The 57,671-nt window shown below is 65.2% G+C and carries 42 protein-coding genes and 1 pseudogene (2 of these 43 only partly in view); 14 read left to right on the top strand and 29 right to left on the bottom strand.

The features are described 5' to 3' along the window. The 5 genes from ACFPMG_RS30160 to ACFPMG_RS30140 all read right to left on the bottom strand — a co-directional run. Nucleotides 1–253, bottom strand: the 5' portion of a protein-coding gene (locus tag ACFPMG_RS30160; protein WP_376999156.1) for a response regulator. It extends 146 nt beyond the left edge of the window; 253 of the gene's 399 nt are visible here — the first part of the coding sequence; the start codon lies at nucleotides 251–253; its stop codon lies beyond the left edge, outside the window. After that, nucleotides 250–2,139: a sensor histidine kinase gene (locus tag ACFPMG_RS30155; RefSeq protein WP_376999154.1), complete on the bottom strand. Its 1,890-nt coding sequence runs from the start codon at nucleotides 2,137–2,139 to the stop codon at nucleotides 250–252. The genes ACFPMG_RS30160 and ACFPMG_RS30155 overlap by 4 nt, the downstream gene beginning before the upstream one ends. Further along, complete coding sequence (locus ACFPMG_RS30150) at nucleotides 2,084–2,725, bottom strand: chemotaxis protein CheC (RefSeq protein WP_014242550.1); 642 nt, start codon at nucleotides 2,723–2,725, stop codon at nucleotides 2,084–2,086. The genes ACFPMG_RS30155 and ACFPMG_RS30150 overlap by 56 nt, the downstream gene beginning before the upstream one ends. Nucleotides 2,726–2,965: 240 nt before the next feature. Continuing rightward, a complete protein-coding gene (argE, locus tag ACFPMG_RS30145) occupies nucleotides 2,966–4,117 on the bottom strand; it encodes an acetylornithine deacetylase (protein ID WP_376999152.1) in 1,152 nt (383 codons plus the stop codon). 235 nt (nucleotides 4,118–4,352) lie between these two features. After that, on the bottom strand, nucleotides 4,353–4,700 hold the full coding sequence (locus ACFPMG_RS30140; RefSeq protein ID WP_145627850.1) for a hypothetical protein: 348 nt from the start codon (nucleotides 4,698–4,700) through the stop codon (nucleotides 4,353–4,355). Nucleotides 4,701–5,081: 381 nt separating this feature from the next. Between ACFPMG_RS30140 and ACFPMG_RS30135 the strand changes: the two genes are divergently transcribed. Next, the gene (locus tag ACFPMG_RS30135; RefSeq protein WP_376999150.1) at nucleotides 5,082–5,588 is read left to right on the top strand and encodes a DUF2934 domain-containing protein; all 507 of its coding nucleotides are present in this window, start codon (nucleotides 5,082–5,084) and stop codon (nucleotides 5,586–5,588) included. A gap of 22 nt (nucleotides 5,589–5,610) precedes the next feature. Here ACFPMG_RS30135 and ACFPMG_RS30130 read toward each other — a convergent pair whose 3' ends face one another. Further along, the gene (locus ACFPMG_RS30130; protein ID WP_376999148.1) at nucleotides 5,611–6,906 is read right to left on the bottom strand and encodes a family 4 glycosyl hydrolase; all 1,296 of its coding nucleotides are present in this window, start codon (nucleotides 6,904–6,906) and stop codon (nucleotides 5,611–5,613) included. Between the two features lie 198 nt (nucleotides 6,907–7,104). Here ACFPMG_RS30130 and ACFPMG_RS30125 point away from each other — a divergent pair, with 198 nt between their 5' ends. Further along, entirely contained in the window at nucleotides 7,105–8,439 is a 1,335-nt protein-coding gene (locus ACFPMG_RS30125; protein ID WP_376999146.1) for a GH1 family beta-glucosidase, read from the top strand. Nucleotides 8,440–8,598: 159 nt separating this feature from the next. On the opposite strand, the gene ACFPMG_RS30120 is transcribed toward ACFPMG_RS30125, so the two are convergent. Further along, on the bottom strand, nucleotides 8,599–9,318 hold the full coding sequence (locus ACFPMG_RS30120; protein WP_376999144.1) for a calcium-binding protein: 720 nt from the start codon (nucleotides 9,316–9,318) through the stop codon (nucleotides 8,599–8,601). 231 nt (nucleotides 9,319–9,549) lie between these two features. On the opposite strand from ACFPMG_RS30120, the gene ACFPMG_RS30115 reads away from it, so the two are divergent. From ACFPMG_RS30115 to ACFPMG_RS30100, 4 genes are all read left to right on the top strand, one after another. Continuing rightward, entirely contained in the window at nucleotides 9,550–10,287 is a 738-nt protein-coding gene (locus ACFPMG_RS30115) for a hypothetical protein (RefSeq protein ID WP_376999142.1), read from the top strand. A gap of 223 nt (nucleotides 10,288–10,510) precedes the next feature. Then, on the top strand, nucleotides 10,511–12,568 hold the full coding sequence (locus ACFPMG_RS30110; RefSeq protein WP_376999140.1) for a glycosyltransferase family 2 protein: 2,058 nt from the start codon (nucleotides 10,511–10,513) through the stop codon (nucleotides 12,566–12,568). A gap of 16 nt (nucleotides 12,569–12,584) precedes the next feature. After that, on the top strand, nucleotides 12,585–14,144 hold the full coding sequence (locus ACFPMG_RS30105; protein WP_376999138.1) for a DUF6212 domain-containing protein: 1,560 nt from the start codon (nucleotides 12,585–12,587) through the stop codon (nucleotides 14,142–14,144). A 119-nt stretch (nucleotides 14,145–14,263) separates the two neighbouring features. After that, nucleotides 14,264–16,048: an ABC transporter ATP-binding protein/permease gene (locus ACFPMG_RS30100; RefSeq protein WP_376999136.1), complete on the top strand. Its 1,785-nt coding sequence runs from the start codon at nucleotides 14,264–14,266 to the stop codon at nucleotides 16,046–16,048. A 67-nt stretch (nucleotides 16,049–16,115) separates the two neighbouring features. On the opposite strand, the gene ACFPMG_RS30095 is transcribed toward ACFPMG_RS30100, so the two are convergent. Continuing rightward, nucleotides 16,116–17,468 (bottom strand): GH1 family beta-glucosidase, encoded by a 1,353-nt coding sequence (locus ACFPMG_RS30095; RefSeq protein WP_376999264.1) that lies wholly within the window; start codon nucleotides 17,466–17,468, stop codon nucleotides 16,116–16,118. 128 nt (nucleotides 17,469–17,596) lie between these two features. Between ACFPMG_RS30095 and ACFPMG_RS30090 the strand changes: the two genes are divergently transcribed. Both ACFPMG_RS30090 and ACFPMG_RS30085 read left to right on the top strand, forming a co-directional pair. Beyond that, on the top strand, nucleotides 17,597–18,922 hold the full coding sequence (locus tag ACFPMG_RS30090) for a GH1 family beta-glucosidase (protein WP_376999134.1): 1,326 nt from the start codon (nucleotides 17,597–17,599) through the stop codon (nucleotides 18,920–18,922). 178 nt (nucleotides 18,923–19,100) lie between these two features. Continuing rightward, nucleotides 19,101–19,568, top strand: coding sequence for a Ros/MucR family transcriptional regulator (locus ACFPMG_RS30085; RefSeq protein WP_051658475.1), 468 nt, complete (start codon nucleotides 19,101–19,103; stop codon nucleotides 19,566–19,568). 80 nt (nucleotides 19,569–19,648) lie between these two features. Here the strand turns inward: ACFPMG_RS30085 and ACFPMG_RS30080 are convergent, their stop codons facing one another. Continuing rightward, a complete protein-coding gene (locus ACFPMG_RS30080) occupies nucleotides 19,649–20,827 on the bottom strand; it encodes a polysaccharide deacetylase family protein (RefSeq protein ID WP_376999132.1) in 1,179 nt (392 codons plus the stop codon). A 309-nt stretch (nucleotides 20,828–21,136) separates the two neighbouring features. Further along, nucleotides 21,137–21,793 (bottom strand): O-methyltransferase, encoded by a 657-nt coding sequence (locus ACFPMG_RS30075; RefSeq protein WP_376999262.1) that lies wholly within the window; start codon nucleotides 21,791–21,793, stop codon nucleotides 21,137–21,139. 628 nt (nucleotides 21,794–22,421) lie between these two features. Here ACFPMG_RS30075 and ACFPMG_RS30070 point away from each other — a divergent pair. Further along, nucleotides 22,422–24,338 carry a DUF3857 domain-containing transglutaminase family protein gene (locus ACFPMG_RS30070; protein WP_376999130.1) on the top strand — a complete coding sequence of 639 codons (1,917 nt, stop codon included), beginning with the start codon at nucleotides 22,422–22,424 and terminating at the stop codon, nucleotides 24,336–24,338. 1,643 nt (nucleotides 24,339–25,981) lie between these two features. Here the strand turns inward: ACFPMG_RS30070 and ACFPMG_RS30065 are convergent. From ACFPMG_RS30065 to ACFPMG_RS30050, 4 genes are all read right to left on the bottom strand, one after another. Continuing rightward, entirely contained in the window at nucleotides 25,982–26,473 is a 492-nt protein-coding gene (locus tag ACFPMG_RS30065) for a toxin-activating lysine-acyltransferase (protein WP_376999128.1), read from the bottom strand. After that, the gene (locus ACFPMG_RS30060; RefSeq protein ID WP_376999126.1) at nucleotides 26,470–28,107 is read right to left on the bottom strand and encodes a hypothetical protein; all 1,638 of its coding nucleotides are present in this window, start codon (nucleotides 28,105–28,107) and stop codon (nucleotides 26,470–26,472) included. The genes ACFPMG_RS30065 and ACFPMG_RS30060 overlap by 4 nt, the downstream gene beginning before the upstream one ends. Nucleotides 28,108–28,262: 155 nt before the next feature. Beyond that, nucleotides 28,263–30,428 carry a peptidase domain-containing ABC transporter gene (locus ACFPMG_RS30055; RefSeq protein ID WP_376999124.1) on the bottom strand — a complete coding sequence of 722 codons (2,166 nt, stop codon included), beginning with the start codon at nucleotides 30,426–30,428 and terminating at the stop codon, nucleotides 28,263–28,265. After that, nucleotides 30,429–31,715: an HlyD family secretion protein gene (locus ACFPMG_RS30050; RefSeq protein ID WP_376999122.1), complete on the bottom strand. Its 1,287-nt coding sequence runs from the start codon at nucleotides 31,713–31,715 to the stop codon at nucleotides 30,429–30,431. Between the two features lie 378 nt (nucleotides 31,716–32,093). On the opposite strand from ACFPMG_RS30050, the gene ACFPMG_RS30045 reads away from it, so the two are divergent. The 5 genes and pseudogenes from ACFPMG_RS30045 (at nucleotide 32,094) to ACFPMG_RS30025 (ending at nucleotide 39,180) form a co-directional block, all read left to right on the top strand. After that, nucleotides 32,094–36,095, top strand: coding sequence for an amino acid adenylation domain-containing protein (locus ACFPMG_RS30045; protein WP_376999120.1), 4,002 nt, complete (start codon nucleotides 32,094–32,096; stop codon nucleotides 36,093–36,095). Nucleotides 36,096–36,148: 53 nt separating this feature from the next. Beyond that, nucleotides 36,149–36,568 carry a phosphopantetheine-binding protein gene (locus ACFPMG_RS30040; protein ID WP_376999118.1) on the top strand — a complete coding sequence of 140 codons (420 nt, stop codon included), beginning with the start codon at nucleotides 36,149–36,151 and terminating at the stop codon, nucleotides 36,566–36,568. Between the two features lie 185 nt (nucleotides 36,569–36,753). Beyond that, nucleotides 36,754–37,196: pseudogene (locus ACFPMG_RS30035) on the top strand (ISKra4-like element ISAzba1 family transposase); the annotation flags it as partial. Nucleotides 37,197–37,452: 256 nt separating this feature from the next. Further along, on the top strand, nucleotides 37,453–37,848 hold the full coding sequence (locus ACFPMG_RS30030; RefSeq protein WP_376999116.1) for a PRC-barrel domain-containing protein: 396 nt from the start codon (nucleotides 37,453–37,455) through the stop codon (nucleotides 37,846–37,848). Nucleotides 37,849–37,953: 105 nt separating this feature from the next. Beyond that, complete coding sequence (locus ACFPMG_RS30025; RefSeq protein WP_376999114.1) at nucleotides 37,954–39,180, top strand: serine hydrolase; 1,227 nt, start codon at nucleotides 37,954–37,956, stop codon at nucleotides 39,178–39,180. 5 nt (nucleotides 39,181–39,185) lie between these two features. Here ACFPMG_RS30025 and ACFPMG_RS30020 read toward each other — a convergent pair whose 3' ends face one another. The 15 genes from ACFPMG_RS30020 to ACFPMG_RS29950 all read right to left on the bottom strand — a co-directional run. Then, complete coding sequence (locus ACFPMG_RS30020) at nucleotides 39,186–39,947, bottom strand: SDR family NAD(P)-dependent oxidoreductase (RefSeq protein ID WP_376999112.1); 762 nt, start codon at nucleotides 39,945–39,947, stop codon at nucleotides 39,186–39,188. A 157-nt stretch (nucleotides 39,948–40,104) separates the two neighbouring features. After that, on the bottom strand, nucleotides 40,105–41,766 hold the full coding sequence (locus ACFPMG_RS30015) for an electron transfer flavoprotein-ubiquinone oxidoreductase (protein WP_376999260.1): 1,662 nt from the start codon (nucleotides 41,764–41,766) through the stop codon (nucleotides 40,105–40,107). A gap of 49 nt (nucleotides 41,767–41,815) precedes the next feature. Next, a complete protein-coding gene (locus tag ACFPMG_RS30010) occupies nucleotides 41,816–42,643 on the bottom strand; it encodes a universal stress protein (protein ID WP_376999110.1) in 828 nt (275 codons plus the stop codon). Between the two features lie 31 nt (nucleotides 42,644–42,674). Beyond that, a complete protein-coding gene (locus tag ACFPMG_RS30005) occupies nucleotides 42,675–43,574 on the bottom strand; it encodes a hydroxymethylglutaryl-CoA lyase (protein ID WP_376999108.1) in 900 nt (299 codons plus the stop codon). Between the two features lie 2 nt (nucleotides 43,575–43,576). Continuing rightward, nucleotides 43,577–45,580 carry an acetyl-CoA carboxylase biotin carboxylase subunit gene (locus ACFPMG_RS30000; protein WP_376999106.1) on the bottom strand — a complete coding sequence of 668 codons (2,004 nt, stop codon included), beginning with the start codon at nucleotides 45,578–45,580 and terminating at the stop codon, nucleotides 43,577–43,579. A 20-nt stretch (nucleotides 45,581–45,600) separates the two neighbouring features. Continuing rightward, on the bottom strand, nucleotides 45,601–46,383 hold the full coding sequence (locus ACFPMG_RS29995; protein WP_376999104.1) for an enoyl-CoA hydratase/isomerase family protein: 783 nt from the start codon (nucleotides 46,381–46,383) through the stop codon (nucleotides 45,601–45,603). A gap of 17 nt (nucleotides 46,384–46,400) precedes the next feature. Beyond that, entirely contained in the window at nucleotides 46,401–48,008 is a 1,608-nt protein-coding gene (locus ACFPMG_RS29990) for a carboxyl transferase domain-containing protein (RefSeq protein ID WP_376999102.1), read from the bottom strand. Between the two features lie 28 nt (nucleotides 48,009–48,036). After that, nucleotides 48,037–49,170 carry an acyl-CoA dehydrogenase family protein gene (locus ACFPMG_RS29985; RefSeq protein ID WP_376999100.1) on the bottom strand — a complete coding sequence of 378 codons (1,134 nt, stop codon included), beginning with the start codon at nucleotides 49,168–49,170 and terminating at the stop codon, nucleotides 48,037–48,039. A gap of 144 nt (nucleotides 49,171–49,314) precedes the next feature. Further along, the gene (locus tag ACFPMG_RS29980) at nucleotides 49,315–50,496 is read right to left on the bottom strand and encodes an acetyl-CoA C-acyltransferase (RefSeq protein ID WP_376999098.1); all 1,182 of its coding nucleotides are present in this window, start codon (nucleotides 50,494–50,496) and stop codon (nucleotides 49,315–49,317) included. Nucleotides 50,497–50,521: 25 nt separating this feature from the next. Continuing rightward, nucleotides 50,522–51,694: an isovaleryl-CoA dehydrogenase gene (locus ACFPMG_RS29975; protein ID WP_149163742.1), complete on the bottom strand. Its 1,173-nt coding sequence runs from the start codon at nucleotides 51,692–51,694 to the stop codon at nucleotides 50,522–50,524. Nucleotides 51,695–51,926: 232 nt separating this feature from the next. After that, nucleotides 51,927–53,420 carry an aldehyde dehydrogenase family protein gene (locus ACFPMG_RS29970; RefSeq protein ID WP_376999096.1) on the bottom strand — a complete coding sequence of 498 codons (1,494 nt, stop codon included), beginning with the start codon at nucleotides 53,418–53,420 and terminating at the stop codon, nucleotides 51,927–51,929. Between the two features lie 60 nt (nucleotides 53,421–53,480). Continuing rightward, nucleotides 53,481–54,710: a phenylacetate--CoA ligase family protein gene (locus ACFPMG_RS29965; RefSeq protein WP_376999094.1), complete on the bottom strand. Its 1,230-nt coding sequence runs from the start codon at nucleotides 54,708–54,710 to the stop codon at nucleotides 53,481–53,483. A gap of 170 nt (nucleotides 54,711–54,880) precedes the next feature. Continuing rightward, nucleotides 54,881–55,741, bottom strand: a complete 861-nt coding sequence (locus tag ACFPMG_RS29960; RefSeq protein ID WP_109469031.1) for an ABC transporter ATP-binding protein — start codon at nucleotides 55,739–55,741, stop codon at nucleotides 54,881–54,883. Nucleotides 55,742–55,820: 79 nt separating this feature from the next. After that, nucleotides 55,821–57,104 (bottom strand): ABC transporter substrate-binding protein, encoded by a 1,284-nt coding sequence (locus ACFPMG_RS29955; RefSeq protein WP_376999092.1) that lies wholly within the window; start codon nucleotides 57,102–57,104, stop codon nucleotides 55,821–55,823. 55 nt (nucleotides 57,105–57,159) lie between these two features. Further along, on the bottom strand, nucleotides 57,160–57,671 hold the 3' end of the coding sequence (locus ACFPMG_RS29950; protein ID WP_137117655.1) for a branched-chain amino acid ABC transporter permease. 562 nt of this gene lie beyond the right edge of the window; the window shows 512 of its 1,074 coding nt (coding positions 563–1,074); its start codon lies off the right edge, out of view; its stop codon occupies nucleotides 57,160–57,162.

Genomic DNA, 57,671 nt, shown 5'->3' with positions numbered 1-57,671 from the left:
CCTCCTCGCGGTAGGAGGTGACGAACAGGCAGGGGATGCCCAGCGCGGTCATCCGGCGGGCGGCGTCGATGCCGCTGGAGCCCTGGGCGAGATGGATGTCCACCAGCGCCAGATCCGGCTTGACCTCCTGCGCCAGGACCAGCGCCTTTTCGCTGGTCGAGGCCGGCCCATGCACCTCGTGCCCGGCGGCTTCCAGGTAGAAGCTCTGCTCCATGGCGATGAGGACCTCGTCCTCGACGAGAAGGATCTTCATCCGTTCCACTCCGCCGCGCTGTCTTCCAGGATGGGGCCGCGTATTTCCGGCATGGTCAGCGCGATGCGGAAGGAGGTGCCCCGTTCCACCGGCATCAGCGTGACCGTCGCCCCGACCTGACCGGTCAGGCTGGTGATCAAGCGCATGCCGAGGCTGCGCGACCGGCGCATGTCGAACCCGGCGGGCAGGCCGGGCCCCTGGTCGGTCACGGTCAGCGCCAGCAGGTCATCGGTCCGGTTGAGCGACACCAGGACGTCGGCGGGCGAGGGACCGCGATGCTTGATGGCGTTGGTGATCAGCTCGTTGGCGATCAGCCCCAGGGGCGCCGCCTGATCGATGGGCAGGTCGATCCGCTCGGCCCGCACCTCGATGGAGCCCAACGTGTCGCCGCCTGACGCGCGGGACAGGTCGGCGCACAACTCGTTCAGGTAGCTGCCGAACTCGATGGTCTGGAACTGCTCGGTCTGGTACAGCCGGCTGTGCACCCGCGCGATGGCGTCGATGCGGCTGCGGGCGTCCTGGAAGTGAACACGCTCGGCGGCCCCCGGCAGGCTCATGGTCTGAAGCGTCAGCAGGCTCGACACGAGCTGAAGGCTGTTCTTCACCCGGTGGTTCACCTCGCGCAGCAGCGTGGATTTCTGTCCCACCAGCTTGCGCAGCGCCGCTTCCATCGACTTGATCTCAGTGACGTCGATGTGCATCAGCACCGCCCCGCCGAAAGGACCGGCGGCCATCGGCGCGGCGAGGCACCGGTACCAGCGCGGCCCGGCGTCGGACAGGCCCGGATACTCTATGGACACCGGCGCTCCGCCGCGCAGAAGACCACGCAGCCCCTCGATCAGCGCGTCGGCATGCTCCGCCCCGCTGCGGGTGGCGGCGCAGGCCTCCAGATAATCGTCGCCGATGGCCGACCCGTCGCCTAGGAAACCGGCCTGCGGCCCGTTTTGCGCCCAGGCCTTGTTGACCGAGATGATGTGCCCGCCATGGTCGAGGACGGCGATGTGCGCCGGCAGCGCGTCGAGCGTGGCCTTGGTCTGCTCGGCGAGCTGGCGCATGGCGAGCGCGTTGGCCTTCAGCTCCTCACGGGTGCGGCGGCGCTCGGTGATGTCGCGCAGGACGCCGGTGATGAAGCTCCGCCCCTCCGACTCCCAGCGGGCGAGCGAAACCTCCAGGTCGATGCGGGTGCCGTCGCGCTTGCGCCCGATCAGCTCGACCGGGGCGGGGCGCCCGGTCGGGTCGCGCTCCAGCAGCCCGGACCAGTCGGGGGAGCCTTCGGCGAGGAAGAGGCTGACATGCTGGCCGATCAGTTCGTTGGACTGAAAGCCGAACTGCAGGGCCGCGGCCCCGTTGGCCCATTGCACCACGCCGCGCGTGTCGGTGGTGACGATGGCGTCGGGGGCGGTGTCGACGATGGCGCGGTAGCGCGCGTCGCGCTGCTCGCGCAGAACCCGCTCCCGGTTGACCACGGCGGTGACGTCGGTCACCTGGATCAGGCAGTAGGAGGCGTTGGCGACGGTGAAGGGACGGATCAGCACGTTGTGGACCATCCGCCGCCCGTCGGGGCAGCGCAGCGGGAACAGCACCGGGTTCAGCGTGTGGGACAGGACGCTGGGCGCCCCGGTTTCCAGCACGTCGCGCACCGCGTTGTGCAGCCGCGTGTCGCGCAGGGAGGGCAGGGCTTCCACCAGTTCCCGCCCGTGGATGTCGGGTTCGGAGCTACCCGACGCCCTTTCCATCCAGCGGTTCCAGAATTGGACGCGGCCGTGGCGGTCCAGCACGACGATGCCGGCGTCCATCGCGTCGAGAAGGCCGTCCAGCCAGGGCATACGCTTAAACTCGGTCGGTTCCATCGGGCGTTCCGGAGGCGATGCGGTCGATGAAGCCATGGATCAGTCCCTTCAGCGACTCCAGAGACGACAGACCCATGAGCAACGCGATGTAGCCGCGGATGCTCCGGCTGCGGATCAGGAAGTCGATGTAGAGGAACATCACCAGCTCGTCGGGGTTGGGCCCGTTGCTTTGGAAAATGCGGTCGCTGTCGCCGCGCAACACGCTGGGCAGCGAGATGTCCAGATTGTCCTTCAACGTGTTGGCCATCACGACCAGACAGCCATTGAGGATGATGTTGCCGATCTCCGCAAGCGCGTCCTGCTCCAGATCGACGATCTCCTCCAGGCTCAGCTCGCTGCCAAGGACGGCGCGGGCCAACTCCAGGCTGTTGGTCTCGGGGAAGATCAACAGGGCGCGGCCGGAAAAGGACCCGTCGAAACGCTGCTCGACCGCGACGAGGCTCATTTTCTCGCGCGCCGCCAGAAGGCCGGCGGCGTCGTTGCGGCTGACGATCTCGATGGAAGGAACGGACAACAGGACCTGATCGGCGACCATACGGCTGAGGTTGGTCGCGGCACGGCCGACGCCCATGTTCACCAGCTCGGTCAGCGCGTCGCGCTCGAGGTCGCTCAGATCAACCATGCACCGGCGCTCCCGTTTCCATGGACGCGCCTTGGCACCGGCGCCCCCGGGCACAGTGCGACAGGAACGCCGTCAAAGTCTCCCCTGTCGACGGCATAGGCCAAATTGGGAGTGCTCTAGGCAATTCAGCAAAAAGGCGCCGCCGATCCAACAATTGGTTCCTTCCATTGATCGCAGCCCGAATAGAAAGGCCGCCTGTATTGTGATCCGGCGTGACGCTCCGCCGCATCCCGCTGCCGGTCAGGCCGCCAGCCGGCGGACGAGATCCCGGAGGAACCCCTCGCAGGCCGTGACCTGGGCGATGTCGATGTACTCGTTGGGTTGATGCGCCTGATCGATGGAGCCCGGTCCGCAGAGCACGGTGGACAGGCCGGCCTCCTGGAACTGTCCGGCCTCGGCCGCGAAGGAGACCATGCCGGTGTCGTTGCGCCCGGTGAGGGCGTGGCAGAGCTGGGCCGCCGGGCCGTCCGGCTCCGGCGCCAGCCCCGGCACGCCGGCGAGCTGCTCGGTGCGGATGTCGCAGTCCGGGCTGATCCGGCGCATGGCGGCGCGCAGCCGCGCGCATTCCGCCTCGAACCGGTCGCGGTAGCGCGTCCAGTCGTCGCCGGGCAGCGGGCGGATGTCCCAGACGAAGGAACAGTGGCGGGCGGTGATGTTGGCCGCCGTGCCGCCTTCGATGGTGCCGACCTGCAGCGTGGTGAAAGGCGGGTCGAAGCCGCAGGCGGGGTCCGCGGCGGCGGCGTTCTCCGCCGCCATGTCGCCGACGAGGGTGACGAGCCGCGCCGCAGTCATCACCGCGCTGACCCCGCGGTCGATCTGGGACGAATGGACCTCGTGCCCGGTGACGGAGGTGCGCAGCACGTAGCAGCCCTTGTGCGCCAGCACGACCCCCATCGACGTCGGCTCGCCGACGATGACGGCGCTGGGGCGCGGGAGTTCACCGGCGATTCGGGCGATCATGGCCGGGGCGCCGATGCAGCCGACCTCCTCGTCGTAGGACAGCGCGAGATGCAGCGGCCGCTTCAGCCCGGCCTCCAGGATGTCCGGCAGCAGGGCCAGCGCCACCGCGGGAAAGCTCTTCATGTCGGCGGTGCCGCGCCCGTAGAGGCGTCCGTCGCGCTCGACCAGGGTGAAGGGATCGGTGTCCCAGGGCTGCCCGTCCACCGGGACGACGTCGGTGTGGGCCGACAGCACCACGCCGCCTTCGGTCATCGGGCCGATGGTGGCGAACAGGTTCGCCTTGGCGCCGTCCGGGCTGGGCACCAGCCGGCTCTCCACGCCGTATCCGGCGAGATAATCCCGAACCCAGTCGATCAACGCCATGTTGGAGCGGCGCGAAACCGTGTCGAAACCGACCAGACGGGCGATCATCGCCTTGGAGACGTCTTGCACCCTTACAATCCATTCTGCGGGACGGCGGCGCCGACCCAGCGCTTGTGATAATCTTTAGCAGTCAGACACTGGGCCCTGCACCCTACGATGTCAAATGAGTCGTCCGGGTTACGCAGGCATAACGGCCAATGGCAAACACCGGTCGAACGGCTCTCCCGCAGGCGGAGCGCCGTTCAACCGGTCGTACAGCACAATCGCTCGGACCAAGCCGTCCGGGAGAAACGTCCAGGGACGGTCAGGCCGCCGACCAGACCTTCTCGGTCAGAATCGTACGCACCAGCGTCAGCGCGCTCTCGGCGCTCTCGCGCCCGTCGAGCTTCGCCGCCACCGCTTCGATCTGGGCCGGCGGCAGGGTGGCCCGCAAGCGACGTACCGTGTCGGTCAGGTGCTTCCTGGCGAAGCGCGCCTGGTTCCCGCGCTCCGACAATTCCTGAAAGGCCAGCCGCCGGGTGGTCGCGTCGCGTCCGGCGCTGGCCGCCGTCGCCCGTTCCGCCGCCGCGGCAAGCTCGTTCGAGGATTGGAGGTAATTGCTGATGGCTTCGGTCAGGATACGGTTGGCTTGAAGCAAGGGATCAAGGGACATGCGCTGAACTCTTTGCCTTCCGTGACGGCTCTGGGCCGCAAACGGCCCCCTGCCAAGACGTTTCACCCGAAGTTAATTGGGCCGGCCGCCCCGCTTCAACCCGGCGAAGGGTTCTATGCGGACCGCAAGCCGTACCGACGCTGGCGCCGTCGGGGCGGTACCAACCCATGGTCTATCACCGTCCGCTGTGTGTCGAGGCCGGACAAGCAATGGGCCTATGAATTTCCTATGAACTAAGGCACGCTTTCTTTGTGTACGTTTATCGTCACATAAACCGGGCACTAAAACGGGAACCCACGGGCGCAGGACGCCGTTTTCCTCGAGCGTCGATGTTTCTGCGGCCAAGCCCACTTGGACCAAAGCCCACTTGGAGACGGAAGAATGCAAGGCGATCGTGAGGACCGCATCCGCCACCGCGCCTATGAGATCTGGGAGCGCGCCGGGCGACCGGAGGGACGGGGGGAAGAGCATTGGGCGCAGGCCTGCGCCGAGATCGAAGCCGAGGACCGGACGGCCGCCACGGCGGAACCGGTCGCCATGGTCGCGGCCGTCAAGGACGCCGCCGCGGGCGTCGTGAAGAAGGCGGTCCGCCGGACCAAGACGGCGGCGACCGAACTGCTGGGCGTCGGCCTGAACGCCGTGGTCGATGTGGTCGAGGAGGCCGTCGCGCCCAAGAAGCCGCGCGCCCGCAAGACCAAGGCCGAGCCGGCCGCCGCAAACGAGTCCTCAGCCGAAACCCCGGTCGCGGCTCCGATGGCCCCGAAGGCGGCGAAGCCGCCCCGCGCCAAGGCCGTGAAGGCGGAAACAACGAAGGTTGAAGCGGTAAAGCCGGTCGCTCCGCGCGGCCGTCGCAAGCCGGCCGCGTCGGACACCGAACCGGCCCATTGACCCGCACCGGCCCTGCGCGTTCCTACACACAGGGACGGATGTAGGGCCGGTTCGCCTCCCACAACTCGTCCAGGATCTTCACGGCGGCGTCGGTGGAATTCACCACCGGGTCGATCAGCAGGGCCTGGAGCGCCAGTTCCTTCGAGGCGTGGACCGCCGCCTCGACGGCAAGCTGCTGCACGCTCGCCTGAACGTGCAGCAGCTTGGCGATCGGGTCGGGCAGGGGGCCGAGCGAGACCGGGTGAACGCCCGCCGCGTCGGCCAGCAGCGGCACCTCCACCGCCAGATCGGGCGGCAGGTTGGGGATGGCGCCCTGGTTGTAGACGATCCCCGACTCAATGAAGCGCTTCTGGTTGTGCAGCACCCCGGCGATGACCTGCACCGCCCGCTCGCCCCAGGACGGCTTCGTCCAGTCGTCGGGCACCGCGGTCGTCCCGGCGATGGCTCCGTCCATCAGCGCGTTGAGGATGCCGCGCCCGCGCTCGTCCTCCGCGAAATCGAAACCGTGTTCCCCGCCCTCCCAGCCGTAGGGCAGATATTCGCCCATATGGTCGTCGCTGCAGGTCGGCCACAGACCGAAGCTGTTGAACAGGCGACGGGTCAGCGGCGTGAAGGCCGGATCGTGGGTCTTCTCCTTCGCGCGCAGCAGCGGGTAAAGGTCGCGTCCGCTCGCCTTGTCCCGGATGTGCATCAGCCATTGGAAGTGGTTCAGCCCGGCCCCCCAGACCTCCACGTCCTTCTCGGCCATGCCAAGGATCTGGCAGATGAACCAGCGCGCCAGGAAGATGCCGTGGCAAAGCCCCAGCGTCTTGACCTTCGTGTATTTGCCAAGACCCAGAACGACGCGGCTTTCCGGATTCGACAGATTGATGAACTGGGCGTCCGGGCACAGCTCCTCGATGTCGCGGGCAAAGTCGAAGATCAGGGGCAGGGTGCGCAGCGTGAAGAACAGGCCGCCCGGGCCGCCGTTCTCGCCGAGCGTGTGGCGGATGCCGTGCTTCTTCGGCACCTCGAAATCGAGCTTCCACAGGCGGTTGCGGTCGATGGCGACGGAATTGACGACGAATTCGGCGCCGTTCAGGGCGGCGCGGCGGTCGGTGGTCTGCTCAATGATCAGGCCGGCGTCGCCCTTGGCGTTCAGCAGGCGGGCGAGCGCCGTCATGCGGTCGAGCGCCGCCGGATTCGTGTCCACAAGCGTCAGTGTGCTGCCCGCAAGCTCCGTCGTGGTGAAGAGGTCGCGGTACATGCTCAGCCCGAAGGCGGCGCTGCCGGCGCCCAGGAAGACGATCTTGGTGGTTTTGGGAATGGTAACAGCCATGGAATGCCTCCCGCCGGCGGGAATGCTGCTGTGCTGATTTTTCAGGCCAGCCGCTATGGCTGAAGCATACACTTGTTAAGACGAAGAGACTATACCTGATGGTCAGAATAAGTGTGGCCGCCTCTTCGCTCGCGCAACATGACCTTCGCGCTCGCAACAGTGCGTCTGCAACATAAACACTTCAAGGGAGTCCCCGTCATGGCACTCATCACTTTCCCCAAGGACTTCCTGTGGGGGGCGTCCACCGCGGCCTATCAGATCGAGGGGGCGATTCACGAGGACGGGCGCGGCCCCTGCGTGTGGGACACCTTCACCGACGCCGGGCGCATCCAGGATGGCAGCAGTGCCGCCGTCGCCTGTGACCATTACCGCCGCTGGGCGGAGGACATCGCCCTGCTGAAGGGCGCAGGATTCAACGCCTACCGCTTCTCCATCGCCTGGCCGCGCATCCTGCCGAGCGGGGCGGGGGCGGTGAACGCGGCGGGGCTCGACTTTTACGACCGGCTGGTGGACGGGTTGCTGGCCGCCGGCATCCGGCCGATGGCCTGCCTGTACCATTGGGACCTGCCGCAGCCGCTGGAAGACCGCGGGGGCTGGCAGGGCCGGGAGGTCGTCGGTCCCTTCGCCGACTACGCCCGCATCGTCGCCGCCCGGCTTGCCGACCGGGTGAAGGACTGGATGATGCTGAACGAGCCGAACGTGGTCGCCACCCACGGCTACGGCACGGGCGAGCACGCGCCCGGTCACAAGCTGGGCGAGACGGGCATCCTGCGCGCGCTGCACCACCAGAATCTGGCGCAAGGGGCGGCGCTCCGCGCCATATCGGCGGAGCATTCCGGCCTGACGCTCGGCACTGTCATCAACCTCCAGCCCTGCCGGGCCGAGAGCGACCGGCCGGAGGACGTCGCGGCGGCGGCCCGCTGGGACGCGGTGTGGAACCGGGTGGCCCTGGACGGCGTGATGCGCGGCAGGATTCCGGAGCTGATGGCCGAGCGGATGAAGGACTTCGTGCTGCCCGGAGACGAGGAGGCGATTCGCTTCCCCATCGACCTGCTGGGCATCAACTATTACTCGCGCATGACCATGAAGCACGAGACGGGGCATCCGTTCGACGTGTGGTGGGGCGACGCCCATTGCGACCGCTGGACCGCCATGGCCTGGCCGGTTCAGCCCGATGGGCTCTACGACCTGCTGATGGAGTTCAGGCGCGACTACGGCAACCCCGCCGTTTTCGTCGCGGAGAATGGTGCGGCCTATGACGACGTGGTGACGCCGGACGGGCAGGTTCACGACGCGGAGCGCGTGGCCTTCCTGCGCGACCATGTGGCGTCGGTCGGCCGCGCCCTGGCCGATGGCTGCAACGTGAAGGGCTATCTGTGCTGGAGTCTGCTGGACAATTTCGAATGGGCCTTCGGCCTGTCGAAGCGGTTCGGCATCGTTCGCGTCGACTATGACACGCTGGTCCGCACGCCCAAGGACAGCTACCGTTTCCTGAGCGAAGTGGCGAGGAGTGGCCGTCTGGACGACGTTTGAAAGATCAGAAGGGACAGGCCGGAAACTCCGTAATGGAATCCGGCCTGTTTGAAGAAAATCAGAGATATTCGCGGGAAGCAATCCACGATCATTCTTCAGAAATTTCGCGGTGGCACAATTTCTGATTCTGGTATTGCAGCGGAGGTCTTGACTTTACCATCAGAGTCCAAGGTAGCCCCAGAGGCTGTAGGTCGTCGATCCCACCGTTATGTATTCTACCTCACCAGCTCCATGGCCATACGTCGAACCATTGAAGAACCCTTGGATGTAGATCCCATTGGAGCCGCTGGTGTCCGCGGTGGTGAAGATACCAAGCCAGTCGTTCAGATTTCCAGAGGAGTCCGTGAACCGCGTGAATGTGAGATTGCTGAAGCTCGATACGTCGTTAATGACGAGGTGGTCGGACGTTCCGCTTCCATCGACAATCCAGGAAAGACCGCCGTCGTTGTAATAGTGGGTATAGGTGTCGTTCCCATTTCCACCGGCAAGAATATCACGGAAGCCTGAAGCGCCACCGTTTAACGTATCATTGCCGTCCTGCCCATAGAGCGTGTCGTCTCCTGTGCCGCCGAGCAAATTGTCGGAGCCGGACCCGCCATAGATCAAGTCAGAACCAGCATCGCCACTGATCATATCGTCGCCAGCGCCGCCATCCAGTGAGTCGTTGCCGTCTCCTCCGCTGATGTAGTCATTGAGACTGCCCCCAACAATCTGGTTGTTCAGATTGTTTCCGTATATGGACCAAGTCTCATAGGGGTTGGAGGGAGCCCAGTTGTACTGGCCAGACGTAAGTGCGTAAAATCCCATTTGGAGCTCCATTCGAGTATGATTGTATGCGTCAAAGATCGCATCATTATTGATATATTCATGAAAGATCACGGTCAACGAACCTGAATTGCTAAATATTGCCGCACTTCGTATTGAATAGTTATTTATCTAACCATTATATCGCTAATCATTAGCCCCTTAAGCTTTTTGAATTAACTTTTCTTTAGGTATTTTCAACAATCATCGATCGGGAGCGACGAGGTGGATTTGCATATTACTGTATGCAATCACCATGTCAGATGCGGGCTTTGACTTATTGCTTTATGAGCATCGGGGGAAGTCATGGGAATTTCCGACGTTTCGGCATCCTTGTTCCACGCCACCGCCGCGGCCTCCGTCCAGGCGAAGCCCGCCGCTGCAAAGGCCGGCGCCACGGACGGGACGGCACCGGCCGCCTCCTCCAAGACCGACAAGGTCGATCTCAGCAATCTGGCTTCGGCGCTCAAGGGTGATGCGCTCGACCTGTTCAAGAACCTGTCAGCGGATGATCGGACGTCGCTGGGCAAGCTCGTATCCAGCGGGGCGCTGTCGGCGGACGAACTCAACGACGCGCTGTCGTCCGCACTGAAATCGGAGCGCAAGAAGGCGTTCTGGCAGTCCGCAAAGGAAGACGCAGATGCAGGAGGCACTGCCGAAGGAGCGGCGCGTCAGCAGAGCATGAAGACCATCTCGGATCGCATGGAATCAACTCTGGAGAGCCGGTATGCAGCCATGGATCGGCCTGGAATGAGCCCCCAAGACCGCTTGGCTGCGCTGAGTAAGCTGAGCGCAGAGATGAAGGATATGCAGGATTCCTGGGACCAGTTGGCCGGTATCGGAATGCCGATGAAAGCCTACACGCTCAAGGGAGGCGATGAGCGCTTCTTCGCAACGTCCAAAGAGCAAGCGGCAGGACAGAAGTTTTCAGATCTGGGTTTCCAATCCGGGACCTTTAACAAGGTGGTGTCAACACTCGCCAAGGATTTTTCACAGAAGTATTTAACGGAGGAAGGGACATCTGAGATGAAATTGGGAAAATAATTTGCGCGCTCCGCATATAATGTGCTTTTTACAAACCGCTTATTGGCAGGAACAGGGTGGGCGCGGACCCGGCGGTTTCTGCCTCGGAATTGTCACATCTTAATCAAGCGGAAGCGGTGCTATCGACGGTGTCGTGTCATCACTGCGTCCGCCCATGCATTCCGTTGGAACTCACATCGCTTCAGGGTCCGGTGACGCCGAAGACGTCCGCGCAGCCATCGTCGTGCCGACCTACAAGCATTCGGGCCTGCTGGTCGAGGCGTTGTCCACCGCGCTCGCCCAGGACACGGACTTCGCCTACGCCGTGGTCGTGGTCAACGACGGCTGCCCCTTCCCGGAGACCGGTCGGGTGTGCCGGGAGTTCGCGGCGGCCCATTCGGGGCGGCTCCATTACCTGCACAAGCGCAACGCCGGGCTGAGCGCGGCGCGCAACAGCGGGATCGCCTTCGCGCTGGACGCCTTTCCGGCGCTGGAGGCGGTTTACTTCCTCGATTCCGACAACCGCATCCGGCCCCATCTGCTGCAACGTATGCTGGACGCGCTACGGGCGGCGGGCCCGGAGGTCGGCTGGGCCTATCCGGACGTCGACAAGTTCGGCTTCTTCGAGTTCTGCGACATGTCCGGTGCCTATTCGCCGCTGGAGCATCTGTTCCGCAACGTCAGCGAGGCGGGCAGCATGGCCTCGCGCCGCCTGCTCGACAGCGGCGCCCGATTCGACGAGGCGATGCGTCAGGGCAGCGAGGATTGGGAGTTCTGGCTGCAAGGGCTGGAGCGCGGCTTCCACGGCGTCCATGTGCCGGGCACCGGTTTCGGCTACCGCCGTCGCGGCGAGAGCATGCTGACCGAATCGGAGCGCGATTACCGCCCCATCCTGACCCACATCCAGAAGCGCCACCCCGCGCTGTTCGCGGTTCGGGCCGTGCTGCGGGCGGAGGCGGCGGTTGGTCGGCGCTACGCGGTGTATCTGCCCGACCGCGCCATTGTCCGCTGCGTCACCGACCCCGCGGCGGGCGAGGAGGATGTGCCGCTCGCCGACTTCGTGCGCCGCGCCTTGCGCGCGCCGGAGCGGCCGGGCTACGGGGAGTGCCCCGGCCTGCTGGCGGTGATGGACTCCGGCCTTTACGAGTTGCTGAAGCGCCACCGTCTGCTGCGAGGCACGCTGTGGGTCCTGGAGCGCGCGGCGGCACAGGCGACCCTGGTGCGCGCCGAGGTGGCGGCGCGGGCGGTGGAAAGCGGTGGCGCGCTGTCCTGGTCCGGCGCGCCGGTGGGGTTGCAGGCGGACGCGCCCTTCCCTCTGCCCGACGGCGGAGCGGCTATGGCGATGCTGCCCACCGCGGTCCTGCTCGACCTCGTGCGGCGCCAGCCGGCGGGCACTCCTATGCTGGAGCGGGAGCCTTGGAAGCCCTGCGCCGAAGTCCGGCTGACCCTGACCCTGGCGCTGCCCGGCGCGGTCCAGCCGCCGGCCAGCGCCGACCCCGCTCTGTCCGCGCTGCGCGAGGCGATGGCCGCGGCGTGGTCGCGGCCGTCCAACGGCGGCTGGGCGGCGGCGCCGATCGATCGCTACCGCACCGGGGTCGCCACGCCTGAGGATGTCTACCGGACGGTGCATCAACTGCCCTCGGTGCTGCCGCTGCTCCACCCCACGGGGAACCGGCGGCTGGCGGCGCTGGTGGCCGATCCCGCCGATGCGCAAGCGCTGGACACCGCCGCCCGCATGGCTCGCTGGCTGGCCGGGAAGGGCTATGACGCGCATTTGGTGGCGTTGGGCGGTGGGGGCCTGTCGCTCGCGGCGGACGTGGTGGAGGCTTTCGCGTCAGTCATCCCCCATCCGCTGTCGCTGGTGCTGCCCGAACGCCCGCTGACCCACCGCGACGCCTATCTGGGCACGCCGCTGCGTCCCTTGGATGCGGTGGAGGAGGATATGGCGGTCGGCACGCTGGCCGTTTTCGATCTGGTGGTGGCCGTGCGGCATGGCGCGGCCCATCCGCTGATGGGGCGGCTGCGCGCCCTCGGTGTCACGGGCTGGGCGCTGCTGGGTTCGTCCGATGCGCCGGATGCGCCGTCCCTGGCCGACACGGTCAATGGCTGCGCCGCTTTCGAGCACGCCTACCAGACCATCGTCCCGCTCGAAGCCCGGACCTTCCGCCTCTGCCGGGCTCTGGGCGTCCCACCGGACAAGCTGCGGCGCTGGGAGGATGCGACAGAGCCGGACGCCGATCTCGATTGGACCGCCTGCGCGCCTCTGTCCTCGTGCCTTCCCGAAACCTCCGCGGCCGCCTGAGAGGGGTGTCGTCATCATGAAGCTCTCCACCCCCGCGGCCCAGTTCGCCTCCCTCTACGACGGCACGCCGAAGCTCATCATGGTCGGCACCGATACCGGGCCGGAGCCAGGCACCATTCCCCTTCGCATCCTGCGGTTGGTTCGTCACGACGGCGGCTATCTGCTGCTGTCGGGGAACGACGGCGCGGACGACGGCGCGGACGAGGGCGCGGCGTTGCGCACGCTGGCCATCCCGCCCGCCGCCGTCCGGGCGGTATGGTGCGGCGACGAGGCGGCGCGGCGGGACGCTGAACACCTGCTCGGCTGGTGGGAAGGGGCTGGCGGGCCGGACAGCGCGCCGCCGCAGGTGACGGGCGACGCGTCCACGCTGCTGCGCGGCTTGCTGGCCCAGGCCTTCGGGGAGATCGACGGGCTGCATCGCCGCAATGCCGGGCTTCAACGGACCCTGTCCACTCTGCGGGAGGAATGGGGCCGTTCCGCTCGCCTGCCGCCGGAGGCGGTGGAGCTTCTGGACGCCCTGCGCCTCAGCCCGCCGCGGCTGGTCTTCGCCACGCCGCGTCCGGTTGGGGCGCTGCCGGTGCCGCTGCGCCATGGCCGGAATCCCGCTGGGGCGGCCGAGATCGTGCAGCGCCTGCCGACGGGCGCGCGGGGGCTGGCGGGACTTGATCTGCATCTGGACCAAGCGCCGAAGGGAAGCGGGGTGCTCGCCGTCGCCCTGACGGGCGTGGAGACCGGCGAGCCCCTCGCGGAATGGACGCTGTCCTTCGGCGAATTGCGGTCCGGCTGGCTGCCGTTGCGCCTGCCGGTCGCCTCGACCCGGATGGATCGCCTTCTCGATCTGCGGATCGGCGCCACCGGGGTGGTGACGGAGGCGCTGCGCCTGTCGTTGGCCCAGGCCGGTCTGCTCGACGAGTACGCCGTCGCGCCAGCGGCCCGCGCCGTCGGACAGCCGGCCATGCTGGCGCTGCGGCTGTGGAGCGGGCTGCCGGGGCTGGAGTACGGCGCGGCGGCGCATCTGGCGTCGCATCCGGCGCCGGACCATCTGGTCTGGCCGCTGACCCAGCCGGTGCTGGCGCAATTGCGCAAGGGCCGCGACTTCGAGGCGACCTTCCCCTGGTTCGGTCTGCTGCGCGGCGGGCGCATCCTGCTCCACCCGCTTCACGGCGTCGTAACGGCGGCCCACATCCCGCTGGACGAGGTGCCGGGCGCCATGGCGGTGCGGGCGCGGGCGGTGATCGACGATCCGCGCTGCCGCACCCCCATCGCCTGCAAGCTGGTGGTGGCACCTCCCTCCGTGACGGTGGACGAGGCGGAGCGGGAGGAGGGCGTCCTCGCCTCCAGCGGCTGGATGGTGCTGGAGGAGGCGCGCCGACCGCTCGACCTGTCGGCGGTTCTGGCGGCGCCGTGGTCCGGGCCGATGGCGCTTCACCTCTTCACCGACATCCCCGACCGCGGCCACGGCCTGTATGGACGCACCGTCTTTTCCGATTTCGAGTTGGAGATCGACTCCCGCACCGCCTGGGCCAACCCGCCCGTCCTGCCGGCGGCTGCGGACGGGATCGCCGCCACCCCGTGACGGGCTATGACCTTGCGGCAGTGCACCAATCCTTTGGTGCACTGCGGGGCAAGCTGTTGGTAATAAACTGTTCGTTAGGGTAAAGGAGGTCTTGCTTCAAGCCCAGGGGGTGAAGGGCCATGTCGATCGCGTCCAGGACGCCGGACCGATCCGGCTTCACCCGCCGGTTCCTTCATCTTGCCGGTGGCTTCTGGTCAAGCGGGCGGAACTGGACGGTGTGGCTTCTCGCCGGGGCGCTGGGGCTTCTGACGGTCGGGCAGGTGGTGGTTCCCATCCTGCTGAACCTGTGGAGCCAGCACCTGTTCGACGCGCTGGAGCAGCGCTCGATGGACCGGTTCCTGCTGATGATCGCGGCGGCGGGTGGGATCATCCTGTTCAACATCGCCAACACCATCCTGCATCTGCGGGTGAAGCGCCGCCTGCAGCTGGGCTGGCGAACGTGGCTGACGCAGAAGCTGCTGGGCGACTGGCTGACGCGCGGCCGGCAGCATCAGGTGACCTATCTGCCCGGCGACCACGACAACCCGGACGGGCGCATCGCCGAGGATATCCGCATCGCGACCGAGGCGGCGATCGACCTCGTCCTGTCGTTGTCCTACTGCGCGCTGCTGCTGATCAGCTTCACCAACATCCTGTGGCGGCTGTCCGGTGCGCCGGAGGTAACATTGGCCGGAAGCACCTTCCACGTGCCGGGCTATCTTCTCTACATCGCGCTGGTCTACGCAGCCGTCGGGACGAGCATCGCCCTGCTGATGGGAAAGCCGCTGGTGAAGGCGGTGAACCGGCGGCAGGGGCACGAGGCGTCCTTCCGCTTCGGCCTCGCCCGCGTGCGGGAGAACGCGCAGGACGTGGCGCTCCTGCACGGTGAGTCGGGGGAGCGCGACCGCCTGCGTCTGCTGTTCGGCGGGGTGCAGCGCGGTTGGAACGGCCAGACGCACGCCCTGTCCAACATGATGGTCTTCAGCGCCGCCTATTCGGTGCTGTCCGCCGTCTTTCCGATCCTGGTCGCCTCGCCCAGCTACATCGCCGGGGCCATCTCGCTCGGCGTGCTGATGCAGACGGCGCAGGCCTTCCAGCAGACCGTCGGCGCCCTGTCCTGGCCGATCGACAACCTCGCCCGCGCCGCGGAATGGAAGGCGTCGGTGGAGCGCGTGCTGGGCCTGCACGAGGCGCTCCAGCGACTGGACCGCGAGATCGGCGGGGAGGGGACGGAGCGCATCACCGTGGAGCGCAGCGACGGCGGGCATGGCCTGGGCTTCCGTGGGCTGTCCATCGCCGAGCCGGACGGGCGCCGGGTGGTGGAGCCCTTCGACCTGGAGATCCGCCCTGGCGAGCGTGTGCTGATCGTCGGCGATCCGGCGGCGGCGGTGCGGTTGTTCCGCGCGGTGGCGCGTGTCTGGCCCTGGGGTGGGGGAAGCGTCGTCCTGCCCTCCCTTTCCCGCGTGTTCTTCATGGCCGAACGCCCCTATCTGCCGCACGACACGCTGCGCGCCGCCCTCAGCTATCCCCTGGGGGTGGGGACGGTGAGCGATGCCGGCGCGGCGGAGGCGCTGGAGCGGGTCGGGCTCGGCCATCTGCTGCCGCGGCTGGACGAGCCCGACAGCTGGGACGAGATTCTGGCGGTGCCGGAGCAGCAATTGCTGGGCTTCGCCCGTCTGCTGATCCACCGTCCCGACTGGATCTTCCTGGAGGACTCCACCGACAGCCTGGACCCGCGGACCGAGGAGGCGATGCTGCGCCTGGTCGAAGACGAGTTCCCCGACGCCTCTCTGATCACCATCGGCAGCCACCCCGGCCTGGAGGCGCATCACCGCCGCAAGCTGGTGCTCGAACGGGTGGGCGATACCGTTCAGATGCGCGAGGTGCCTTGCGGGGACCGGAGGATCGCGGCGGTCGCGGAATAGGGGGCGTCAGACCGTCAAGCGGCCGGCGGTGTGCTGAAACGGGACGGCCGGGTCCGTCATGGCCGGGTCAGGAGCCTTGCCCCCGCGCGCCACCGATCAGCGCCGAATACCACTTGGCGGACTCCTTCAACGTGCGTCTCTGCGTCTCGAAATCCACATGGACAATGCCGAACCGCGTGCCGTAGCCGCCGCCCCATTCGAAGTTGTCGAGCAGCGACCACACGAAGTAGCCGCGCACGTCGGCTCCGTCCTTCAGCGCCCGCGCCATTTCGCCGATGCAGGCCTGCAGATAGTCAAGCCGCTCCCGGTCCATCACGATCCCCTGCGCGTCCGGGGCTTCCGGCGCTTTGGTGCCGTAGCCGTTCTCCGTCACGTAGATCGGGAGTCGGTAGCGCGCGGTGGCGTGGATCAACGCCTCGTGGAAGGCGCTGGGCTGGAGCGGCCAGCCGATGTCGGTGCGCGGCATGCCCTCGGGCGGGGCGCCGAAGCCGCAGCCCCAGACGGCGCCCGGCTCGGCCTGGGCGAAGAGGGGGGCGTAATGGTTCATCCCGAACCAGTCCAAGGGCCGGCAGATCCGCGCCATGTCGCCGGCCTGGACGTAAGGTTCGATGGCGCGGGCGATGCGCGGCGGGTAGTGGCCCAGAATCTGCGCGTCGGGGAAGCACAGGTTCCACAACTCGTCGAAGAGGGCCGCCGCCTCGATGTTTTCGGGCGCCGGATCGGCGGGCCGGCAGGGCTGAACGCTGTGCACCGCCCCGATGGAGGCGCCCGGCACCAGATCGCGCAGCACGTCCACGCCGGCCCCATGGGCGAGATTGGTGTGATGGATGACCTTCAGGTGTTCCCCGCGGTCCGACACGCTGGGGGCGCCCCAGCCGAGCGCGTAGCCGAACAGGGTGAAGACGGAAAACTCGTTGAAGGTCGCCCAGCGCGTCACCCGATCGCCGAAGCGGCGGGCGCAGAGGACGGCGTAGTCGGCATACCAGCCGGCGCTGTCCCGGTTCGCCCAGCCGCCGAGGTCCTGCAGGGCCTGCGGCAGGTCCCAATGGTAGAGGCAGGCCCAGGGCTCGATCCCAGCCGCCAGAAGCCGGTCGATCAGGCGGTCGTAGAAATCCAGCCCGGCCTCGTTCACCACCCCGCGCCCGCGGGGCTGGACGCGCGGCCACGAGATCGAGAATCGGTAGGCGTCGACCCCGATGTCCCGCATCAGCGCCACATCCTCGGCGTAGCGGTGGTAGTGGTCGCAGGCGACGTCGCCGGTGTCGCCGTTGTCCACCCGACCCTTCAGACGGCAGAAGCTGTCCCAAATGCTGGGCGCCCGCCCATCCTCGGTTGCGGCCCCCTCGACCTGGAACGCCGACGTCGAAGTTCCCCACAGGAATCCATCGGGAAAATCGGAGGTGGAAAGGGGCGTTGCCAGCGGTCGCGCAGATTTATGTTCCAAGGGAGGCCGCTCCGTCGAACCATTCGCTCATCATTATGCCTGTTTCTTGACCATTCCGCCAAAGGTAGTATGGGTATGGGCGAGTGGTGCGGACGGAGACGGTGATGGCGGACCTGCCGAAGGATTTTGTTTGGGGCGTCTCCACCTCCGCCTATCAGATCGAGGGGGCCGCGTTTGCGGACGGGCGCGGGCCCAGCATCTGGGACACGCGCTGCCGCACGGCGGGCGGTGTGGTGAACGGCCACACCGGCGACGTCGCGTGCGACCACTACCACCGCTACGCCGAGGACGTGGCTTTGATGCGCGGGCTGGGAGTGGACGCGTACCGCTTCTCCGTGGCGTGGCCCAGGGTGCTGCCGCGCGGGCGCGGCGCGGTCAACCAAGCTGGCCTGGACTTCTACGACCGCCTGATCGACTCGGTGCTGGAGGCGGGGATCGCCCCCTGGCTGTGCGTCTATCACTGGGACCTGCCGCAGGCCCTGCAGGACCTCGGCGGCTGGGCGAACCGGGACAGCGCCGGCTGGTACGCTGATTATGCGACGCTGCTGGCGCGGCGCTACGGCGACCGGGTGCAACGCTGGATCACCTTCAACGAGTTCTCCGTCTTCACCCTGTTCGGTTACGCCATCCCCTGGGCGGCTCCCGGCATCACCGACCGGGCCCAGCATCTGCGGGCCATCCACCATGTGAACCTTGCCCACGGGGCCGGCGTGGACGTGATCAGAACTCTGGTTCCCGGCGCCTCCATCGGGGCGGTGCACAACCGCCAGCGGGTGCTGCCGGAGGGAGGGCGGCCGGAGAACGCGGAGGCCGCCGCCCTTCTGGACGAGCATTGGAACCTGAGCTTTTGCGACCCGCAGCTTCTCGGCCACTACCCGCCGCGCGTCGCCCGCGCCATCGAGCCTTACGTGAAGGCCGGCGACATGGCGCGGATCTGCCGGCCCATGGACTGGTTCGGCCTGAACCATTACGGCCCGATCTTCGCCCGCGCGAATCCGGACACCACCTGGGGTTACGGTTGGGGCGACGCGCCGCCCGATTCGCCGACCTATGGTGTCGGATGGGCGGTTTTCCCCGACGCCTTCCGGGACGAGCTGCTCGAAATCACCCGCCGCTATCGCATGCCCATCGTCATTACGGAAAACGGCTGCGGCGGCAGCGATTCGCCGGACGAATCGGGCGCCATCGACGATCAACACCGAATCAACTATCTGCGACTCTATAACGCCTCAATGCATGAGGCGATTCGCGGCGGAGCGGACGTGCGCGGTTACTTCGTCTGGTCGCTTCTGGATAATTTCGAGTGGGGAAGCGGTTACGGCAACCGTTTCGGCATCGTCCATGTGGACTTCGAATCGCAGAAACGCACGCCGAAAGCCTCCGCCCGCTGGTACGCCGACCTGATAAAGCGTGCGCGTTCCGCCGCCTGACCGGGCGGCGATTTTATCACCGAAGCCTACTATTTCCGCTCGACTGAGGCACCCGTCCGCGTGTCCTGCATGAAACACATTACACATTTGCATGTTAAACCTGATGCACAGGCTTGCGCTTTGCGCATCACTTTGCCCATCCTCCGTTCTGGATCATTCGTTCTCGAAGGAAACTGACATGCAAAGCAGCGACACCGACGGTTCTGAGAATTCGGCCACCGATCTGGTTGCCATGACGGGTAAGATCGTTGCGTCTTATGTCCGCTCGAACCAGATCGCGGTGAATGATCTTCCGAACCTCATCCGGATTGTCCACCAAAGTCTGTCGGGCACAGGCCGTCCGGTGGAGCCGGAAGCGGTGGAACTGCGCCCCGCCGTGCCGGTGAAGAAGTCGGTGATGCCGGACTACATCGTTTGCCTTGAGGACGGCAAGAAGCTGAAGATGCTGAAGCGCTATCTGCGCACGGCTTATGGAATGACTCCGGACGAATACCGCCGCAAGTGGGGCCTGCCCGCGGACTATCCGATGACCGCCCCGAACTATGCGGAGCAGCGGTCCGCCTTCGCCAAGTCGATCGGTCTCGGCAAGAAGGCCGCCGCTCCGGCCAAGCCGGCCCGTCGCGGCCGCGCCAAGAACGTCGCCTGATCGCGCATCCGCTCCGAACCGCTCCTTTCCCGACATCCGGGAAGGGGGCGGCGGAGGGATGATCGCTGTTGTCGCCGGATTCAGCGCTGCGCGATGCGCGGAGTGGCGAGGCTGTTCAAGCTCGTGATCCATTCCGACAGGGTGACGAAGCGGCAACCGCGCGTGCGCAGCAGGCCAATGGCCCGGGGAAGCGCTTCCGCCGTCGCGTTGTAGGTCGTGTGCATCAGGACGACGCTGCCGATGGTGCCGGTGGCCTCAAGTTGCGCCATGATCTTGCCGGCGTCGCGGGTGAACCAGTCGCGTGTGTCGACGTTCCACAGCGCCGGGCTCATCTTTTCCTGCTCGACGGCCGTCAGCGTATCGCCGTTCCAGCGTCCGGCCGGAGGGCGGAACAGCACCGGGTCGGCGCCCGCTTGGGCCAGGATGCGATTCGTTTCCGCAATCTGCGCGCGCTGGGCCTCGGTGTTCAGAGTGCGCATGTTCGGGTGGGTCAGGCTGTGGTTGCCCACTTCATGTCCCTCCTGAACGATCCGCTGGATGATCCGCGGGTGGCGGACCGCGACGTTGCCGATCGGGAAGAAGGTCGCGCGCACTCCCTCGCTGCGCAGGATATCGAGGATGCGCGGAGTCACCGCCGGATGCGGCCCGTCGTCGAAGGTCAGGGAGCAGAGATTCCAACGGCTGGCCTTCAGCGCCCCAATGTCCACCCGCGCTTCATTTCCGGGCACGATAGCGGCGATCCGCGACAGGCGGGCGGCTTGACGCTCGATCTCCTGCATCTCCCGGCTCTGGTCCGGGCTGTAGGTGACCACTCCATTGTGGTCGTTGTCCTCCGAACCGGCGACGGGTGTCGTCGGCGGCTGCTCGGCGACGGCGTCCACCACGAGGCAACTGCCGCCACCGCCGACGATCCGGCGGCAGACGAAGTTGGGGTCGAGGTCGGGCAGGGGGGCCGCCCGCAGGACGAAACCGGAATCAGGAATCTCTGGCCTTTGCAGGGCGACTCGGGGAACGAGATCGGCGACCATGTCGGGCTGGCGCCGGACAACCGCCTTCCAGGCGACCCAGGCATCGGCCTCTGTCCGGTAGACGCCGAATTGGAGCATCTTGGCCGGGTGGCTGTCCGCCTCCTTGCGCAGCGTTGTGACGGTGGCGAGATGCGATTGGTCCGCGGCACGCGCCGGATCGGCGAGCGGGCCGTGAGTGACCGCCGCCAGCAGGCCTGCGGTCAGAAACCCGAGATGCCTTCGCCCCCGCATTGTCGTGGGTGCGAAACTGTGGAGGGTGGAGAGGCCTGAACCTGAAATCATGTGCGATCGACCATCAACATCGCCGCGGTGAGATCAGGTGTGGGCGATACCTCTTATGAGATAGAGCAAAATTTACCACGCCTCCATAAGGATCGTCGCCGAAGGAGAGTTGTCACGGAATTCCTTGGTATATTTTCCATAATTGCCCTTATGGGATTTATGTGCCGTTCGGGGAGGCAACCTATCGAAACACCTCGGTCACCCGCACCCTGTTCCTGCTTACCGTCCCAAGGGGCCGGGCCACGTGCCTACCCTCCTTCAGCGCCGCCGCAGGAGGGTCACGCCATCCCCTACGGGCAGCATGCACAGGGCCACCCTCTCGTCGTCCAGGCGGGCCGCGTTGAAGGCACGGATGGCCTCGGTCTTGCCCTTGCGATCGCTGGGATCGGCGACTCGCCCACGCCACAAGGTGTTGTCCACCACAATGAGGCCGCCGCGCCTCACAAGCTTCAGGCACCACTCGTAATAGGCGCCGTAATTCTCCTTGTCGGCGTCGATGAAGGCGAAGTCGAACGCTTCGCTTCCACTGTCGGCGAGGAGTTTGCCGAGGCTGTTGAGCGCTGGTCCGATGCGCAGGTCGATCCGGTCCGCCACGCCGGCCTCGGACCAGATTGCGCGGGCTTGGGAGGTCCACTGCTCGTTGATGTCGAAACTGATGACGCGCCCATCGTCCGGCAAGGCCTGTGCCACCGTCAGCGCGCTGTATCCGGTGAAAGTACCGATGTCCAAGGTCCGGCGCGCACCGATCATTTCGACGAGGAAAGCCAGGAGTTGGCCTTCTTCTGGTGCGATCTGATAGTGAGCCTCGGTCAATTTGGCCGTCTCGGCGCGCAGCTTCGCCTGGATGGCGGTCTCGCGCAGGGAAGCGTCGAGCATGTACCGGTAGATGGACTCGGGCATGAAGATCGACTGCACGGTCAAGGAATCCGCTCCCACTGTGGCCGCCCGCTCCTTGCGGGCGGCCATTCACATGTGGGGAGCTTTGGCGATTCCGAAAGGTTTCCCCGTGTCTCCGGGGGTCGCACCCGCAGCTTGTAATCATCCGCTCCCAAGACATCCGGTGTTTCGGCCACCGGAACGGGCTGGGATCGGACCGACCGCAGCAGGACATCGCCGCTGACCGGCTGGCAAGGCCACGGGCGAACAGCACCACGGCCAATCCGAAGCGTTCGGCGAAGGTGCGCCCGGAGCAGTCGGCTTCGTGGCAATAGAAGCGCTGCACCGTCAGCACGATGCGCACGTCGCGCCCGATTCATCGCCACTCATCGGAAGTTCGGACGGAAAGCAGCGGAATCGACTGTAGACGGACCGGCTCGGAACCCCAAGGTCGGGCGGCACCCCCGAATCCTGAAGTTCTTCGCTGCCTCACAACCCAGTGGCACTGTCAAGAACAACCATATTTGCAAATAAGAATCATTATCTTAATTGCTTCAATGAAAGCTTGTAGAAATCACCGACGCAGCAGCCTTTTTCCCCCTTCGCGCGATGTCGCGATCCCGCTTTAGATCATTCGCGAAACCAACAATACGGAGCACAACCGACGATGAATGCGACACCAGGGACGATCCTCGTCCGTTTCAGAAAGCACCTCGTCCATCTCGCTGCGGCTTCAACGGTCGTGCTCCTATCGTCCATTGCGGCGGCGCAGGCGGGTCCGGCACCGTTTGCACGAAAGCTCACCGCCAAAATGACCGTCGAGCCGAGCGGTCTTCTCAGCACCGTCGTGACTGAGGAAATCACGCTCCGGTCCGACGCCGTTCTGCAATCGATGACCCAGATCCCGCTGCCGGTGAACGAGCATTTCTCCCACCTGGATATCATCGAGGCGGCGACGGTCAAGCCTGATGGCCGGCACATCCCGGTGCCAGCCAGCAAGATTCTCAAGGCCGCTCTGCCCAACGCGCCTCAACTCGGCATCTTCCATGCCGATCTGAAGATCCACACCCTAGTCTTCCCTGACGTGGCCGTCGGCGACACGCTGCGCTACACGGTGCGCCTCCGGGACAGGGCACGCCCGGTTCCGGGCGGATTCAGCGCCGTCTACCCCGTTCTGCCCGCGGCGCGTTACGAGCAGATGGTCATCGCCATCGATGCACCGAAGGAGATGACGCTGCACGAGGAGGCCACCGGTTTTTCCCGAATCGCGGAAGAGCACGGCGACCGCCGCCTCGTCACCTGGACGCTCGTCCCGCAAGCCGATCTGGCGGACGAACCCAACGCGACGGCCCCCATCGACCGCATTTCCCGCCTCGTCATCGGGAGCTACCGCGACTGGGACGCCATCGGGCAGCGCTTCTACGAGGACGCCGCGTCGAAGAGCGAGCCTACGGCGGAGATCCGCGCGCTTGCCGACGAGATCACCCGCGGAATCACCGATCGCCAGGAGCAGGCGCGCGCAATCTACGACTGGGTGTCGAAGAACGTGCGCTATTTCGCCGTGCTGCTCGGTCAGGGTGGCTACGTGCCGCACGACGCCGGCACCGTGCTCGCCAACAAGTTCGGCGACTGCAAGGACCACACCGTGCTCACACGCGCCTTGCTGGCCGCCAAGGGCATCGAGGCCGATTTCGCGCTGATCTCGGTCTTCCCAAGCCACCGGGAGCCGACGGTGCCGGCACCGGAATGGTTCAACCACGTGATTCTCTGGCTTCCGGAATTCAACCGTTACATCGACCCGACAGCTGGACACGCCGCTTTCGGCATCGTGCACCGCGCCATCGCCGACAAGGCGGTCCTGCGGGCCGGGCGCAACGGTGTCGCGCTGACGCGCACGCCGGCAATGCCCGCGGACGACAACCGCCTGTCGCTTGCGGCCGATGTCGTATTCGCCGCAGACGGAACGATGCGGGGCACCACCCTCACGCAGGCGTCCGGAGCAGCCGCAATGGACCTGCGGGCCGTCATGGAGCAGGCTGCGGCCAAGGGTGGCGACGTGTATGCCAGGGACGTGATGATGCGGCAGAGGTGGCGCGGCACGGCGAGCATCGACCTGCGCGATCCTTTCGACCGGGAGGAGCCTTACGCCGTAAACAGCCAATTCTCCCTCACCGGCAACATTTTCACCGATCCGGAGAGCAACGGCGTCCTGCCTTTCGGCCTTCGTCTGGTGCAGCCGGCTTATGCTCGCATCTACGGGGCCATCCGGGACAAACGAACGCAGGACTTCATCTGCGAATCGGAGACCTTCGAGCAGACGATCAATTTCCATCTGCCCGAAGGCTTGAAACTGACCAACCTGCCGGAGCCGGTGGCTGCGAACCACCCGCTGACGAGCTACACGGCGCGTTACACGATGAACGGGCAAACCCTGCACGTCGAACGGCGGCTTGTCACCCGCCTGCCGGGCCAGGCGTGCCCGGCGTCGATGGCGTCGGAACTGGCGCCGGTCATAGGGGTGGCGATGAAAGACTTCAACTGGCGCCCGCAATTCTCGAACCCAGCACTTACCGCGCGTCCCTGACGCGGACGGGAAATTCATATGGAAGGCCTGACGTGGCGTGATGAAAGGATGGGTGCAGCACGTCGCGTCAGTCTGGTGTCAGGCGCGGGTGAATACGTCTCGAAGGTGGCGCCTGCCCGAATTCATTGGCAGCCGTCCTCCCGCCGAGACTGAAGCGCGCCGCCGTGCCCAAAATGAGGATGCCGCCATGACGGCCTGACTCAACCCAGACGACATCCGGGAAACCCGGCGCGGTTCAGTCGATTGTTGACAAAAGCCCGCAGCCCCCTCCGGGTTTTTCCGAAGGGAGCTGCGGTTCGACGATCAGCCACAAATGGTCGGAAAGAAAAGGGGGTGCCAAACTCCTTTTCAACAGCGTTCCATCATCAAACAACAGAAAGCGCCGGCAAAACCCATTTGGAACCGAGACATGTCGACGGTTCCGGGTCGCTAAACCAGTTCTAATCCGTGCTTTGAAGATGGGAAACGGGACCTTGAGGCGATCCACTGGGGACTTGAGCGGTCCCCTACAGCATTACCTGCCGCCAGGGCCACCGGGGTTTGAAAGTGCACCACCAAAGAACCCAAAGCCATATGAGGATACGGCCGCAGGCCCAAAGTAAGTACCGCTCACCGGACCGGAAAACGCCCCGACGACCGCTGCCCCACCAAAATCATACCAGCTGAAATTCGAACTGAAAGATGTTCCCGTAGCGTCGGAGTAACCGGAGACGCCAGCTATGTAAACTGTTCCTCCGGCCAATGCCCCCAATCCCGCGGTTACCAACGGGTTGCCGCCGGAAACCAAGTCGAGTTCGTCTTCAGTAATATCCCGCATGATCAAGTGCTCCTGTTTCTATGTTTTTTCAGACAATCATGACACTCACCGGATGGCGAAGGTGTAATGATCAAATTCAGTAATTTTTCGCGCTTCCCACAAAGGCCCCGTAAAGGAATACAATTCCAATAAAGGCGGAGAGTGCAGCGCTCAAATTCTGGTGTATTTGCACTTCTTTCGATATGTTTCCATCGATGAAAAAGGCCAAGAAGAGACATACCGCGGCCTCGGCCATAGGCTTCCACGTGCGTTTATTTACGGATATTTCCATATATCCAAAGAACAATACAGACATCACCGCGTAAACAAGCACGGCATCCGATCCTCCGTAATCATTTCCCAAATATATCAGGCGGAATGACTGTATAAAAAGCACAATTGATAGCGAAAATCGTAACCACCGGGGCGATCGATGGTGACCGACACTTTGTTTCCCAAATATACTACCCATCATAGAAACCCCCTCTTGCAACTTTCAGACTGTCGATGATGCTTTCGCGGTGCCTGAAGCAGATGGTTCAGCTCCTATCGCTGTACCAGATCAAATGATCCCCGGCGATGTCTGTCCAACAAAATGACTTCCGTTATTTGTTCTGCCGACAATACTCTCTCTTCACCTTTATGGCGAGTTGATTCTTAGTATTTTCTCGAAAAAAGCACTCAATTCATAGTGATTAAATTCATTGATACGAGATAATGGTCATTCCAGAACACCAATGGATGCGGCGACGGAGTTCGCAGAGGCTTGGCGCCGCAAGGCCGTAACGCAACCGCGCGGGGGTGCACTCGTATCGTTTGCCATCCTCCTCGATGAACGATTTCATGCTCATTGAGGCATAGGCAAAGGCTGACGGCCGAGTGTTCCCTGGGTTCGGTCGAGCCATAGCCGGTTCGAACCGCCGTCCTTCCGTCGTCCCTGCCGCAACCAGTTCACCGTTCCGCAATCGCTGAACATGGTTGTGCGGATATGACGGACGATTCGTCTGGCATTGCCTGGAAGACAGCAGAAATCCATGATCCAGAGATTGTTTCCTTCGCTCCATTCCGTGGCATGGAGAAGAAACCTCTTGTCCGTCATCATCCTTTCGGCCACGTCATCGGTCAACCAAGCCCAGGTGAGATAACCGATGGGCCCGCCAAACTTATCGAAGAACACTTTCATCTGCCTCTGGGCAATCGCATGCTCGGTCCATGCCCTCAAGGTGACAATGGAGAACAGGCTATAGTTCTTGTTGCCCAGCATGCAATGGACGGCATGTCCCATCATTTCAGATGATTGGCGGAACCATTCGTTCCGGCACGTCTCGCTGACGCTCATCGCTCATCTCCCAAAGACATGAACAATTCCCAGAACCGGGAACCATAAACCGAGTTCATTCCCTGAAGATCGTCTTCGCACTGCATCAGGTGCTCGGCCGGGCAGGATTTGACCATGCCGTCACTGCGACGCTCGAACAGACCCGTCGACAGGTTGTATCGAATCTCCACGTCCTGGCCGGCGCCCTGGTCTGCCCAGAACAGCACGTCGGGTTCCGGTCCGTTTTCGAGATGGACGCGCGCCAGACTGCGGGTCCGCGAGAAGTAGGACTGGATGTCTTCGGAAACCGCCTCCTCCTCCGCCCGCGTTTCGGCGAACCTCGCGATGGTTTCCATCATGACGGCTTTGCGCAGGAAAGACCGTGATCGGGAAGCCCGCGTGACGTTGATCAGCATAGCCCTTGCAAGACTGGACCGATTCGTCCGCCCGTCGGCGAAGACCGGATGCACGGCCTGGAAGGCGCGATCGAAAGCGGTGATCAGGTCGCGGCGCAGATGATGCCCGAACATAAAATCGTCCATGATGGACGATCGCCCGGCATCGTCACCGGCCAGAAGCCGCAAGACGATCTCACCGAACAGGCTGTCGTCGGCCCCTAGCAGCAGTCGGTTGCCGCCCGTCATGGCGATCCCCGTGGCATAGCGCTGGAAGATCGCGATGACGATCCTGCCCAAATCGAACATCTCGGGCCCTTGGCAGGCATCGACGACGAAAGCAGGGAAGCCGCATAGGAACAGGAATTCCCGGCAGAGCGACAATTCGAACGTCCGCAAGAAACGGACCATGATGAGATCGGGCGGCGGCATTTCCTGGAAGGCTTGCTTCTGCGCAGCCTTGCCGACGTGGAATGCGATTTCCAGAAGGCCTTCCAGCAGGAACATATGCTCCGACCACATCAGGTCGTATTTCGACGCGGATCCGTCACCCGCCCTCACATCCGAGGGATGCACCGATGTCAGAGACGTGAAGTCCAGAAGCCGACCATCCATGGACACGTTGGACGGCGAAGTGCCTGACTTGAGAAAACGCGACTGGCACACCGCCATCTGGATGGCCAGACGGCGCGCCAATTCCTCCAACCCCACCCGGCACGCCCCGGAAAAGGACAGATCCCGCCATGCGGCGTCCGTCACGCCCTCCGGTCTGGGCAGCCGTGTGGCCAGTTTCGAGATCGCCGTCCGCACGCGAATGGCATCGGTGCCGGTCATGTCCGCGAATGACCCGCATGGCCGGAACGTCAGCGCTCTCTGAAAATGGGCCGGGCGAATGCAGGGCTGGCGGATCAACAGACCGCGGCGGCGGCGTTCGCCGCTGATGTGGTCCACACAGTCCAGCCCCGTGCCCAGCACGCCGATGATCCCGACGCAGCCGAATGGCAGGACGGTTTCCATGATCTCCGACCACAGGGCTTCGTACAGCCCATCGCGCACGCTCATCGCGCCATCGGAATGAGCAGCCCCGACACCCTCGCCGACAAGCGGGTTCGGTCCGATTCCCTTGATCTGGACCGCTCCGTCATAGCCGCAACGGGCTCCCCCGCCATTCTCCGCGATGCCTTTCCCGCCATACCGTTCCGCGATGAACGTCCGGGAAACATCGGCGATGTCTCCTGCGGTCGTCTCATCCTTGATCATGTAGGCGTGGTTCCTCAGATCCATGCCAGGAACCGACAGCCTGGGATTTGTCCAAAGGGCGAAGCTCCGGCGAAGCTGGAAGGCGGAGAACTCCACTCCACCCACTCCGGAAAATATGGACTGAGCATTGTTCATGATAATTGGCCTTCATTAATTCAACCTTGAAAACTCATCATAAATTTCTCATTCCCTACAATTCTTTCCCTGAACGCGCTGGCTGTTTCGTCTATTATTATTTTTCCTTTTTCCAGCATCACAACTCTATCGACGCTGCTGATCGTCTCAATCCGATGGGCGATGATGATTTTTGTTACCTTGAGCATCCCGACGGAGGCGTTGACCTCCTGCTCGCAGCGCGGATCGAGGTGACTGGTCGCTTCGTCGAGGAACAGGATCCGGGGCCGGCCGTACAGCGCCCGGGCAAGCAGCACGCGCTGCTTCTGCCCTCCGGAGAGGATCGCCCCCATATCGCCGACCAGCGTATTGTATCCCATGGGCATCATGATGATGTCGTTGTGGATTGCCGCCATCATTGCGCAACGGGCGGCCCATTCACGATCGGGACTTTGGTCGAAGAAGCAGATGTTGTTCAGGATGGAACCGTCAAACAGGGTGTCGTTCTGAGTGACCACGCCGGATATTTGCCGAAGCCGTGCGACACCACCCACCTTGCCATCGATGCTCAGCCCACCTTCCGTAGGCTCCAGCGCTCCCAGAAGGACGTTCATCAAGGTCGTCTTGCCGCACCCGGACGGGCCGACGATGGCGACCGATTCGCCGGCTCCGATCCTCAGATTGATTCCGGTGAGGATGGGAGATTCGGTGGGCGAATAGCGGAACGAGACATTGGTCAGTTCCAGCCCCACCGGGGGGCCGGCCTTGTCCTTGGCGGGTACCGGAGATCCACTTTCCTTGTCGGGCTGGGAAAAGACGATGTCCGACAAGCGTTCGCCATGGAGGCGCAGCATACGCAGTTCGACCATCTTTTCGATGAGGCTGGTGATGCGACTGTCGAACTGGTTCTTGTAGGCGCTGAAGCTCATCAGCATCCCGACGGTGAACTGCCCATCCATGACCATGTGGGCGCCGACCCATATGACGACGATGTTCTGAAGTCCTGAGATGGTTCCGCTTACCGCCTGATAGACGATCTTCTGACGCTGGGTGCGGAGATCGGCGTTGACCTGTTCGACCAGGAAGGAGAGCCATCCATCGACCCGGGTGGCCTGCCGCTGAAACAGCTTTATCGTCTTGATGCCCCGTATCGTCTCAAGAAAATGGGTCTGCTGCTTGGCCGTGTGGATCACCAACTCCTCGTTGGCGTTCCGCATCGGGCCGAACCATGCCCAGCGTATCAGCCCATACAGCACGGATGCGCCGATCACGATGAAAGCCAGAAGCTGGCTATAGGCAAACATCACGATCAAGACGATAACACCCATGGTGCCATCAAGAAGAACCGTGAAGAATGATGACGCCAGAGTCTTTTGTATCACATCTGCCGACCCGAACCTGGACACGATATCGCCAACATGCCGACTTTCAAAATACCGAATCGGCAAATTTAACATATGACTGAATATATTTGATTTTATCTGGAATGATATGCTCGTGCTTAAATGCATAATTATATAGCTTCTTATATACTGTACGGAATTGCTTAATAATAAAACAAGAATAAATCCGATACCCATCGTCTCAAGAAGATCTCTGTCGCCCGAAACAATTGCGTTGTCAATGACGAGCTGCAGGATGAGCGGCATTATTACAGAAAAAAGCTCAAGAGAAAAAGAAAGCAGTATTATCTTGATGACGGGCGGCCAAATTCCAGCAAATCGCCCGAAAAGTTGGCGGACGGGAATGTCGGCAACATCCTTCTTTGCCTTGAAATCGCCTCCCGGCCACAGCTCAAGCGCGACACCGGTAAAACTTTTCGAGAGCATCTGGGTGGTTATGCGCCGTTCGCCGAAGGCCGGATCGATGATGACGGCGTGGGTCTTTCCCACCGCTTTCAGGACAACGAAATGATCGAGATCCCAGTGCAGGATGCATGGCAGTCTCAGGTTCGGAATATCCTCCAGTTCAAGCCGGACGGCCCGGGACGCCAAATTCAGGCCGGCGGCCAGGGCGTTCAACTGGGCAAGCGTCACGCCTTTCAACGAGGTGGGGAAACGCCCCCGCAAGGTCGCCATGTCGGTCCGATGCCCGTAATAGCCGGCGACCATTCCCAGGCAGGCCAGCCCGCATTCGGTCACCTCGACTTGAAGGATGACCGGAATCCGCCGCCGGAAGCCCAGATGGATTCTGTCGATTACGGACATTCAGAGGCTTCCCTTTAAAGTGTACAAAGGCTCCAAAAGCCACTCGTAAAGGCGGCGGGTTTCCTGCTCGATCGTGGCATCCACCAACATGCCGGGCCGAATCGGCTGCTTGGCGCCATAGGCGACGACCGCCTGGTCCTGCAAATGCACGGTGATGCGGTAAGACGGCTCGGCGGCGTTCGTGAGGCCGGACGACGCCAGCCCGGGGGAGTCGGTGAATTCCGATACGGGAAGGGCGGTTCGCGAAACGCTGGTGACGCGCCCTTGGTACTGCCCGAACTTCTGATACGGAAAGGCATGATAGCGCAGGCGCACCGCATCGCCGGGTTTGACGAAGCCGATCGTCCGACTCGTTGCGTAGAGATGGCCTTCCAGCTCGGCATCGCCGGGCACGATGCTGACCAGAGGACGGCTTCCATCGATCACTTGGCCTTCCATCGCGGTGACGGCCGTTGCGACCCCTGATTGGGGGGCACGAATGGCGATCTCGCGGCGCACCTCGCTTTCCGCGAGTTCCGCTTGGGCCGATGCGATGCTGCGCGCGATCTCAGCCAATTGATTGGAATACCGCACGGCTTGGTTGTCGAGGCTGTTTTGCCGGTCGACCAAGTCACGGCTAAGACGCAGATGCTCCCTCCTCAATGATTCCAGATGCGCTTCCTCGTCCAGCCTGCCTATGGATTTTTCCTCAAACCGCTCACGCGAAACATATCCGCTATTGTGAAGATCTTGATACCTTTCGAAATTTTTTCGCGCAATCAACAGTATCTTTTCTCTTATGGTAATTTGCTTATCAGATTTTTCTATTTCATCTTTCATGATGCGTATCTGTTTTTTCAGATATTCTTCTTCATCCCTAAAAGATATTTTAGTTCTTTCTTCTTCATTGTTGAGACTGATTAATCTTAATCTAATTTGGTTGCTGATTATTTCTTGAGTTGCGCCTTGAGTTGCGCTGTCTCTTTCGCCAGACAGCAAAAATATAATGTCGTTTTTCTTAACCTCCTCCCCCTCATTGACTCTTCTTTCGATGACCCGTCCTGACTGTGGCGCATAGATCTTCATGAGCCCAGCGACCGGCACAATCTGGCCGGAGACCGAGGTCCTTTTTGTATAGGTACCAAATACTATAAACAATGCAATGGACAGGGAGCACAAAACGAGGAACGCAGCTGCAAAAGTCAATGGGGTTTTCCCGATATCAATAACGGTGCCAATGCCTTTCGAATCTCTTGATTTTATGAAATCGTTTCTAAAAAGCGGCTTGTCTGACATGGATTCGTCCATTTTTCCGCTGCCGGTCAATCAATGCCTTGAATATGCCGAGCCCAAGGGAGTCGATACGGACTGATCAAGCCACCCGACCGACGAGGAGGGAGCGCGAACGGCTTCCCGCCAATCCAACCGTCGATCGGTTTTCCCAACATTCCGTCGCTGGCGACCATGGTCGAGCAGATTGATGACTGATCTCAAGCCATTGACGCATTGAAGAAATTCTTTTGTGCGGCGGTTTTGACGCCTCCAAGCCGCGCCCCTGGAAACCATAGGAACCGGTCACGATCCGCATCCAACACCCGGATCGCTCATGCCGAAGACACCACCAATACGTTTGCATGCTACCGCCAAAATCTTTTAACGGTTGATCATGCTACCCCTATAGGTTATATGAGAATGATAATCAACAACAGATACGCACCGGGGATGACGGTAATGCCTTCCGACTGTATAGGCGTGGCGCTTCCTCTCTCTAAAGGTCAGGAAGGGGTATGGTTTTCGGATAATCTGTATGATTCTGGAACGGCGTATACCACTTCCCAGTGCGTCGAACTCCGTGGCCCGCTGTGCTGTCGAACGCTCCATCGCAGCATACTGCGCGCTGTGAACGAGTGCGGACCTCTCCATGTCCGCTTCCTAGCCGATGACTGCCGCCCCTTGCAGCAAAGTATTGATCCCATCTCCGAGCCTGTATCCTTCATAGATCTGAGATCCGATTCGGCTCCCGACAAAACCGCCTGGGATTACATGCGGAGAATGAACAAGGAGATAAATCTAGTAAGCAACGATCTGTACCGTATCGCCGTTATTATTCTTGGCGACGACCATGCACTCTGGTTCATGTCCGTCCATCACATTGTTTTTGATGCTCACTGTTATGGTCTGTTCCAAAGTCGCGTTTCTCAGCACTACGCGTCGCTTCGCAACGGCACTCCACTGACGGCCTCCTGGTTCGGCACTGTTGTCGAAATGATCGAGGAGGAGCAGCGCTACACGCAGTCCGGTGAAGGCGAGACCGATCGGCGCTTCTGGAAGGCGTATCTTAGGGACTCAGGCTCTCCCACCACCCTGGCCGGACGCTGGGCCAGGGGAGGGGCGGCATCGCGACAGGCGAAGCTGTCTCTGCCGCCGAATCTGTACCGTGGCCTGGAGCGGATTGGCCGGCGAACCGGCTCTCTGGTGCCGGAGGTTCTGGTCGCGGCAATCGGATGCTACTTGGCGCGGATGACCGATAGCGAGACGGCCACCCTTGGATTTCCGATGATGGGCAGGCCTAGGGGGCAGGCCATACGGATACCGGTCACCAGAGTCAATGTCCTGCCGCTCCACCTGGCACCGGGGGCCGACGCTTCCTTCATGGATTGGCTCCAGGCAACCAGCCAGGGAATCCGGACAATTGCGCGCCATCAGCGCTACCGGTGCGAGGATCTTGTCCGTGAGTTGAAGACCATGCGGGACGGGCGCCCGCTGTTCGGGCCATTGGTGAACATCCTGCCTCCCTTTCCCTCCGGTCTCTTTCCAGGATGCGTCGCGACCGTCCATCACCTTGCTCAGGGGCCGGTGGACGACCTGCGGCTGACCATCGAAACGGGCACCGGCGGCGATTCCTGCCGTCTGACGCTGGACACCAATCCGGTGCTCTACACCCCGGCACAGACCCGGGCCCATGCCGACCGCCTTGGCGCCTGGCTGGACACCTTGATTGCCCGTCCGGATGAGCCGGTTGCCACTCTTCCTCTGGCGACCGCCGCGGAATGCGCCGTTGTGAACGGATGGAACGCCACTTCCCACCCAGTGGACCCTACGGACCTCGCGACCCTGTTCGAACGTCAGGTCGCGCTGACCCCCAGCCGGACGGCCGTCATAGCCGACGGTGTCCAGCTCGATTACCGGACACTCGATGCACGGGCGCGGCGCCTGGCCGTTCTGATCGGCGAGCGGATGCACGGCGACGAGGCCGTCGTCGCCGTGGCACTGCCGCGCTCGGTCGATTTGGAGGTCGCCCTGTTGGCCGTCCACAAGGCGTCGGCGGCCTACATGCCCATTGCCGATGAACATCCTCCGGCCCGCATCGAACGGATGCTCGGCCTCGCCGAGTCCCGTCTGGTCATCACCCAAGCATCCGATGCCCATCGGTTTCCCGAGGGCGTTGACCTGCTTTTCGTCGACCGCCTGCCGGAGTTCGCTCATCCCGGAGAAACGCCCAGGACTTTCCAGCCGCGGAGCCCGAACCGGGCCGCTTATGTCATCTTCACCTCCGGCTCCACCGGCGAACCCAAGGGGGTGGTGGTGGAACACGACGCCGTGGTCAATCGCCTGCTCTGGATGCAGGACCGATATCCCCTGACGGCCGCAGACCGGGTACTGCAAAAGACGCCGGCTCATTTCGATGTGTCCGTGTGGGAATTCTTCTGGCCGGTGATCGTCGGCGCCACGCTGGTGATGGCGCGGCCGGAAGGCCATCACGATCCCGATTATCTTTGCGACGTCATAGAGAGGGAGGCGATCACCACGATGCATTTCGTCCCCTCTATGCTGGCCGTCTTTCTCGACTCCGTCCGGACCCGGCCCCGCCGGGAATTCGGCAGCATCAGGCGCGTGTTCTCCAGCGGGGAAGCCCTGAGCCGGCAGCATCACGATCTCTTCTTCGAAACGCTGGACGCGGAGTTGCACAATCTCTACGGCCCGACCGAGGCTGCCATCGATGTCACCGCCTGGCGCTGCCGCAAAGGCGAAGGGCGGGCCGCCGTACCCATCGGCCATCCGATCTGGAACACCGCAATCCACATCCTGAACGCCCATGGGCAGACGGCGCCGATCGGCACGGTGGGCGAGTTGTTCATTTCCGGTCGCGGCCTCGCGCGCGGCTACGTCGGCAGGGCGGACCTGACCGGAGAGCGTTTTCCCATCATGGCCAATGATACCCGCATGTATCGCACCGGGGATCTGGCCAGTTGGAGCGACGACGGCGTGCTCCATTACCATGGCCGGACCGATTTCCAGGTCAAGCTGCGTGGCCTGCGCATCGAGCTGGACGAGATCGTGGAGACGATCCGGCAGTGCCCGGGGGTGCAGGCCGCCGCCGCCGCCGTCCATGACGAGCATCTGATCGGCTACGCCGTCATCCAGACCGAAGGCCACCCCTCTGACGACATCGTGGCAAGGATCAAGGCCCGGTGCCGCGAGTGGCTGCCAAGCTATATGGTTCCTGCGCAGATCGTGCTTCTTCCGGGATTGCCCCTGACCTCTACCGGAAAGCTGGATCGGAAGGCCCTGCCCAAACCCATTGCCACCTCCTCCTCGGACCAGGGTGAAACCAGGACACTGCACGAACAATGGCTCTGCGAACTGTTCGCCGAGGTTCTCGGCGTGGAAAGTGTCGGCCCCCAGGACAACTTCTTTGACCTGGGAGGCCATTCCCTGTCGGCCGTCCGGTTGGCGCGCCGCGTGAAGGACGTCATAGGCTGGGACACTTCCATCGCCACCGTCTTCGCCGCTCCGACGCCTGCGCGTCTGGCGTCCACCAACGGCGCACAGCTGGTGCAGGACGTGCTCGATCCGATACTGATCCTGCGCGGAGCGGCCCCCGGCGGAAATCCCGCCCCGCCCCTGTTCTGCGTGCATCCGGCTGGCGGCATCGCCTGGTGCTACAGCGGACTGTCGCGCTTCTTGAAGACACGATGCGCCATCATCGGCCTGCAGGCACGCGGGCTGAGGCCGGGCGCGCCGCCGATGTCATCGATGGTGGATATCGCCCGCGACTATGTCGAGCAGATCCGCCGACACCAGCCCAAGGGACCATACTGTCTGCTGGGTTGGTCGGTCGGCGGCATGATAGCCCACACCATGGCGGCTCTTCTGGAACAGGCGGGGGAGTCCGTTCAGCTCCTGGCCCTTCTGGACGCCTTTCCCAGCGACCTGTGGCGAGACAACGCGCCGCCGGACGAAACCGACCCCGAACAGGCGGCCCTGGCCGCCCTCCTCTATATCGCCGGCCTTGCCCCTCCCTACCGAGACGGCATCCCGTCCCTGACCCTGCCCGCGGGGGTCAGCCTGGAGCGCAGTTGCGTCATCGACCAGTTGCGCGCCGAGGGCAATGCCTTGGGAAGTCTGGATGACAAAACCCTGGACCGGCTTGTGGACGTGGTCATCAACAGCCGTCGCTTGGTGCGGACCACCGAACACCATCGGTTTGGGGGAAACATGCTCTTCTTCACCGCGGCGCGGCCGCGCGCGGAGAGCTGGTTGCGCATCGACTCCTGGAAGGCCCATGTCGGGGGTACGATCCGGAACGTCGATGTCGACAGCGATCATCCCTCGCTCGTGCGACCACCCGCGATGCGGGTCATAGCCCAGGAGATTGATTTCTATCTCGCGGAACAAGGGCGTTAGGCAATCATTGTGACCATCTGCCTTTTCGATCAACAAAACAAATGAGGAAAATCGTGATCAAAGAAAATGACAAGAGTATCGACAAAGACACCAAAGATTCCTATATATACGATATTAATGAGCAATGGAATATTTTTTCACCCCTTCAGGAAGAGCCGAATTTTTGCCGAAACCCAGCCGCATTCGGACAGGACGTGCCCTTCTCCCTTTCGCATCCATCCGATTTGGCGGCGCTTGTCACCGATACCATGCGGACGGATCAAGACATCGAGCCGGATGAAGATCTTTACGATATGGGTCTTGATTCTCTCCATCTGATGATGATTGTGTCCGCACTCAATGATGCGGGGTACAGCGTCGGCATCGCCGAATTCTCGATGCAGCCCACATTGAGCGACTGGTGGGCCCTGCTTTCACGGCAAACCCCCTCGCCCACCGATCAAGTCGCATCTGCATCTCTGCAGGATTGTTGACACAAAAATCGTCTCGAACCTGGGGGGACGGTAAAACGCGTTGGGGGCGCAATAAAGGGCGGGCTATGGTGGAGGTGGTGGGCAAGGGCGGCGCTGTGAAGCCGCATGTGATCTCCGAAGATGCGCGCACCGGAGCCGCCCAACATAACCTGAGATGATGCGTTGCGGCGTCTTGTCCGTATGCATCGTCTATCAGTGTCGGTCCGACCCGCCACGTCCTCGACTGGTTTCATCTGTCCATACGGGTCCAGCACGTGGCGCAAGCGGTCAAGGGCTGGGCCACGGCGGTGCCGGCCGCCGTGGAACGCACAGGCTCCCCCTGGCCGAGCTCGACGCCCTCTTGGAAGCCGCCGACAACCGGCAGGCTCGGAAGGTGACAACTCTGCTGCGCGCTCTGACCTACGTTGCCGGACAGGCCGACCTGATCATCGACTATGCCGCGGGCCGGCACCGGGGCGAGCCCATCTCCACAGCGACGACCGCAAGCACGGTCCAACGCCTGCGGCACCGGCGCATGGGCGCCCACCGGATACTTAAGGTGCGTACTGCGGTGATGAACGGCTCCTTCGCATCAGAGCACTCCGCCACCGAGCCATACGCCCGTCGGCCATTCCGCACTGCGGCGTGAAGGCCCCCGAGGTTGGCGACGGTCTCGTCTGACATTACGGCACTCTTATTCATCACCTCACGACACCCCGCCTCGCACGACCGCACCGCGGGGCGCCCGCCTGGCCGGCGTACGGGCCACCCCGCTGGTCGGTCGCGCCTTATGCCATCATGGACAGACGGCTCCTGCACAATCGGACGGTGTGCACCGGCGCATCGGTTGGAACCGTGCCGGTGGATTGATGTTGTTGCACGGTCAGCAGCAGGAGAGCAACACGATGAGAAAGCTCCTTTCCGCAACGGCGGTCGCCCTCGTCATGATCGCGGCCGGTCCCTCGCTCGCCCAACAGAGCGCCGCCATCGCCAACCCGGCCAACGCCTATCGGGAGGTGAAGGACAACAACGTCATGGTGCCGTCCCTCAAGCGGACGGTCGGGCAGTTGGACGACATGGACGTCTTCGGGCCGGACGGCACGAAGATCGGTGAGGTCGAGGAGGTGCTGATGGACGCCTCCGGGCAACCGGTCGCGCTCGTGGTGGATGTGGAGCATGGCGTGGGGATCGGCGACAAGGAGTTGATCGTCGGGCTTGACCAGCTTCGCGACGACGGGCGGACCCTGACGACCGCGCTGACGAACGCGCAGCTCGGCACCCTGCCGATCTGGGACGATTGAGGCGGAACTGGTCCGGACGGACAGCGGCGCTGATCGCCCATTGGTTGTCCTTTCACCCTTTTCGCTGTATCTGCAGACGCGGTGCGGAGAAAGGGGGAAAGGGCGATGGTGGTTTCGCTGTCCCGGTGTCGATTTTCATGGCGCGCCCTCCCCGCGTGTCTGGCGATCCTGATCGGTGCCGGCCTCCTCGTTCTGCCCGCCCAGGCACAGACGATCGCACCGAAGGACGCGGTGGGGCGGCTGTTCGTCGGGCCATCGCTCGAATCGGGCTGGTTCGCGCCCTCCTTCCTGTCGGTGGTCGGCGTCGATCAGGTCACCGCGCTGGTGTCCGGCCTGAAAGGCGATTTTGGTGGGCTGATCGCCGTCCATGAGCACGCGCAGAGCGGACGGGTCGAGTTGGAGCGGGCGGAGGTGCCCTTCACGGTCACGCTCGACGGAACGGGGCGGATCGCCGGGCTTTTCTTCGGACCGCCCCAGCCCACGCGCGGGGATCCGGCGGCGCTCGCCGAGCGAATCGCGACAAGCGCCGTGGGCGAGAGCGCCGTCCTGCTCCTAGTGGATGGCAAGGAACTGGCGTCCCGCAACGCCGGCGCGCCGATGGCCGTGGGGTCAGCCGTCAAGCTGATCGTTCTGAAAGCCTATGAAGAGGCGATCCGCGACGGAACCCTGACCCGCGACCGCGTTATTCCTCTCGATGCAGCGGACCGCTCCCTGCCCACGGGCGTCCTGCAACGGCTCGCGCCGGGAACGCCGGTCACTGTCGAGACCCTCGCGGCCCTGATGATCCAGCAGAGCGACAACACGGCGACCGACGCGCTGATCCGCCTTCTCGGGCCGGCGGCGATGGAACGCCTCAGCCCGCGCAATATCCCCTTCCTGACCACCGGCGCCCTGTTCCGGCTGGCCGCGAAGGGGGCGGAGGCCAAGCGCACCGCCTATGGCGCAGGCACGCCGGAGGAGCGGCGCGTCATCCTCGACAAATTGGCGGGAGTTCCCCTGCCCTCCCCGTCCGACCTGCTGCCCAGGGCGACGTGGCGGGACGCCGAATGGTATCTGACAGCGCGGGAACTGTGCGGCCTGCTGCTGGAACTGCGGGACGCTCCGGCGCTGAACGGCTCTCCCGAGCCGCTGGTGGCGGTCGAGGGCTGGCGTTGGAGCGGCTACAAGGGCGGTTCGGAGTTCGGCGTGCTCAACCTGTCGGCCGCCGGCATCACCGCCGATGGCCGGCAGGTTTGCGCGGTCCTCACCGCCAACGGCGACCGACCGCAGCCGGAGGACCGCCTCGCCCTGCTCTTCTCCACGCTGTTCCGCAGCGCGGAGAAGAGCCGATAAGGGCCTTACTGCGGCGCCATGCGGATGGCGCCGTCCAGCCGGATCACCTCGCCGTTCAACATTTCGTTCTCAAGAATATGCTGCACGAGGCGGGCGTATTCGGAGGGCTGGCCGAAGCGCTTCGGGAAGGGCACCGTGGCGGCGAGGCTGTCCTGGACCTCCTGCGGCATGTTCAGCAGCATCGGAGTTCCGATCAGGCCGGGCGCGATGGTCATGACGCGCACGCCGCTGCGCGCCAGATCGCGGGCGGCGCAGATGGTCAGGGCGACGACGCCGCCCTTCGAGGAGGCGTAGGCGGCCTGCCCGATCTGCCCCTCATAGGCGGCGACGGAGGCGGTGTTGACGATCACCCCCCGCTCCCCCGATTCCAGCGGGTCGAGCGTGCCCATGTCCGCCGCGGCGAGGCGCAGCATGTTGAAGGTGCCGATCAGGTTGACCTCGATCACCTTGCGGAAGTCGTCCAGCGCCATCGGACCGTCGCGTCCGACGATCCGCTTGGCCGGGGCGACGCCCGCGCAGTTGACCGCGATGCGGGCCGGGCCATGGGCCGCGCGGGCCTCGGCCACGGCCTTCTCCGCCGATTCCGCGCTCGACACGTCGCACAGCAGGCCCAGGCCGCCGATCTCCTCGGCCACCTGCTTGACCGCCGCCTCGTTCATGTCGAGCACGGTGACCTTGGCGCCGAGCTTCGCCAGATGGCGCGCGGTTTCCGCCCCCATGCCGGAGGCGCCACCGGTGACGATGGCGGCCTGACCGTTGATCTGCATCGCGCTCTCTCCCTGATAACGTTATTGAAGTCCCCTCTCCCCTCTGGGGAGAGGGTTAGGGTGAGGGGGTTGCGCTTATGCCGGACGCTTCAAATCGCTCATCCCCCTCACCGGCCCTCCGGACCACCCTCTCCCCAGAGGGGAGAGGGTTGAGGCGTCACATCCCGCCCGGATAGTTCGGGCCTCCGCCGCCCTCGGGGACGACCCAGTTGATGTTCTGGGTGGGGTCCTTGATGTCGCAGGTCTTGCAGTGCACGCAGTTCTGCGCGTTGATCTGCAGCCGCGGGGCGCTGCCGTCCTCCGCCCGCACGATCTCGTACACGCCCGCCGGGCAGTAGCGCGTCTCCGGCGCGTCGTAGAGCGCCAGATTGACCGCGATCGGCACCGACGCGTCCTTCAGCGTCAGGTGCGCCGGCTGGTCCTCCTCGTGGTTGGTGTTCGACAGGTACACCGACGACAGCCGGTCGAACGACACCACCCCGTCCGGCTTGGGATAGGCGATCTTCGGCATCTCCGACGCCTTCTTCAGCGTCTCATGGTCGCCGTGCCGGTGATGCAAGGTCCACGGCGACTTGCCCTTGGTCGCCGTCTCATAGGCCGCGTTGGCCAGACCCGCCCACAGCCCCTTCTGGAAGCCCGGACGGATGTTGCGCACCGCGTGCAGCTCCGACCACACCCAGGACGCCTTCAGCTTCTCCGGATAGACCACCGCCTCGCGCGCCGGCGCCTCGCCATTGGTCTGGGCCGACAGCAGCTCAAACACCGCTTCGGCCGCCAGCATGCCCGACTTCATGGCTGTGTGGTTGCCCTTGATCTTGGGCACGTTGAGGAAGCCCGCCGCGTCGCCGACGATCAGACCGCCGGGAAAGGTCAGCTTGGGGATCGACTGGAAGCCACCCTCGCTGAGCGCCCGCGCGCCATAGGCGATGCGCCGCCCGCCCTCGAAGGTCGGACGGATCGCCGGGTGGGTCTTGTAGCGCTGGAACTCCTCGAAGGGTGACAGGTGCGGGTTCTCGTAGTCGAGCCCGACCACGAAGCCGACCGACACCAGGTTGCCCTCCATGTGGTAGAGCCAGGAGCCGCCGTAGGTCTTGGGGTCCATCGGCCAGCCGATGGTGTGGACGATCAGGCCGGGCTGCGACTTGGCGGGATCGACCTCCCACAGCTCCTTGATGCCGATGCCGTAGGTCTGCGGGTCGGCGTCACGGCGCAGGTCGAAGCGCTCGAACAGCGTCTTGGTCAGCGAGCCGCGGCAGCCTTCGGCGAAGATGGTCTGCTTGGCGTGCAGCTCCATGCCCGGCGTGTAGTTGGCGGTCCGCTCTCCGTCCTTGCCGATGCCCATGTCGCCGGTTGCGACACCCTTGACCGCACCCGTGTCGTCGTAAAGCACCTCCGCCGCGGCGAAGCCGGGATAGATCTCGACACCCAGCTCCTCGGCCTGCCCGGCCATCCAGCGGGCGAGGTTGCCGAGGCTGATGATGTAGTTGCCGTGATTGTGCATCTGCGGCGGGGCGAAGGGCGACTTGTAGGCCTTGGTCTCGGTGAGGAAGAGGAAGCGGTCCTCGCGGGCCGGGGTGGTTAGCGGCGCGCCCTTCTCCTTCCAGTCGGGGATCAGCTCGTCGAGCGCGTGCGGCTCGAACACCGCGCCGGAGAGCAGGTGGGCGCCGACCTCCGAGCCCTTCTCGACGACGCAGACCGACAGCTCCTGCCCGGCCTCGTTGGCGAGCTGTTTCAGGCGGATGGCCGCGCTCAGGCCCGACGGGCCGGCTCCGACGACAAGGACGTCGTACTCCATCACCTCGCGCGGGTCGCGAGCCATCTCGTCAGCCATTTCTTCTTCTTTCCTTGTTTCGTGCGAACAACGTCGGTCAATGCGACAACAGAACGGGAAGGGTCATCTGGCGCAGGATCTGGCGGGTGTTGCTGCCTCGCCCGAACAGCGGGAACAGCGAGCCGCCATAGCCGCCGAAGCCGCCCATCACCAGAAGATCGGCGCCATGGTCCGAGGCGCGCGACAACACGGCGTCCATGGGGGTCATGCTGGCGATGGTCATGCGTTCCTGCGTGGCCGTCACGCCGTGGCTCGCCAGATGCTCCAGGATGTCGACCTGCGGGACGGTGCCGCCTCCCTCCGCCCGGGGCTGGGTGTGGAAGGCGAGCAGGAGCACGGAACTCGCCTGCTTCAGCAGCGGCAGCGCGTCGTTGACGGCGCGGGCAGCCTCGCGGCTGCCGTTCCAGGCGATCACCGGGCGGTCGGCGAGCTGCGAGTAGCTGCCGCTGTGCGGCACGACCAGGATCGGGCGCCCGGCGTTCAGAACCACCTCTTCGAGCAGGTCCGCCGGGACGCGGCTGTCCTCCGGGTCGTGCTGGCCGAAGACGGCGAGGTCCACGTAGCGCGAGCAGATCACCGTCTCGGCAATGACATGGCCGTATTCACCGTGGCTGAGCTGCCACCAGCGCGTGGTCACCCCGGCCTCGCGGGCCTTCTCCTCGAACATTTCCCGCGCCCGCTGCGCCGCCTGGGTCAGCGCCGGGCCGGCCTTGCGCGTGACGATGCCGGCGCCGGAACTGTCGCTCTGCGCGAACAGGCCGGTCAGCGCGGCGCCATGCTTCTGCGCCAGGGTCAGGGCGACGGTCAGCCGCTCCCCGCAGCGGTCGCTGTCGTCCACATGCACCAGCAGGTTCGTGAAGCTCATGGCGCCCTTCCCTTCCCTCTTTCCCCGTGTTTTACGCACATCCCCGCGCGCGGGCGACCTTCGAGGCGGTCGGGCGGCCGATGGCATCGCTGATATAAGCGCCAGCCGCCACCAGCCGGTCGAGGTCCACCCCCGTTTCGACGCCCAGCCCGTTCAGCATGTAGAGCACGTCCTCGCTCGCCACGTTGCCCGACGCCCCCTTGGCGTAGGGGCAGCCGCCCAGCCCGGCGACCGAGCTGTCCACCACCGCCACGCCCATCTCCAGTGTCGCCAGGATGTTGGCGAGCGCCTGACCGTAGGTGTCGTGGAAATGCACTGCCAGGCGCTCCATCGGCACGCGCTCCGCCACCGCTGCGATCATCGCCTGGGCCTTGGACGGCGTGCCGGTGCCGATGGTGTCGCCGAGCGAGACCTCGTAGCAGCCCATGTCGAGCAGCCGCCCCGCCACCTCGGCCACCGCCGCAGGCGCGATCTCCCCCTCGTAGGGGCAGCCGAGCACGCAGGAGACGTAGCCGCGCACCGGCACGCCCTGGGCCTTCGCCTGCTCCAGCACCGGAACGAAGCGGTCGAGGCTTTCGGCGATGGAGCAGTTGATGTTCTTCCGGCTGAAGCTCTCCGACGCGGCGGCGAAGACCGCCACCTCGTCGGCGCGGGCGGCGAGCGCGCCCTCCAGCCCCTTGGCGTTCGGGGTCAATGCTGCGTAGCGCACCCCCTCCTTGCGCCGGATGCCGGCGAAGACGTCCGGCGTGTCGGCCATCTGCGGAACCCATTTGGGCGACACGAAGCTGCCGGCCTCGATGGCGGTCAGCCCGGCGTCGGTCAGCCGGTCGACTAGACCGATCTTCACCGCCGTCGGGACGATCTGCTTTTCGTTCTGGAGGCCGTCGCGCGGACCGACCTCCACCATGCGGACGCTCCTGGGCAGGCGCATGCTCATCCCTCCGCCACGTCGAGAACCAGCAGGTCCACGCCTTCGGACACCTGATCGCCCGCCGCGAAGTTGACGGCGCTGACCGTGCCGGCGGCGGGGGCCTTGATGGTGTGCTCCATCTTCATCGCTTCCAGCAGCATCAGCGGCGTGCCGGCCTCCACCGTCTGGCCGGGCTCGACCAGCACGCGGACGACGGTGCCCGGCATCGGCGCGGTCAGGCGGCCGGACCCGCCCTCCTGCTCCGCGGCACGGGCGGTCGGGTCGTCGAGATGCAGGCGCCACACCGCCCCGTCCGACAGGATGGTCAGGTCCAGCCCCTGGCAGACCACCGTGGCGCGGGTGCGCACCGCGTCGATGCTGGCGGTCAGCGTCTCGCCGTCGAGCGTCACCCGCTCCGCCCGGATGGCCGGGCGGCTCTCCACCTCAATCTCGTAGCCGTCGGGGCGGAAATGCAGGGTCAGGGCGCGCGGCGTGTCGCCATCCATCAGGCGCAGGTCGTGGTGGTTGTCGTCGTTGAGACGCCAGCCGCTGGCCGACAGCCAGGGCGACCAGGGGTCCGACGCGGCGCGGCGGGCCTTGCGGGCGTCCGCGTTGCGGCGGAGCAGCACGCTGAGCGCCGCGATGGCCAAGCCACGATCCGGCACCGGGGCCGGCGGGGGCAGCAGATCGGCGCGATGCCGCTCGATGAAGCCGGTGTCGATCTCCACCGCGCGGAAGGCCGGATGCCCGGCGATGGCGCCGAGGAAGGCCACGTTGGTGGTCACCCCGACGACTTCGTAGGCGGCGAGCGCCACGCGCAGACGGCGCAGTGCGGCGTCGCGGTCCTCGTCCCAGACGATCAGTTTGGCGATCATCGGGTCGTAGAACATAGTGACCTCATCGCCCTCGCGGACGCCGGTGTCCACCCGGACATGGTCGTTCTCGGCGGGCGGGCGCAGGCGGACGAGCTTGCCGATGGCCGGCAGGAACTCGCGCTGCGGGTCCTCCGCATAAAGACGCGCCTCGAAGGCGTGGCCGCGGCGGGTGAGCTGGTCCTGCATCAGCGGCAGCGTGCCCCCGGCGGCGACGCGCAGCTGCCACTCGACGAGGTCCTGGCCGGTGATCTTCTCGGTCACCGGATGCTCCACCTGAAGACGGGTGTTCATCTCGATGAAGTAGAAACCGCCGTCCTCGTAGAGGAATTCCACCGTGCCGGCGCCGACGTAGTTCACCGCCTTGGCGGCGGCCACCGCGGCCTCGCCCATGCGGCGGCGCAGGTCGTCGGGAAGGGCCGGGGCCGGGGCCTCCTCGATCACCTTCTGGTGGCGGCGCTGGATCGAGCAGTCGCGCTCGAACAGATAGACGCCGTTGCCGTGGGTGTCGCAGAAGACCTGGATCTCGACATGGCGCGGACGGCCCAGATACTTCTCCAGAAGCACGCTGTCGTCGCCGAAGGCGGCCTTGGCCTCGCGCTTGGCGCCAGCCACCGCGTCGGCGAACTCGCCGGCGGCGCGGACCACGCGCATCCCCTTGCCGCCGCCGCCCGCCGACGCCTTGACCAGCACCGGATAGCCGATGCGCTCGGCCTCCGCGGTCAGCGTTTCCAGGTCCTGGGCCTCGCCGTGGAAGCCGGGGACCAGCGGGACGTCGGCCTGCGACATCACGCGCTTGGATTCCGCCTTAGAGCCCATGACGCGGATGGCCTCGATCGGCGGGCCGATGAAGACCACGCCGGCCTCGGCACAAGCCGCCGCGAAGCCGGCGTTCTCAGACAGGAAGCCGTAGCCGGGATGGATGGCCTGGGCGCCGGTGCGCTTTGCGACCGCAAGGATGACATCGCCGCGCAGGTAGCTCTCGCCGACCGGCGCCGGGCCGATGCAGACGGCCTCGTCGGCCATCTCCACATGCATGGCGCGGGCGTCGGCTTCCGAGTAGACGGCGACGGTGCGGATGCCCATGCGGCGGGCGGTGCGGATGACGCGGCAGGCGATCTCGCCACGGTTTGCGATCAGAATCTTGTCGAACATGCCTGTCTCAACCATGGGCCTCAGCTCCGCCACGCGGGTTCGCGTTTCTCCAGGAAGGCGCCGACGCCCTCCCTCCCCTCGTCGCTCGCGCGCTGGCGGGCGATGCGCTCCGCCGTGTCGCGGACCAGCGCGTCGTCCAGCGGACGGCGCGCCACGGCGCGGATCAGTTCCTTCGCCGCGGTCTGGGAGGCCGGGCCGCATTGCAGCAGGTTGCGCACCATCACCTCCACCGCGGCGTCCAGCTCCGTCGCCGGGACGGTCTGGTGCAGCAGGCCGAGCCGCAGGGCCTCGGCGGCGGAGAATCGCTCCGCCGTCAGGAAGTAGCGGCGGCAGGCGCGTTCGCCCATCGCGGCCACCACATAGGGGCTGATGACCGCGGGGATCAGGCCCAGCCGCACCTCGGTCAGGGCGAAGCTGGCGGTCTCGGCGGCGATGGCGATGTCGCAGGCGGCGACCAGCCCCACCCCGCCGCCGAAGGCCGGACCCTGCACCACGGCGATGGTCGGCTTCGGGCATTCGTCCAGCGTGCGCAGCATGGTGGCGAGGCCCATGGCGTCCTCGACGTTCTCGCCGTGGCTGTAACCCGCCATCTTCTTCATCCAGCCGAGGTCGGCCCCGGCGGAGAAGCTCTTGCCCGCGCCGCGCAGCAGGATGGCGCGGACGTCTGGGTTCGATCCCAGGCTGAGGAAGGCGTCGGTCAGATCGGCGATGACCCGCTCGTTGAAAGCGTTGTGCACCTCCGCCCGGTTCATCGTGACGGCGGCCACCCCGCTGGCGGCGATGTCGATCAGAATGTCGCTCATGCTCGTCGTCCCTCCGCTCACATCCGGAACACGCCGAAGGTGGTCTTTTCGACCGGGGCGTTTAGAGACGCCGACAGGCCGAGGCCGAGCACCATGCGGGTGTCCGCCGGGTCGATGATTCCGTCGTCCCACAGCCGGGCGGAGGCGTAGTAGGGATGGCCCTGGTGTTCGTACTGCTGGCGGATGGGGGACTTGAAGACCTCCTCCTCCTCCGGCGCCCAGCTCTTCCCCTGGGATTCCATGGCGTCGCGCCGCACCTGGGCGAGCACGCCGGCCGCCTGTTCCCCGCCCATCACCGAGATGCGCGAGTTCGGCCACATCCAGAGGAAGCGTGGGGAATAGGCGCGCCCGCACATGCCGTAGTTGCCGGCGCCGTAGCTGCCGCCGATGATGACGGTGAATTTCGGCACCTTGGCGCAGGCGACGGCGGTGACCAGCTTCGCGCCGTCCTTGGCGATGCCGCCGGCCTCGTACTTCCGCCCGACCATGAAGCCGGTGATGTTCTGGAGGAAGACCAACGGAATGCCGCGCTGGCAGCACAGCTCCACGAAATGCGCGCCCTTCAGGGCGGATTCGCTGAACAGGATGCCGTTGTTGGCGATGATGCCGACCGGGTAGCCGAAGATGTGGGCGAAGCCGCAGACCAGCGTCGTACCGTAGAGCGGCTTGAACTCGTCCAGCACGGAACCGTCGACCACGCGGGCGATGACCTCGCGCACGTCGAAGGGCTTGCGCGGGTCGCTGGGGATCACGCCGTAAAGTTCGCGGGGGTCGTAGGCCGGCTCCTGCGGCTCGCGCAGGTCCATGTCGATGCGCTTGCTGCGGTTCAGGTTCGACACGACCTTGCGCGCCATGGCGAGCGCGTGGGCGTCGTTCATCGCGTAATGGTCGGTCACGCCGGAGGTGCGGGAGTGCACGTCCGCCCCGCCGAGGTCCTCAGCCGACACCACCTCGCCGGTCGCCGCCTTCACCAGCGGCGGGCCGCCGAGGAAGATGGTGCCCTGGTTGCGCACGATGATCGCCTCGTCCGACATCGCCGGGACGTAGGCGCCGCCCGCCGTGCAGCTTCCCATCACCACGGCGATCTGCGGGATGCCCTGGGCGGACATGTTGGCCTGGTTGAAGAAGATGCGCCCGAAATGGTCGCGGTCGGGGAACACCTCGTCCTGGTTCGGCAGGTTGGCACCGCCCGAATCGACCAGATAGATGCAGGGCAGGTTGTTCTGTTGCGCCACTTCCTGGGCGCGCAGGTGCTTCTTGACGGTCAGGGGGAAGTAGGTGCCGCCCTTCACCGTGGCGTCGTTGACGACCACCATGCATTCCTGCCCGGCCACGCTGCCGATGCCGGTGATGATGCCGGCCGCCGGGATGTCGTCGTCATAGACCTTGTGGGCGGCCATCTGCGACAGCTCCAGGAAGGGCGAGCCCACGTCCAGAAGCTGGCGGATGCGCTCGCGCGGCAGCAGCTTGCCGCGGGACAGGTGCTTGTCGCGGGCCTTCGCGCCGCCACCCTGCTTGATCGCGCCCACCTTCTCGCGCAGGTCGGCGACCAGGGCGGACATGGCGTCGGCGTTCGTCTGGAACTCGGCGGAGCGCGGGTTCAGGGCGCTCTTCAGGACGGTCATGGCCGTCGTCCTCCCGTCTCTTCTTGTTCTACTGCATCAGGGCGCGGCTGATGACCAGCCGCTGGATGTCGCTCGTGCCCTCGTAAATCTGGCAGACGCGCACGTCTCTATAAATGCGCTCCACCGGGAAATCGTTCAGGTAGCCGTAGCCGCCATGGATCTGGATGGCGTCGGAGCAGACCCGCTCGGCGATCTCCGAGGCGAACAGCTTCGCCATCGCCGCCTCCTTCAGGCAGGGCTCGCCGGCGTCGCGCAGGCTCGCGGCGTGCAGGACGAGCTGGCGCGCGGCCTCCACCTTCGTCGCCATGTCGGCCAGCCGGAAGGCCACCGCCTGATGCTGGATGATCGGCACGCCCATGCTCTGGCGCTCCTGGGCGTAGCGGGTGGCGTGGTCGAGCGCGGAACGCGCCATGCCCACCGACTGCGAGGCGATGCCGATGCGCCCGCCCTCCAGGTTGGCGAGCGCCACCCGGTAGCCGCCGCCCTCGGCGCCCAGCATCAGGTCGGCGGGGATGCGGCAATCCTCCAGCACGATCTGGCAGGTGTCGGAACAGCTCTGGCCGAGCTTCTCCTCGACCCGCGCGACCTGGAAGCCGGGGGTGTCGGTCGGCACGATGAAGGCGGTGATGCCCTTTTTTCCCGCCTCGGGGTCGCTGACCGCGAAGACGATGGCGACGTCGGCGTTTTTCCCTGAGGTGATGAATTGCTTGGTGCCGCTGAGGACCCAGTGGTTGCCGTCGCGGCGCGCGCGGGTCTTGATGGCGGCGGCGTCGGACCCTGCCTGCGGCTCGGTCAGGCAGAAGCAGCCGAGCTGCTCGCCGCGGGCCATCGGCTTCAGGAAGCGCTCCTTCTGCTCGGCGCTGCCGAACTTCAGGATCGGCATGCAGCCGACGGAGTTGTGCACGCTCATGATGGTGGAAATGGCGCCGTCGCCCGCCGCGATCTCCTCGATGGCGAGCGCGTAGGCGATGTGGTCGGTGCCGGCGCCGTCGAACTCCTCCGGCACCAGCATGCCCATCAGGCCGAGCCGGCCCATCTCGGCCAACTCCTCCTTGGGGAAGGCGCCGGTGCGGTCGCGCTCGGCGGCGGTGGGCGCCAGCCGCTCCGCCGCGAAGTCCCGCGCCATGTCGCGCACCATCCGCTGCTCTTCCGTCAGCCGCATTGCTGTCCCTCCCGTTCTCCCTCTCCCCTCTGGGGAGAGGGCCGGGGTGAGGGGGTTGCGCTTTTGCCGAACGCTCCGACATGCGCAACCCCCTCACCCTAACCCTCTCCCCAGAGGGGAGAGGGGATTATGATGCCCCTGCTCTTACACCAACTCCACCGCCACCGCCGTGGCCTCGCCGCCGCCGATGCACAGCGAGGCGACGCCGCGCTTCAGCCCGTTCTTCTCCAGGGCCGCCAGCAGCGTGACGAGAATACGCGCCCCCGACGCGCCGATCGGATGGCCGAGCGCGCAGGCGCCGCCATGCACGTTGATCTTGTCGTGAGGGATGTCGAGTTCGCGCATCGCCGCCATGGCGACCACGGCGAAGGCCTCGTTCAGCTCGTAGAGGTCCACGTCCTTGGCCGACCAGCCGGCGCGCTCCAGCACCTTGTTGATCGCACCGACCGGGGCGGTGGTGAACCAGGCCGGGGCCTGGGCGTGGTTGGCGTGGGCCTTGATCTCCGCCAGGATCGGCAGGCCGAGCTTTTCGGCGTTCGACCGCGTGGTCAGCACCAGCGCCGCCGCACCGTCCGAAATCGAGGAGGCGTTGGCCGCCGTTACCGTGCCGTCCTTGGCGAAGGCGGGCTTCAGCGTGGGGATCTTGGCCGGGTCGGCCTTCAGCGGCTGCTCGTCCTTCTCCACCACCGTGTCGCCCTTGCGGCCCCTCACCGTGACCGCGGTGATCTCCTTGACGAAGCTGCCGTCCTCGGTCGCGCGGCGGGCGCGGTTCAGGCTCTCAATGGCGTAGTTGTCCTGCGCCTCGCGGGTGAACTGGTAGTGGGTGGCGCATTCCTCCGCGAAGGTGCCCATCAGCCGCCCGCGGTCGTAGGCGTCCTCCAGCCCGTCGAGAAACATGTGGTCGAGCACGCGGCCATGGCCCATGCGGTAGCCACCGCGCGCGCGGTCCAGCAGGTAAGGGGCGTTGGACATGCTTTCCATGCCGCCGGCGACCATGATCTCCGCCGAGCCGGCCTTGATGAGGTCGGTGGCGAGCATCACCGCCTTCATGCCCGACCCGCAGACCTTGGAGATGGTCGTGCAGCCCGCGGCTTCCGGGATGCCGGCGCCGAGCGACGCCTGACGCGCCGGCGCCTGCCCCAACCCGGCGGGCAGGACGTTGCCCATGAAGACCTCGTCCACGGCGTCCGGCTTCACCCCGGCGCGCTCCAGCGCGGCCTTGATGGCGGCGGAGCCGAGCTGCGGTGCGGTCAGTCCCTGCAAGTCGCCCTGGAATCCACCCATCGGGGTACGGGCGGCGCCCGCGATCACAACGGTATCGGTCATGACGCTCTTTCCTTCCCTTCCGGCCTCAGGCCGTTTCCTTGAACAGCTCGCGCCCGATCAGCATGCGGCGGATCTCGCTGGTGCCGGCGCCGATCTCGTAGAGCTTGGCGTCGCGCAGCAGGCGGCCCGTCGGGTATTCGTTGATGTAGCCATTGCCGCCCAGAGTCTGAATGGCCTCCAGCGCCATCCAGGTCGCCTTTTCGGCGGCGAAGAGGATCGCCCCGGCGGCGTCCTTGCGGGCCGTCTCGCCGCGGTCGCAGGCCTTGGCGACGGCGTACACGTAGGCCTTGGCGGCGTTCATGATCGTGTACATGTCGGCCAGCTTGCCCTGCATGAGCTGGAATTCGCCGATCGGCTGGCCGAACTGCTTGCGGTCGTGCAGGTAGGGAACCACCACATCCATGCAGGCCTGCATGATGCCGAGCGGCCCGCCGGCCAGCACCGCGCGCTCATAGTCCAGCCCCGACATCAGCACGTTCACGCCGCGCCCGACGCCACCCAGGATGTTCTCCTCCGGCACCTCGCAGTCCTCGAACACCAGCTCGCCGGTGTTGGAGCCGCGCATGCCCAGCTTGTCGAGCTTCTGCGCGACGGAGAAGCCCTTGAAGGACTTCTCGATGAGGAAGGCGGTGATGCCGCGCGGGCCGGCGTTGACGTCGGTCTTGGCGTAGACCACCAGCGTGTCGGCGTCCGGCCCGTTGGTGATCCACATCTTCGTGCCGTTCAGCACGTAGCGGTCGCCCTTCTTCTCGGCGCGCAGCTTCATCGACACCACGTCGGACCCGGCGTTCGGCTCTGACATGGCCAGGGCACCGATGTGCTCGCCGGAGATCAGCTTGGGCAGATAGCGGGTCTTCTGCTCCGCGGTGCCGTTCTTGCGGATCTGGTTGACGCAGAGGTTGGAGTGCGCGCCGTAGCTGAGGCCGACCGAGGCCGAGGCGCGGGAGATTTCCTCCATCGCCACGACATGCTCCAGATAGCCCATGCCGGCGCCGCCGTATTCCTCCTCCGCCGTGATGCCGAGCACGCCGAGGTCGCCGAACTTCCGCCACAGCTCGTTCGGGAACTCGTTGGTCCGGTCGATCTCGGCGGCGCGGGGCGCGATCTCGTCGGCGGCGAAGCTGCGCACGGTGTCGCGCAGCATGTCCGCAGATTCGCCGAGGTCGAAGTTCAGGGTCGGATACTGGTTCGACAGCATGGTGTTGGCGCTCCCCCCGGAGGTCTGTTCTTCATTCCCGCCATACGGCGACGTATGGAGCCGTACGGTAGCGTATGGAAATGGGCGTGGCAAGGCCTTCTAGCCCTCTCCCCTCCGGGGAGAGGGTGGCCCGAAGGGCCGGTGAGGGGGATGTGCTTGGCGGCACGTCCGGCAAAAGCGCAACCCCCTCACCCTAACCCTCTCCCCGGAGGGGAGAGGGGACGGAAAGTCATCACTTCATGTTGATGATGATCGTCTTCTTGTGGGTGAAGTGCTCCAGCATCGCTTCCAGCGAGGCTTCCTTGCCCAGCCCCGACGACTTCACGCCACCGTAGGACAGGTTCGGCTGCACGACCAGATTCTGGTTCACCTGAACGAACCCGGCCTCCAGCCGGTGCACCGCGTCCATTGCCACCTTCAAATCGCGCGTCCAGATGGTGGCGGCAAGGCCGTATTCGGTGTCGTTGGCTTGGGCGATGACCTCTTCGTAATCGGTCCAGCGGATGACGCAGCAGACCGGGCCGAAGATTTCCTCCTGCGCGATGCGGTCGCTGTTCTTCACGCCGGTGAAGATGTGCGGCTGAACGTACAGGCCCTTGGTCAGCTTCGGATCGGACGGCATGGCCGAGCAGACATGCGGCGTCGCCCCGCCCTCCTTGCCGATGGCGATGTAGCTCTGCACCCGATCCAACTGCTGCGGCGAGACGATGGTGCCGATATCGGTCGACTCGTCGAGCGGGTCGCCCATCTTCATGGCGTTCACCTTCTCCTTCAGCTTTTCCACGAAGGCGTCGTGGATGCTGTCATGGACGAAGATGCGCGAGGAGGCGGTGCAACTCTGGCCCTGGCGGGTGAAGCGCATGCCGGCGATGGCGCCCGCGATGGCCTGATCCAAATCGGCGTCGCCGCAGACGATCATCGGGCTCTTGCCGCCCAGCTCCAGCGTCACCGGGATCAGCTTCTCGGCGGCGGTCTTGTAGACGATCTTGCCGGTCTCGACCGAGCCGGTGAAGGTCACCTTCTTCACGTCCTTGTGGGCCACCAGCGGGGCGCCGCATTCCGGGCCGTAGCCTGAGAGGATATTCACCACCCCCGCCGGGATCACCGTGTTGATGAGTTGGACGACGCGCAGCACGGCGAGCGGCGCCTCCTCCGCCGACTTCACCACGACGGCATTGCCCGCCACCATCGCCGGGGCGATCTTCAGCGCCATCAGCAGCAGCGGCACGTTCCACGGGATGATCGCGCCGACCACGCCCACCGGCTCGCGCACCGTCATGGTCAGCATGGACGGGTTGAAGGGAATCGTCTCGCCCTTCAGCTCCGGCGCCAGACCGCCGAAGAAGACAAAGGCGTCGGAGAGAACGCCCGCCTCGACGCGCGATTCGGTGCGCAGCGCCTTGCCGGTCTCCAGCGCGATCAGCTTGGCGATCTCCTCCTTGTGGGCGTCGAGCACGCGCCCGCATTCGGCGACCAGCTTGCCGCGTTCCCGCACCGGGCGCTTGGCCCATTCCTTCTGCGCGGCCACCGCGGCGGCCACCGCGGCGTCGACGTCCGCCGCCTCGCCAAAGGCGGCCTCGGCCACCGTCTCGCCGGTCGCCGGGTTCACCACGGGGAAGCCCTTGCCGGAGGAGGCGGGGCGGAAGGCGCCGCCGAAGAAATGCTTGCCCGACAGCTCCCTGGCGAGCGCGAAGGGGTCGAGCTGGAGGTCGGTGCTGACGCTCATGTCGAAAAGGTCCTCGTGTGTATCGGGTCGGTTATCGTTGTTTTCGGGTATCGTCGGCGTTCAGGCGCGGGCGTCTTCGATGACCTTGCCGTCGTTGGGCAGGCTGCCGGGGGCCGCGAACTCCACGACACCCTTCAATTTGGTGACGGCGGCCAGAGTTTCACGCACCGACGCCGCCAAAGCCTCGCCGGACTCGGGCGACTCGCAGCGCAGGGTCATGGTGTCGTTGGCGTCCTCCCGCCCGACGACGAGGCGGGCCTTGCCGATCTGCGGGTGGCGGCGCAGCACCTCGGCGATCTGCTGCGGGTGGACGAACATGCCCTTGACCTTGGTGGTCTGGTCGGCGCGGCCCATCCAGCCCTTCAGGCGCATGTTGGTGCGCCCGCAGGGGCTTTCGCCGGGCAGCACGGCGGACAGGTCGCCGGTGGCGAAGCGGACCAGCGGATAGGCTTGGTTGAAGGTGGTGACGACGACCTCCCCCACCTCGCCCTCCGGAACGGGATCGCCGGTGCCGGGGCGGACGATCTCCACGATCACGCCCTCCTCCACCACCAGCCCGGCGCGGGCCGTCGTCTCGTAGGCGACGAGGCCGAGGTCGGCGGTGCCGTAGCTCTGGTAGGCGGCGATGCCGCGTCCCTCGTAGAAGGCGCGGGCGTCGGGCAGGAAGGGGCCGCCCGTGACGTGGCCGACCGCGATGGAGGACAGGTCCAGACCCAGTTCGTCGCCCTTTTCCAGGATGATCTTCAGGAAGTCGGGCGTGCCGATGTAGGCCCGCGGCTTCAGGTGGGCGGCCACCTGGGCCTGCATCTCCGTGTTGCCGACGCCAGCGGGAATGACCGCGCAGCCCAGCGCGTGCGCGCCGGTCTCGAACATCGAGCCGGCGGGGGTCAGGTGGTAGGCGAAGCAGTTCTGCACGAGGTCGCCGCCGCGGATGCCCGAGGCGTAGAGCGCCCGCGCGGTGCGCCAGGGGTCCGTGCCGTGCGCCTCCGGATCGTGGATCGGGCCGGGCGAGGCGAAGACACGGGCCAGCCGCCCGACGGCGACCGTGGTCATCCCGCCGAAGGGCGGCGCCTCCTTCTGCAGCGCGATCAGGTCCGACTTGCGGGTGACCGGCAACGCGGCGAGCGCCGCGCGGTCACCGATGGCGGCGGGGTCCACATCGGCGAGCAGGCGGGTGAAATAGGGCGCGTTCGCCTTGGCGTGGGCGATCTGCGCCGGCAGCGCCGCGAACAGCTCCGCCTCGCGCCGGTCGGGGGAGCGGGTTTCGAGTTGATCGTAAGTGTCGGACACCGATGCCTCCCGGCTGTTTTTCTTCTTCTCTCCTCTCCCGCCCCGGGAGAGGGTGGCCCGAAGGGCCGGGTGAGGGTGCCGCCAACGGTCGGCGCCTTTCTTCCTGCAAGACCCTCACCCTTCCCACTTCGTGGGCCCCTTCCCTCTCCCGGGACGGGAGAGGGACAGGTTCAAATCCAGCGCTTCCGGCGCTTGAAGCTCTTCAGATTCTTGAAGCTCTTGCGCTCTTCGTTGCCGCCGCCGAGGTAGAATTCCTTCACGTCCTCGTTGTTGCGCAGCTCTTCGGCGGTGCCGTCCAGAACGACCTTGCCGTTCTCCATGATGTAGCCGCGGGTCGCGGCCTGGAGCGCCATGCGGGCGTTCTGCTCGACCAGCAGGATGGTGACGCCGAGGTCCTTGTTGATCTGCCGGATGATGCTGAAGACCTCCTTCACCATCAGCGGCGACAGGCCCATGGACGGCTCATCCATCAGGATCAGCTTCGGCCGCGCCATCATCGCGCGCCCGATGGCCAGCATCTGCTGCTCGCCGCCCGACAGGTAGCCGGCGAGGCCGGTGCGCTCCTTCAGGCGGGGAAAGTAGTGATAGACCATCTCGATGTCGTCCTTCACGCCGCCGTCGCGGCGGGTGAAGGCGCCGAGGCGCAAATTCTCCTGGCAGGTCATGTCGCCGATGATGCGGCGGCCCTCCATCACCTGGAAGATGCCGCGCCGGACGATCTTGTCGGGGTCGATGCCGTTGATGCGTTCGCCCGCGAAGGAGATGTCGCCGCGCGTGACCTCGCCGTCCTCGGTCTTCAGCAGCCCGGAGATGGCCTTGAGCGTCGTCGATTTGCCCGCGCCGTTGGCGCCCAGCAGGGCGACGATCTCCCCCTCCGGCACCTCCAGGCTGAGGCCGCGGAGCACCAGGATGACGTCGTTGTAGACGACCTCGATGTTGTTGACGGACAGCAGCGGCGCCTTGGCCGTGCCGGGAACCGGCGCCGGAGCGCTGGCGGGAGTGACCGCGGCGGTCGCGGTGGCGGCGTTCATGATGCGGCACCTGATGCAGTGAGACGGGACGGGTGCCCCCGCCGTCGCCCTTTCACGGCGACGGCGGGGGCGGTCCGGCTTACCAGCCCAGCCACTCCGGCTTGCGCGGGACGTCGACGGTGGCGATCTTCTCCAGCTTGATCGTGCCGGCCTTCACCAGCTCGTCCACCGAGCCGCCGGTGTCGCCGGTCACGTTGGCCCGGTACAGGTTGACCTTGTCCATGCCGCGGTGATCGGTCTCGGTCCAGGTCGACGGCACGCAGACGCCCTCCAGGCCCGCCGGCACCCAATCCTTCTTCTGGTACATGCCCTTGCGGATGTTCGGGCCGGTCACGCCGCCGTTCTGCTTCGCCCAGTCCATCGCTTCCTTCATGTAGAAGGCGGAGCAAATGCCGGAGACGTAGTGCACCGGACGGTAGGCGGTTCCGGCGGCGTCGGAGACCTTGGAGATCTCCTTGACGATCTTCATGCCCGGCGCGTCGCCGCCCCAGATCGCCGCGGTCCGCACCGGGAAGATCACGCCGTTGGCGGCCGAGCCGGCGGCCTTGGCGGCGTTCTCGTCCATGCCCCAGACGTTGCCCATGAACTGCACCTGGGCGCCGACCGTCTGGCAGGCCTTCAGCACGGAGATGTTCGAGCCCGCCGTGTTGCCGAGATAGGCGTAGTTGGCGCCGGCCTGCTTCAGCGTCAGGCACTGGGCGGTGTAATCGCCCGGCGTCAGGGCGAACTGGACCGCCGGCAGCACGTCGAAGCCCAGCTCCTTGGCGAGCTGCTCACCGGCTTCCTTCGGGGCGTTCGGGTAGGGGTGGTTGGCGCCCATGTGGACGTACTTGGGCTTGCCCGAGCCGCCCTTCTTCTTCCAGTCGTCCGCCGCCCACATCAGCATGGCGCGCAGGCCGTCGGAGTAGGACGGACCGTAGAAGAAATTGTAGGGCGCCGGCTTCGACCCGTGCGGGCCCTTGCCGGTCGGGTCGGTCAGGTGGCCCGAGTAGGAGCCGGAATAATAGGGGATCTCGTCCTTGCCGACGAAACCGGTCAGCGCCTCGGTGTCGGCGGTGCCCCAGCCCTGGATGGCCGCGACCTTGCCGCTGCCCGACGACCACTTCTTGTACTGGCTGATGGCGCGCGGCGCCTGATAGCCGTAGTCCACCGTCTCGACGTCCATCGTCGTGCCGCCGACGCCGCCGTTCTTGTTGATGTAGGCGAGCGCGTCGGCGACGCCCTGGCCGAAGGGCACGCCCACGTCCGACGTGGCGCCGGACTGGTCGGCGAGGTGTCCGACCGGGATCTTCTGGGCGTTGGCGGCCCCGGTGCCGAGCAGGACGACGGCGGCGGACGCCAGCAGGACGGTTTTCATGGTCATGGTGCGTTTTCTCCCAGTCGTTATGTTTTTCAGAAGCCGTGTTGCGGAAAGCGTGTCAGTGCGAGAAGGGATAGAGCTTCCAGTAGGCCTTGATCTGCTTCCAGCGGTGGGCCAGCCCGTCCGGTTCGAAGACCAGGAACAGGATGATGACCAGACCGATGGCCATTTCGCGCAGGAAGGCGATGGCCTCCCTCAGGTTCAGCGCGGCGTCGATGGCGGTGCCGGACAGCGCCGTGGTGATGGCCTGCATCACCTCCGGCAGCAGCACCATGAAGGCGGTGCCCATCAGCGACCCCATGATCGAGCCCAGCCCCCCGATGATGATCATGCCGAGGAACTGGATCGAGAAGAGGATCGTGAAGCCCTCCACCGACACGAACTGGAGATAGTGGGCGTAGAGCGCGCCGCCGATGCCCGCGTAGAAGGACGAGATGCCGAAGGACATCGTGCGGTACTTGGTCAGGTTGATGCCCATGATCTCCGCGGAGAGATAATGGTCACGCACCGCCACCAGCGCCCGCCCGTCGCGCGACCGCATCAGGTTGGTCGCCAGGATGTACATGACGA

This window comes from Azospirillum himalayense (assembly GCF_042657465.1).
In the GTDB taxonomy this organism is placed as follows: domain Bacteria; phylum Pseudomonadota; class Alphaproteobacteria; order Azospirillales; family Azospirillaceae; genus Azospirillum; species Azospirillum himalayense.
This window is presented reverse-complemented; position numbering and strand designations above follow the sequence as displayed.

What these genes read in the sequence shown, in the direction of transcription:
- ACFPMG_RS30155 (WP_376999154.1), bottom strand. Translation starts at nt 2,139, where the DNA reads ATGGCTTCATCGACCGCATCGCCTCCGGAACGCCCGATGGAACCGACC.
- ACFPMG_RS30150 (WP_014242550.1), bottom strand. Translation starts at nt 2,725, where the DNA reads ATGGTTGATCTGAGCGACCTCGAGCGCGACGCGCTGACCGAGCTGGTG.
- ACFPMG_RS30140 (WP_145627850.1), bottom strand. Translation starts at nt 4,700, where the DNA reads ATGTCCCTTGATCCCTTGCTTCAAGCCAACCGTATCCTGACCGAAGCC.
- ACFPMG_RS30135 (WP_376999150.1), top strand. Translation starts at nt 5,082, where the DNA reads ATGCAAGGCGATCGTGAGGACCGCATCCGCCACCGCGCCTATGAGATC.
- ACFPMG_RS30130 (WP_376999148.1), bottom strand. Translation starts at nt 6,906, where the DNA reads ATGGCTGTTACCATTCCCAAAACCACCAAGATCGTCTTCCTGGGCGCC.
- ACFPMG_RS30125 (WP_376999146.1), top strand. Translation starts at nt 7,105, where the DNA reads ATGGCACTCATCACTTTCCCCAAGGACTTCCTGTGGGGGGCGTCCACC.
- ACFPMG_RS30115 (WP_376999142.1), top strand. Translation starts at nt 9,550, where the DNA reads ATGGGAATTTCCGACGTTTCGGCATCCTTGTTCCACGCCACCGCCGCG.
- ACFPMG_RS30105 (WP_376999138.1), top strand. Translation starts at nt 12,585, where the DNA reads ATGAAGCTCTCCACCCCCGCGGCCCAGTTCGCCTCCCTCTACGACGGC.
- ACFPMG_RS30100 (WP_376999136.1), top strand. Translation starts at nt 14,264, where the DNA reads ATGTCGATCGCGTCCAGGACGCCGGACCGATCCGGCTTCACCCGCCGG.
- ACFPMG_RS30090 (WP_376999134.1), top strand. Translation starts at nt 17,597, where the DNA reads ATGGCGGACCTGCCGAAGGATTTTGTTTGGGGCGTCTCCACCTCCGCC.
- ACFPMG_RS30085 (WP_051658475.1), top strand. Translation starts at nt 19,101, where the DNA reads ATGCAAAGCAGCGACACCGACGGTTCTGAGAATTCGGCCACCGATCTG.
- ACFPMG_RS30080 (WP_376999132.1), bottom strand. Translation starts at nt 20,827, where the DNA reads ATGCGGGGGCGAAGGCATCTCGGGTTTCTGACCGCAGGCCTGCTGGCG.
- ACFPMG_RS30070 (WP_376999130.1), top strand. Translation starts at nt 22,422, where the DNA reads ATGAATGCGACACCAGGGACGATCCTCGTCCGTTTCAGAAAGCACCTC.
- ACFPMG_RS30065 (WP_376999128.1), bottom strand. Translation starts at nt 26,473, where the DNA reads ATGAGCGTCAGCGAGACGTGCCGGAACGAATGGTTCCGCCAATCATCT.
- ACFPMG_RS30060 (WP_376999126.1), bottom strand. Translation starts at nt 28,107, where the DNA reads ATGATCAAGGATGAGACGACCGCAGGAGACATCGCCGATGTTTCCCGG.
- ACFPMG_RS30055 (WP_376999124.1), bottom strand. Translation starts at nt 30,428, where the DNA reads ATGTCCGTAATCGACAGAATCCATCTGGGCTTCCGGCGGCGGATTCCG.
- ACFPMG_RS30050 (WP_376999122.1), bottom strand. Translation starts at nt 31,715, where the DNA reads ATGGACGAATCCATGTCAGACAAGCCGCTTTTTAGAAACGATTTCATA.
- ACFPMG_RS30045 (WP_376999120.1), top strand. Translation starts at nt 32,094, where the DNA reads ATGAGAATGATAATCAACAACAGATACGCACCGGGGATGACGGTAATG.
- ACFPMG_RS30030 (WP_376999116.1), top strand. Translation starts at nt 37,453, where the DNA reads ATGAGAAAGCTCCTTTCCGCAACGGCGGTCGCCCTCGTCATGATCGCG.
- ACFPMG_RS30025 (WP_376999114.1), top strand. Translation starts at nt 37,954, where the DNA reads ATGGTGGTTTCGCTGTCCCGGTGTCGATTTTCATGGCGCGCCCTCCCC.
- ACFPMG_RS30020 (WP_376999112.1), bottom strand. Translation starts at nt 39,947, where the DNA reads ATGCAGATCAACGGTCAGGCCGCCATCGTCACCGGTGGCGCCTCCGGC.
- ACFPMG_RS30015 (WP_376999260.1), bottom strand. Translation starts at nt 41,766, where the DNA reads ATGGCTCGCGACCCGCGCGAGGTGATGGAGTACGACGTCCTTGTCGTC.
- ACFPMG_RS30010 (WP_376999110.1), bottom strand. Translation starts at nt 42,643, where the DNA reads ATGAGCTTCACGAACCTGCTGGTGCATGTGGACGACAGCGACCGCTGC.
- ACFPMG_RS30005 (WP_376999108.1), bottom strand. Translation starts at nt 43,574, where the DNA reads ATGCGCCTGCCCAGGAGCGTCCGCATGGTGGAGGTCGGTCCGCGCGAC.
- ACFPMG_RS30000 (WP_376999106.1), bottom strand. Translation starts at nt 45,580, where the DNA reads ATGTTCGACAAGATTCTGATCGCAAACCGTGGCGAGATCGCCTGCCGC.
- ACFPMG_RS29995 (WP_376999104.1), bottom strand. Translation starts at nt 46,383, where the DNA reads ATGAGCGACATTCTGATCGACATCGCCGCCAGCGGGGTGGCCGCCGTC.
- ACFPMG_RS29990 (WP_376999102.1), bottom strand. Translation starts at nt 48,008, where the DNA reads ATGACCGTCCTGAAGAGCGCCCTGAACCCGCGCTCCGCCGAGTTCCAG.
- ACFPMG_RS29985 (WP_376999100.1), bottom strand. Translation starts at nt 49,170, where the DNA reads ATGCGGCTGACGGAAGAGCAGCGGATGGTGCGCGACATGGCGCGGGAC.
- ACFPMG_RS29980 (WP_376999098.1), bottom strand. Translation starts at nt 50,496, where the DNA reads ATGACCGATACCGTTGTGATCGCGGGCGCCGCCCGTACCCCGATGGGT.
- ACFPMG_RS29975 (WP_149163742.1), bottom strand. Translation starts at nt 51,694, where the DNA reads ATGCTGTCGAACCAGTATCCGACCCTGAACTTCGACCTCGGCGAATCT.
- ACFPMG_RS29970 (WP_376999096.1), bottom strand. Translation starts at nt 53,420, where the DNA reads ATGAGCGTCAGCACCGACCTCCAGCTCGACCCCTTCGCGCTCGCCAGG.
- ACFPMG_RS29960 (WP_109469031.1), bottom strand. Translation starts at nt 55,741, where the DNA reads ATGAACGCCGCCACCGCGACCGCCGCGGTCACTCCCGCCAGCGCTCCG.
- ACFPMG_RS29955 (WP_376999092.1), bottom strand. Translation starts at nt 57,104, where the DNA reads ATGACCATGAAAACCGTCCTGCTGGCGTCCGCCGCCGTCGTCCTGCTC.